The sequence below is a fragment of the Geothrix sp. SG200 genome, assembly GCF_022808935.1.
Lineage (GTDB): Bacteria > Acidobacteriota > Holophagae > Holophagales > Holophagaceae > Geothrix > Geothrix alkalitolerans.
The window spans coordinates 112,703-168,430 of sequence record NZ_JAKZFR010000001.1 but is presented as its reverse complement, the minus strand read 5'-3'; the positions used below and the strand labels follow the sequence as shown (position 1 = coordinate 168,430).

The 55,728-nt window shown below is 69.0% G+C and carries 51 protein-coding genes and 2 tRNA genes (1 of these 53 running past the window's edge); 19 read left to right on the top strand and 34 right to left on the bottom strand.

Translation table 11 applies throughout. The features are described 5' to 3' along the window. Positions 1-369 carry the 3' portion of a class I SAM-dependent methyltransferase gene (locus ML539_RS00765; protein ID WP_243319702.1) on the top strand. Its footprint begins 795 nt before the window's first position, so 369 of the gene's 1,164 nt are visible here — the last part of the coding sequence; the start codon falls outside the window, past its left edge; it ends in the stop codon at positions 367-369. 62 nt (positions 370-431) lie between these two features. On the opposite strand, the gene ML539_RS00760 is transcribed toward ML539_RS00765, so the two are convergent. Then, complete coding sequence (locus ML539_RS00760; RefSeq protein ID WP_243319700.1) at positions 432-2,117, bottom strand: DUF4382 domain-containing protein; 1,686 nt, start codon at positions 2,115-2,117, stop codon at positions 432-434. Between the two features lie 145 nt (positions 2,118-2,262). Between ML539_RS00760 and ML539_RS00755 the strand changes: the two genes are divergently transcribed. Both ML539_RS00755 and ML539_RS00750 read left to right on the top strand, forming a co-directional pair. Next, the gene (locus ML539_RS00755) at positions 2,263-2,901 is read left to right on the top strand and encodes a hypothetical protein (RefSeq protein WP_243319698.1); all 639 of its coding nucleotides are present in this window, start codon (positions 2,263-2,265) and stop codon (positions 2,899-2,901) included. A gap of 75 nt (positions 2,902-2,976) precedes the next feature. Next, entirely contained in the window at positions 2,977-4,035 is a 1,059-nt protein-coding gene (locus ML539_RS00750; protein WP_243319696.1) for a WYL domain-containing protein, read from the top strand. A 3-nt stretch (positions 4,036-4,038) separates the two neighbouring features. On the opposite strand, the gene ML539_RS00745 is transcribed toward ML539_RS00750, so the two are convergent. The 8 genes from ML539_RS00745 to ML539_RS00710 form a co-directional block, all read right to left on the bottom strand. Then, positions 4,039-4,623, bottom strand: a complete 585-nt coding sequence (locus ML539_RS00745; protein ID WP_243319694.1) for a hypothetical protein — start codon at positions 4,621-4,623, stop codon at positions 4,039-4,041. Positions 4,624-4,703: 80 nt separating this feature from the next. Continuing rightward, the gene (locus tag ML539_RS00740; protein ID WP_243319692.1) at positions 4,704-5,309 is read right to left on the bottom strand and encodes a hypothetical protein; all 606 of its coding nucleotides are present in this window, start codon (positions 5,307-5,309) and stop codon (positions 4,704-4,706) included. 1 nt (position 5,310) lies between these two features. After that, positions 5,311-6,477: a M48 family metalloprotease gene (locus ML539_RS00735; protein WP_243319690.1), complete on the bottom strand. Its 1,167-nt coding sequence runs from the start codon at positions 6,475-6,477 to the stop codon at positions 5,311-5,313. Positions 6,478-6,480: 3 nt separating this feature from the next. After that, a complete protein-coding gene (locus ML539_RS00730; RefSeq protein ID WP_243319688.1) occupies positions 6,481-7,161 on the bottom strand; it encodes a hypothetical protein in 681 nt (226 codons plus the stop codon). Between the two features lie 115 nt (positions 7,162-7,276). Continuing rightward, complete coding sequence (locus tag ML539_RS00725; RefSeq protein WP_243319686.1) at positions 7,277-8,767, bottom strand: ammonia-forming cytochrome c nitrite reductase subunit c552; 1,491 nt, start codon at positions 8,765-8,767, stop codon at positions 7,277-7,279. 87 nt (positions 8,768-8,854) lie between these two features. Continuing rightward, the gene (gene nrfH, locus ML539_RS00720; protein WP_243286772.1) at positions 8,855-9,352 is read right to left on the bottom strand and encodes a cytochrome c nitrite reductase small subunit; all 498 of its coding nucleotides are present in this window, start codon (positions 9,350-9,352) and stop codon (positions 8,855-8,857) included. A gap of 163 nt (positions 9,353-9,515) precedes the next feature. Then, complete coding sequence (locus ML539_RS00715; protein ID WP_243319684.1) at positions 9,516-10,361, bottom strand: retropepsin-like aspartic protease; 846 nt, start codon at positions 10,359-10,361, stop codon at positions 9,516-9,518. Between the two features lie 16 nt (positions 10,362-10,377). Further along, positions 10,378-11,190, bottom strand: coding sequence for a hypothetical protein (locus tag ML539_RS00710; protein WP_243319681.1), 813 nt, complete (start codon positions 11,188-11,190; stop codon positions 10,378-10,380). A gap of 106 nt (positions 11,191-11,296) precedes the next feature. On the opposite strand from ML539_RS00710, the gene ML539_RS00705 reads away from it, so the two are divergent. Then, positions 11,297-11,557, top strand: coding sequence for a hypothetical protein (locus ML539_RS00705; RefSeq protein WP_243294399.1), 261 nt, complete (start codon positions 11,297-11,299; stop codon positions 11,555-11,557). A gap of 10 nt (positions 11,558-11,567) precedes the next feature. Here ML539_RS00705 and ML539_RS00700 read toward each other — a convergent pair whose 3' ends face one another. Together ML539_RS00700 and ML539_RS00695 are read right to left on the bottom strand one after the other, a co-directional pair. Continuing rightward, positions 11,568-12,032 carry a DMT family transporter gene (locus ML539_RS00700; protein WP_243294398.1) on the bottom strand — a complete coding sequence of 155 codons (465 nt, stop codon included), beginning with the start codon at positions 12,030-12,032 and terminating at the stop codon, positions 11,568-11,570. 69 nt (positions 12,033-12,101) lie between these two features. Then, entirely contained in the window at positions 12,102-13,031 is a 930-nt protein-coding gene (locus tag ML539_RS00695; protein ID WP_243319678.1) for a GGDEF domain-containing protein, read from the bottom strand. Positions 13,032-13,135: 104 nt separating this feature from the next. Here ML539_RS00695 and ML539_RS00690 point away from each other — a divergent pair. Further along, a tRNA-Gln gene (locus ML539_RS00690) sits at positions 13,136-13,210 on the top strand. 17 nt (positions 13,211-13,227) lie between these two features. Further along, positions 13,228-13,302: transfer RNA gene (locus tag ML539_RS00685), tRNA-Glu, on the top strand. A gap of 531 nt (positions 13,303-13,833) precedes the next feature. On the opposite strand, the gene ML539_RS00680 is transcribed toward ML539_RS00685, so the two are convergent. After that, positions 13,834-14,583, bottom strand: coding sequence for a cytidylate kinase-like family protein (locus tag ML539_RS00680; RefSeq protein WP_243319676.1), 750 nt, complete (start codon positions 14,581-14,583; stop codon positions 13,834-13,836). Positions 14,584-14,751: 168 nt separating this feature from the next. On the opposite strand from ML539_RS00680, the gene ML539_RS00675 reads away from it, so the two are divergent. After that, on the top strand, positions 14,752-15,822 hold the full coding sequence (locus tag ML539_RS00675) for a VanZ family protein (protein WP_243319675.1): 1,071 nt from the start codon (positions 14,752-14,754) through the stop codon (positions 15,820-15,822). 181 nt (positions 15,823-16,003) lie between these two features. Here ML539_RS00675 and yihA read toward each other — a convergent pair whose 3' ends face one another. Next, the gene (gene yihA, locus ML539_RS00670; protein ID WP_243319674.1) at positions 16,004-16,591 is read right to left on the bottom strand and encodes a ribosome biogenesis GTP-binding protein YihA/YsxC; all 588 of its coding nucleotides are present in this window, start codon (positions 16,589-16,591) and stop codon (positions 16,004-16,006) included. An 88-nt stretch (positions 16,592-16,679) separates the two neighbouring features. Then, positions 16,680-17,366, bottom strand: a complete 687-nt coding sequence (gene ftsE, locus ML539_RS00665; protein WP_243319672.1) for a cell division ATP-binding protein FtsE — start codon at positions 17,364-17,366, stop codon at positions 16,680-16,682. Between the two features lie 161 nt (positions 17,367-17,527). On the opposite strand from ftsE, the gene purU reads away from it, so the two are divergent. Then, positions 17,528-18,382 carry a formyltetrahydrofolate deformylase gene (purU, locus tag ML539_RS00660; protein ID WP_243319670.1) on the top strand — a complete coding sequence of 285 codons (855 nt, stop codon included), beginning with the start codon at positions 17,528-17,530 and terminating at the stop codon, positions 18,380-18,382. 8 nt (positions 18,383-18,390) lie between these two features. Here the strand turns inward: purU and ML539_RS00655 are convergent, their stop codons facing one another. The 5 genes from ML539_RS00655 to zwf form a co-directional block, all read right to left on the bottom strand. Further along, positions 18,391-19,563, bottom strand: a complete 1,173-nt coding sequence (locus ML539_RS00655) for an acetyl-CoA C-acetyltransferase (RefSeq protein ID WP_243319668.1) — start codon at positions 19,561-19,563, stop codon at positions 18,391-18,393. A 73-nt stretch (positions 19,564-19,636) separates the two neighbouring features. After that, complete coding sequence (locus tag ML539_RS00650; RefSeq protein ID WP_243319666.1) at positions 19,637-20,440, bottom strand: SHOCT domain-containing protein; 804 nt, start codon at positions 20,438-20,440, stop codon at positions 19,637-19,639. A gap of 53 nt (positions 20,441-20,493) precedes the next feature. Next, the gene (locus tag ML539_RS00645; protein ID WP_243319664.1) at positions 20,494-21,336 is read right to left on the bottom strand and encodes an SIS domain-containing protein; all 843 of its coding nucleotides are present in this window, start codon (positions 21,334-21,336) and stop codon (positions 20,494-20,496) included. After that, on the bottom strand, positions 21,333-22,022 hold the full coding sequence (pgl, locus tag ML539_RS00640; RefSeq protein ID WP_243319662.1) for a 6-phosphogluconolactonase: 690 nt from the start codon (positions 22,020-22,022) through the stop codon (positions 21,333-21,335). The genes ML539_RS00645 and pgl overlap by 4 nt, the downstream gene beginning before the upstream one ends. Continuing rightward, positions 22,023-23,483, bottom strand: a complete 1,461-nt coding sequence (zwf, locus tag ML539_RS00635) for a glucose-6-phosphate dehydrogenase (protein WP_243319660.1) — start codon at positions 23,481-23,483, stop codon at positions 22,023-22,025. Positions 23,484-23,592: 109 nt separating this feature from the next. Between zwf and edd the strand changes: the two genes are divergently transcribed. From edd to ML539_RS00615, 4 genes are all read left to right on the top strand, one after another. Continuing rightward, the gene (edd, locus tag ML539_RS00630; protein ID WP_243319659.1) at positions 23,593-25,425 is read left to right on the top strand and encodes a phosphogluconate dehydratase; all 1,833 of its coding nucleotides are present in this window, start codon (positions 23,593-23,595) and stop codon (positions 25,423-25,425) included. After that, complete coding sequence (locus ML539_RS00625) at positions 25,422-26,048, top strand: bifunctional 4-hydroxy-2-oxoglutarate aldolase/2-dehydro-3-deoxy-phosphogluconate aldolase (RefSeq protein WP_243319657.1); 627 nt, start codon at positions 25,422-25,424, stop codon at positions 26,046-26,048. Before edd ends, ML539_RS00625 begins: the two co-directional genes overlap by 4 nt. 20 nt (positions 26,049-26,068) lie before the next feature. Next, entirely contained in the window at positions 26,069-27,067 is a 999-nt protein-coding gene (gene gap / locus ML539_RS00620) for a type I glyceraldehyde-3-phosphate dehydrogenase (protein WP_243319655.1), read from the top strand. Positions 27,068-27,128: 61 nt separating this feature from the next. Beyond that, on the top strand, positions 27,129-28,625 hold the full coding sequence (locus ML539_RS00615; RefSeq protein ID WP_243319653.1) for a hypothetical protein: 1,497 nt from the start codon (positions 27,129-27,131) through the stop codon (positions 28,623-28,625). Positions 28,626-28,633: 8 nt separating this feature from the next. On the opposite strand, the gene ML539_RS00610 is transcribed toward ML539_RS00615, so the two are convergent. From ML539_RS00610 to ML539_RS00560, 11 genes are all read right to left on the bottom strand, one after another. Then, a complete protein-coding gene (locus ML539_RS00610; protein ID WP_243319651.1) occupies positions 28,634-30,895 on the bottom strand; it encodes an alpha-amylase family glycosyl hydrolase in 2,262 nt (753 codons plus the stop codon). Positions 30,896-30,914: 19 nt separating this feature from the next. Beyond that, positions 30,915-32,567 carry an alpha-glucan family phosphorylase gene (glgP, locus tag ML539_RS00605; protein WP_243319648.1) on the bottom strand — a complete coding sequence of 551 codons (1,653 nt, stop codon included), beginning with the start codon at positions 32,565-32,567 and terminating at the stop codon, positions 30,915-30,917. Between the two features lie 71 nt (positions 32,568-32,638). Then, positions 32,639-34,360 carry an alpha-amylase family glycosyl hydrolase gene (locus ML539_RS00600; RefSeq protein WP_243319646.1) on the bottom strand — a complete coding sequence of 574 codons (1,722 nt, stop codon included), beginning with the start codon at positions 34,358-34,360 and terminating at the stop codon, positions 32,639-32,641. 69 nt (positions 34,361-34,429) lie between these two features. Further along, the gene (locus ML539_RS00595) at positions 34,430-34,870 is read right to left on the bottom strand and encodes a pullulanase-associated domain-containing protein (protein ID WP_243319644.1); all 441 of its coding nucleotides are present in this window, start codon (positions 34,868-34,870) and stop codon (positions 34,430-34,432) included. Positions 34,871-34,926: 56 nt separating this feature from the next. Then, on the bottom strand, positions 34,927-35,817 hold the full coding sequence (gene malG / locus ML539_RS00590) for a maltose ABC transporter permease MalG (protein WP_243319643.1): 891 nt from the start codon (positions 35,815-35,817) through the stop codon (positions 34,927-34,929). An 11-nt stretch (positions 35,818-35,828) separates the two neighbouring features. Next, positions 35,829-37,355 carry a maltose ABC transporter permease MalF gene (gene malF / locus ML539_RS00585; protein WP_347710732.1) on the bottom strand — a complete coding sequence of 509 codons (1,527 nt, stop codon included), beginning with the start codon at positions 37,353-37,355 and terminating at the stop codon, positions 35,829-35,831. Positions 37,356-37,437: 82 nt separating this feature from the next. After that, on the bottom strand, positions 37,438-38,643 hold the full coding sequence (malE, locus tag ML539_RS00580; RefSeq protein ID WP_243319639.1) for a maltose/maltodextrin ABC transporter substrate-binding protein MalE: 1,206 nt from the start codon (positions 38,641-38,643) through the stop codon (positions 37,438-37,440). 45 nt (positions 38,644-38,688) lie between these two features. Continuing rightward, positions 38,689-39,786, bottom strand: coding sequence for a sn-glycerol-3-phosphate ABC transporter ATP-binding protein UgpC (gene ugpC, locus ML539_RS00575; RefSeq protein ID WP_243319637.1), 1,098 nt, complete (start codon positions 39,784-39,786; stop codon positions 38,689-38,691). A 62-nt stretch (positions 39,787-39,848) separates the two neighbouring features. Further along, on the bottom strand, positions 39,849-41,537 hold the full coding sequence (locus ML539_RS00570) for an alpha-amylase family glycosyl hydrolase (protein WP_243319634.1): 1,689 nt from the start codon (positions 41,535-41,537) through the stop codon (positions 39,849-39,851). Between the two features lie 70 nt (positions 41,538-41,607). Beyond that, positions 41,608-42,981: a carbohydrate porin gene (locus ML539_RS00565; RefSeq protein WP_243319632.1), complete on the bottom strand. Its 1,374-nt coding sequence runs from the start codon at positions 42,979-42,981 to the stop codon at positions 41,608-41,610. A 79-nt stretch (positions 42,982-43,060) separates the two neighbouring features. After that, positions 43,061-44,710, bottom strand: coding sequence for an alpha-glucosidase (locus ML539_RS00560; RefSeq protein ID WP_243319630.1), 1,650 nt, complete (start codon positions 44,708-44,710; stop codon positions 43,061-43,063). Between the two features lie 433 nt (positions 44,711-45,143). On the opposite strand from ML539_RS00560, the gene ML539_RS00555 reads away from it, so the two are divergent. The 5 genes from ML539_RS00555 to ML539_RS00535 all read left to right on the top strand — a co-directional run bounded on the left by ML539_RS00555 (position 45,144) and on the right by ML539_RS00535 (position 51,203). After that, a complete protein-coding gene (locus ML539_RS00555) occupies positions 45,144-46,178 on the top strand; it encodes a glucokinase (RefSeq protein WP_243319628.1) in 1,035 nt (344 codons plus the stop codon). A gap of 71 nt (positions 46,179-46,249) precedes the next feature. After that, positions 46,250-47,218, top strand: a complete 969-nt coding sequence (locus ML539_RS00550) for a LacI family DNA-binding transcriptional regulator (protein ID WP_243319627.1) — start codon at positions 46,250-46,252, stop codon at positions 47,216-47,218. Between the two features lie 115 nt (positions 47,219-47,333). Next, positions 47,334-48,236 (top strand): DUF4097 family beta strand repeat-containing protein, encoded by a 903-nt coding sequence (locus ML539_RS00545; protein WP_243319625.1) that lies wholly within the window; start codon positions 47,334-47,336, stop codon positions 48,234-48,236. 13 nt (positions 48,237-48,249) lie between these two features. After that, positions 48,250-49,929: an insulinase family protein gene (locus tag ML539_RS00540; protein ID WP_243319623.1), complete on the top strand. Its 1,680-nt coding sequence runs from the start codon at positions 48,250-48,252 to the stop codon at positions 49,927-49,929. After that, positions 49,926-51,203, top strand: a complete 1,278-nt coding sequence (locus ML539_RS00535) for an insulinase family protein (RefSeq protein WP_279341411.1) — start codon at positions 49,926-49,928, stop codon at positions 51,201-51,203. Before ML539_RS00540 ends, ML539_RS00535 begins: the two co-directional genes overlap by 4 nt. Here ML539_RS00535 and ML539_RS00530 read toward each other — a convergent pair whose 3' ends face one another. Both ML539_RS00530 and ML539_RS00525 read right to left on the bottom strand, forming a co-directional pair. Continuing rightward, positions 51,204-52,082, bottom strand: coding sequence for a phosphoribosylaminoimidazolesuccinocarboxamide synthase (locus ML539_RS00530; RefSeq protein ID WP_243319621.1), 879 nt, complete (start codon positions 52,080-52,082; stop codon positions 51,204-51,206). A gap of 86 nt (positions 52,083-52,168) precedes the next feature. Beyond that, positions 52,169-53,212 carry a hypothetical protein gene (locus ML539_RS00525; protein ID WP_243319619.1) on the bottom strand — a complete coding sequence of 348 codons (1,044 nt, stop codon included), beginning with the start codon at positions 53,210-53,212 and terminating at the stop codon, positions 52,169-52,171. Between the two features lie 92 nt (positions 53,213-53,304). Here ML539_RS00525 and ML539_RS00520 point away from each other — a divergent pair, with 92 nt between their 5' ends. Both ML539_RS00520 and ML539_RS00515 read left to right on the top strand, forming a co-directional pair. Then, positions 53,305-53,901: a hypothetical protein gene (locus ML539_RS00520; protein ID WP_243319618.1), complete on the top strand. Its 597-nt coding sequence runs from the start codon at positions 53,305-53,307 to the stop codon at positions 53,899-53,901. Positions 53,902-53,979: 78 nt separating this feature from the next. Next, complete coding sequence (locus ML539_RS00515; protein WP_243319616.1) at positions 53,980-54,741, top strand: 3',5'-cyclic-nucleotide phosphodiesterase; 762 nt, start codon at positions 53,980-53,982, stop codon at positions 54,739-54,741. A 7-nt stretch (positions 54,742-54,748) separates the two neighbouring features. On the opposite strand, the gene ML539_RS00510 is transcribed toward ML539_RS00515, so the two are convergent. Together ML539_RS00510 and atpC are read right to left on the bottom strand one after the other, a co-directional pair. Then, positions 54,749-55,108, bottom strand: coding sequence for an Hpt domain-containing protein (locus tag ML539_RS00510; RefSeq protein ID WP_243319614.1), 360 nt, complete (start codon positions 55,106-55,108; stop codon positions 54,749-54,751). A gap of 93 nt (positions 55,109-55,201) precedes the next feature. Further along, on the bottom strand, positions 55,202-55,624 hold the full coding sequence (gene atpC, locus ML539_RS00505; protein WP_243319612.1) for an ATP synthase F1 subunit epsilon: 423 nt from the start codon (positions 55,622-55,624) through the stop codon (positions 55,202-55,204). Between the last annotated feature and the right edge of the window lie 104 nt (positions 55,625-55,728).

Sequence of the window (55,728 nt, the reverse complement as noted above, 5' to 3'; positions counted from 1 at the left end):
ATCGAGCCGGAGAGCCTCGACGCCATCGTGGGGATCAATGTCCTGCACGTGGCCCAGGATCTCGAAGCCACCCTGCTCGACCTGCGGAGCCGGCTGAGGCCCGGCGGGCGCCTCGTGATCGGCGAGTGCCTGAAGCCCACCCTCGACACGCCCCTCTACCTGGAATTCTTCTTCAGCTTCATCCGAAGCTTCACCGAGGTGAAGCTCGACCCGCGCTGGCGGCCCCGGCACGGCTTCCTCACCCCCGAGGCCTGGGACGACTGCCTGCGCCACGCGGGCTTCCGGGACGTCCGCCACATCCCCCCTCCCCGCCCGCTGATGGACCGGCATCCGGCCTTCAACGTGGGAGCGATCTCGGCCGCGGTCTGAGCGTGCAGGTACGAAAAAGCGGCGCCCCTCGCGGAGCGCCGCCCCACCCAGGGAGGGGTGGATCAGAACCCCGTGAACACCACCACGGCGTAGGCGGCATAGGTGCCATCGGGCTTGGGCACCACGGCCACGCGGGCCTGGGTGGCCGTCACGAGCTTGGTGGCCCAGGCCGTCGCGTCCACGGGGGTGACCGTGATGGCGCCGCTCTGCTTGGCCACCTCCAGCACCAGCGGCTGCGCGCCCATGGTGGTGTTCAGGGTGACGGTGACGGACTGGGTGGCGGCAGTGGAATCCACGAAGGTGAAGCCCAGCTGGCCGCCATTGTAGGAGGTGCTGATGGTGCCCTTCGGAAGGGCCACAGGCATGAAGATGGCATTGTTGGCATCCCAGGCGCTGGTGCCGGTGTTCCAGACCAGGTCGCTCAGGCCCCGGGGCATCAGGTCGGGGGAGATCGTGCCCATCATGCCCATGCCCATGCCGGAGCAGGCCGAGGAGAAGGCGCTGACGCTGCTGGACGTCATGCCGGGGAAGCCCACGTACCACCAGGCGAAGGCGCTGTCGTAGGCGTGGATCCGGTCGCCGCTGGCGTGCTGGTAGGTGAAGGAGCTGGTGGAGGCCGCGCTGATGCGGCCGCCGTCCACGGCGCGCTGGATATTCACGGACTGCGCGTGCATGGGCGTGGCGAGAGGATCCTTCACCTGGACCTGGACCTTGAAGCCCGTCCAAAGGTTGGCGAGGGCCGCCGATCCGGTGCCGAAGGACTGGGCCATGTGGTAGGTGAAGGCGGTGTCGGGGTCGATGGCGATGGTCCGGGGCGTGCCATTGCCGGAACTGACCACCATGAGGCCGTTGGCCTGGTCCACGCCGTAGACATGGCCTTCGGGCGTCCAGGGTTGCAGCGGGTTGACGCTGTACCACACGCGCACCGCCCAGAGGCTGCCATCCGGCTGCATGCGCAGGGAGACCAGCGCGTACTTCCCGGCGGCCAGGCCCGAGAGGCTGCCGACCGTCTTCGTGTCGGCGTCGAAGAACCAGGCGCCCGTGCCCACGTTCACCGTGAGGTCGTTGCCGCTGTCCGTGTGAAGCACGAAGCTCGAGGTGCCCACGGAGGCGATGGTGCCCTTGCGATGGCGGAACATCAGCTGCGCCACGCCGGTCATGCCGTTGGCGTTGGGTCGGTGCCTGACCTGGAGGTTCATCACCCAGGTGCCGTCCGGCAGCTGCACCAGGAAGAGGGGATGGCTCAGGTCGAAGTCGAGCTGGACGGCATTGCTGCCGTTGGCGGTCACCACCAGGTCGGAGCTGAGGTTCACGAGGACGCTGCCGCCCGCCACCTTCACCTGGCTGGAGGGTACCGCCGTGCCATCGGCCTTCACCAGGTTCACGCTCGTGGGATCGATGGTGATGCGCAGGGCGTCGTAGGTGCCCGCGGGAATCTGCGCCGAGGCCAGCAGCTCGCCCACGCTGTCCAGGTCCACCAGGTTGATCTTGGCGCTGGCGCCCTGGAAGGCCACCACCTCCCTGGTGTGGTCGGCCTTGTTCAGGAAGGCCACCTGGGTGACCACCACCTCGACGGCGGACCACTGGTCCGACGGGGCGTCGGTGAGGATGACGGCCGCCGTGCCCATGGGCGTGGCGGAGCCGGCGGTGCTGCTGGAGGAACCGCCGCCGCAGGCCAGGCCGAGGGCCAGGGCGGTGAGGCCCAGGGGAAGCGCCAGCAGGGGGTAAGCGCGGAGAACAGGGCGCATGGGAATCTCCATGGGGCGGAGCCGGGCTCCGGATGAAGGGGAAAGCGGACACCCCTCTGACCCGCCCTTCCGGGAAAGGGTTGATCACAGGTTTCAGGATGCAATCCGGAGCCCGGGTCCGGCCAAACTGGTCCAGGGAGATCGAATGGCCTCCACCCTGCGGGACCTCCTCATCCAGCGCGCAGCCCGCCTCCAGGGCCGCCCGGCCCTGACGGCCCCCGGCTGGGGGATGTTGACCTACGCCCAGCTGCGCAACCGCGTCGAGGGGGTGGCCCTGGGTTTGCTGGCTGACTCACCCCCCGCGGCGGTGTTCAGCGCCACGGGCACCATCTGGGATTGGGCCGCCGAGCTGGCCGCGGCGGCCTCGGGCCTGGCGTGGGAGCCGGAAGGGCAATCCGTGCCCATGGAGGTCCTGGGCGGCCCCCGCTTCAACACCGAAGCCGGGCGCAGCGCCTACCATGCCCGGGAACAGGTCGTCACCGAGGGCACACCCTTCACGACAGGTCTGACCCATGGCGAACTGATGGTCCGCCTGCGGCGCCTGAACGGGCTTCTGGGCTGGGATCACGACACCCGCGTGGACCTGCCCCTGGCCCGCCTGGGCGAGCCTGCCCTTCGCGCAGCCCTCTGGAGCGCCCTCTTCGCCGGCGCCCATGCCGTGCTGGCCCCTTCCGCCGCCCCGGCTACCGGCCTCCTGGCCCGCTTCCGCCACCACGAAACCCCATGGGATCCGACACCATTCAAGGCTTTCTGGGCCCCCCTCGGGACGGCCACGGACCGATAGCCGATCGCGGAGCCCGCTCCCTCCTGCCTTGATTCTGGACAGTCGCTGGCCAATCATGGTCCCCAGGAGGTCGCCATGGCCCGTCCCGCGTCCCGCAAGGCCCCCGAATCCCCCCGTCCGGACGGGGCCAGCCTTGTGAAGCCGGAGCGTCTCCAGGCGGTGCTGGACGCCATCCGGGACGCCGGGGAGCGCGGCATCACCAAGGCCGCCCTGGTCCGGAAGCTGGGCGGCGTGGCCATGCGCACCGTGGACCGCGCCATCGTGCTGCTGGAGGAACAGGGGGCGCGCTTCGGCAAGGCCCGCGAAGGCCAGCCCGCCGTCATCCACTTCACCCTGGAGAAGGCCCCGGACTGGGACAGCAAGATCACGCCCCACGCCCGCCTGGCCCTGGAGGTGGCGCTCATGGCCCTGGAGGGCACGGCGACGGAGATGTGGTACGACCAGCTCGAGGGCCTGCGCGCGCTGGCGGACAGCCACCTCAGCAGCCGCGATCGGAACCTCTTCGACGCCCTCCAGTCGCACGTGTGCTTGCGCGGAGCCGCCGACGACCAGCAGGCTCTCGACACGAAGATGCTCTCCCAGGTGCTGATGGCCCTGGGCCACCCGGAGGGGCCGCGCGAGCTGGAGCTCACCTATGCGGCCGCCTCCACGGGGCGCACCGGCACGCGCACGGTGGTGCCCTTCACCCTCACCCACGACGTGTTCTCTGGCGGCGCCTTCCTGCTGGCCTGGGACCCCGCCAAGCAGGAGCCCCGCCACTTCCGCCTGGCCCGCATCGTGGAGGCCAGGGCCCTCTCGCGGCGCGGCCTCATCCCCGACAAGCGCCCCCTCGAACAGGCCCGGGACCTCCAGATCGGCGGCTGGTTCAGCCCCGGCGCACCTTTTCAGGTGCAGGTGCGCGTGGGCGGCTCCAACTGGCCCCAGTCCCTGCAGGACGCCCCCCCCGCCCTGCCCCGGATCGAAGTGCGGAAGGAGAAGGGCGGCACCGTCCTGCTCAGCTTCATGGCGACGGACCTCCACGGTCCCACCCGCTACATCCTCCAGCTGGGAGTCGACGCGGAAGTGCTCGAGCCGAAGGCCCTGCGGGCGCATCTGGCGGCCACCTTGAAGGCCATGGCGGCCCGGTACCGGTAGGTCTCAGCCCTGCTTCCGCGTGTTGCTCTCGATGGCGCAGAGCAGGCCCAGGAGTTCGGAGGCGAGGTAGCCGCCCAGGAGGCCCAGGGCGGCGGAAGCCAGGCCGGCGAGCAGCATGGCCAGGCCCGCAGGGAAGGGGTCGCCGCCGGCGGCAGGCAGGAGCATGCGCAGCTCGCCCATGTCAGGTCGCGCCTCGCCGGCGCTGATCCAGATCATGAGGGCGCCGCCCACGCTGGCCACGGCCATCAGGCTGGCGTAGAGCTCCCCGCCCAGCCGCAGCAGCAGCCGCGTGAGAGGGATGATCACCTCACCGGCGATCTGGGGCATGGCCGCCACGTCCTGGGCCCGCACCCAGCTCAGGTGGGCCACGAGGTAGGCGGCCAGGACCAGGGCGACCTGGAAGACCAGCTGTCCGAAGATGGCCTGGGTGCTCGTCCCGCCGCCCCGCCACAGCTCGATGGACAGCCAGATTCCCGCCACCAGGGCGGCCACGGTCCACAACCGGAGGAGCCAGGAGAAGACCTGCTTGAAAAAGCTGCCCTCGGAGATGAGGCGCAGCAGGGCGGGAACGATGGACAGCTTCTGCATCGGAGCCTCCGGCGGACTTGGAATCAATGGCTCCAGCCTCCGGAGGTCACCGGCCTTCGTCAAGCGATTCCCTTCTCTGGTCAGCCCTTCTCGCGGGCGCGCGCGGACTGGGCGATGGCCTCGACCTGGGGCAGGTGCTTGGCGAAGTAGTGGATCCTGGGGGCCTCGTACACCATGAGGAAGAGCTCGCCGCGATGGATGGCCCCGTAGGCCACGCCCCGCGTGCGGACCTCGTCGCCCTTCCTCACCCGGCTGAACTCGAACCGGAAGCCGCTCTCGTCCGCGAACCGTGCCGGGGCCAGCTTCTCCAGCTTGAAGACGCTGCCGTCGCGGCTGGCGAAGGCTTCGTACATCTCCACCACGTCCTGGGCCTGCATGTCCTTCCGGAAGCGGGGGATGGGCTTGTCGGCCGGACGGTCCTTGACGACCACGAAGGCCTCCCCCTCGGCGAGCCCTGCATAGAAGTGGAGCTGGTCCAGGGGCATGCCCTCGGAGGTCCAGACATCATGCTTGGGCTGCTGGGTGCCCTCGAGGCGGCTCCAGGCGCCGTCGATGCGGACCGCCAGACGCTCGCACACCACCATTTCCCCGGGCGTGACGCCCACCCAGGTGGCCGGTTTCGCGCAGGCGGCCAACAGCACCAGCGAGGCGAGGAGCGCGACGAGGAGCACGGGCTTCAGGTTCATCTCAACCCCCTTCCGTCAGATAGGAACGGATCATCTCGGCGTCCTCGGCATCGGGGCGGGCCGCCAGGTACCGGCCGAAGGCCTCCCGCATCTCGGGCAACCGTCCGGCCTTGCGGTGGAGGACGCCCAGGGCCCGGTGGACTTCGGGCGGCGCGCCCGGCAGGCCCGCGGCCTTCTGGTAGGCGGCCAGCGCGCGCTCGCCGTCCCCCTCCGAGGCCCGCAGGCGGTAGGCCTCGCCAAGAAAGTAGGCGGCCTGGCCATCCTGGGGATCCGCCGCGGTGAGCCGGTCCAGCAGCGCCAGGCTCTCGCCGAACTTGCGGCGCCGGAGCTCGTCCTCCAGCCAGACTTGGCGCCAGGGCGCCGTGGCCTGGCGGAGCGCCGGGACGCGGGGGTCGAGCTCCGATTGGCCGAGCGCCTTGGCCGCGGCCTCCAGCTTGGTCTGGCGCTCCTTCTCCGTGGGGTGCGTGGCGAAGAGGAGGCTCCGGGAGGAGGCATCGCCCGTCCAGTCCTTCTCCGCCTGCAGTTCCGCCAGGAGGTTCGTCCAGACCTTCGAGGCCTCCAGGGGCGGATAGCCCGCGGCGGCCATCAGCTCCAGCCCGATCTGATCGGCCACCCGCTCGTGGTTCCGGCTGTAGGCGAACGCCCCAGCCAGGACGCCCAGGCCCGCCAGCGTGCCGGCCACGGGCACCAGGCCCAAGACATGGGCGAAGGCCGTCCGCGACTTGGCGTCCCGGAGGCGCTCCACCGAATGGCGGGCCATGTAGTGCCCCACCTCGTGGCCGATCACCGCCGCCAGCTGGGCTTCGTTCTCCGCCCGGAGGATCAGCCCTGTCCAGACCTGCATCATGCCATTGGGGGCCATGTTCGCGTTGAAGTAGGGGGACCGGACCACGTAGGTGCGAACGTCCGGGCAGTGGGCCTGGGCCAGGCGGCAGGTGATGGCGTGGACATAGGCGGAGAGGGCCCCGTCCCGCACCAGGAAGGAGCTCTGGCGCAGGCGCTCCTCCTCCCGGTCCATGAGGGCCCAGAGGCCGCCCTCATCCGTCTTCGGCGAGGGCCGCGGGATCCGGGGCGGCGGCGTCCAGGCCTGCGCCGCCCTCAGCGCCGGGCCCAGGAGGGCCATGGCGCCGCAGCACCCGCAGGTTCCGACGAAGTCGCGGCGGTCCACACCCTACTCCGGGAAGTCCTTGAGCAGATGGCCGAGGGTGGCCTTCGCGGGTTCCAGTTCCCGCACATCTCCGGTGACCTTGGCCATCTCGTTGAACCACAGGATGCGGCCCGTCTTCAGGTCCACCAGGGAGGCGTAGCCCACCTGGGCGCCTCCGCCCACCCCCACGCCCAGCGCCGCGTAGAGGACCATGGTCGCCACCCGGCCGCCGGTGGCGTAGCTGTCCCGCAGGAAGATGAACAGCGCGTACTCCGCCGAGGCCTGCTTCCGGATTTCGGCAACCTCCTCGCCCAGGGACCAGTCGAGCTTCCCGGCCTTGCTGGGCAGCTTCCAGCTGCCGAAGTGGTGGAGGTCGATGGCGCGGGCCACGGCGCCGTGCAGGTGGTTGAGCTCCGCCAGAAGCTCTCCGTCCCCGGCTGGCACGGGCACAAAGGTCCCGCTCTGCCCAGCCTTCCGAAGGCGGAGCACCTCCTTCAGGTTCGCGATGGCCTTGGTGGTCCACTCCGCCCGGGGCTCCAGCACGCCGCCGGCGGTCACGGCGAACAGCTCCACGTCGAGCGGCATCACAGCCACTGTGGCGCCGGCGGGCAGTCCCGTGAATCCCTCGGCGAGGTGGGACTGGGCGGCGAGCCCGCGGCCCAGGACCAGGATCAGGGCCAGGAAGATCAGGCGGAAACGGGCCATGGGACGCCTCCGGATGCACGGAGCAGGTCATAGGTGGGATCGGTTCCTTCCATGCTACCCCCTGACGCAAGTGGGGCCGGCTGAGCCGGCCCCACGGGGTGCAAAGTGGAGATGCCTACTTCCGGGCCGACTTGGAGGCGCCCAGATCGCGGAGGGCCACCTGGCCCTGCCGGCCGAAATCGATGGCCTCGCCGAGGATGCGGGCAACCTCCTGGGGCGCGTGGAAGCCCATGGAGTTCTCGGCGTTCACGAAGTCCACCCGCCACTGGGCCTTGCGCTGGAATTCGAGGATGGGCTTGAGCTTGGCCTCGTCCAGACCGGCCTTCTTGGCAGCCTCGATGTCGTTGATGAGGTTCACCACGGCATCCTCGGCGCGGTCCATGAGGGCCTTGGTGCGGTCCTGGATGGCCGTCACGCGGGCTTTCAATTCCTCCTCGGGGAAGCGGTGGCAGGTCTGGCAGGAGCGGGAGACGTTGAGCAGCGGGCTGCGCACCTGGTGGTCGCTGATCTTGAGCGCGCCCTCGCGGACGTAGGGCATGTGGCAGTCGGAGCAGGAGACGCCGGACCGGGCATGGATGCCCTGGCTCCACATCTCGAACTCGGGGTGCTGGGCCTTCAGGACCTCGGCGCCGGTCTTGCCGTGCTGCCAGTCGAAGAAGCGGTGGCCGTCGGGGAACTTGTAGCTGTCGTAGGTGGCCTCGATCTGCTCGACCTTCAGGCCGTTGTTCCAGGGGAAGAAGAGCGTGACCTTGGGGCCGCAGTAGTACTCCACGTGGCACTGGCCGCACACCATGGACCGCATCTCCTGGCGGGAGGCGTCGCGGTTCGCGTCATAGGGCGTGGCGCGGTCGCCTTTGCGCCACTTCTCGATGGACGGCAGGTGCGGGACGGGTTCGGGGCTGTTGGCCAGGGCCACGATGCCGCGGATGAAGCCGGGCTTGGTGACGCGCAGGGCCATGTTCTTTGGGTCGTGGCAGTCGATGCAGGCCACGGGGTGTTTCACGAGCTTGGTGGCGTCGGCGTAAGGCATCTTGCAGACGGCCTCGAAGCCGGCCATGAGCTGGGCCTGGGCGTTGGCGCTGGTGAAGTCCTCATCCAGCGTGCCGGGTGCGCCGGCCTTCAGACCCTGCTCGCGGAAGGCCACCGTGTTGGAGGCGTGGCAGTGGAGGCAGGATCCGGGCTGCTTGCGCTCGGTGACGCGCTTGGTGTTGCGCTGGTCGTCCAGCATGTAGGCGTGGCCGCGGCGCTGGTTGAAGTCGATGGCGAAGGCATAGCCGTCGAAGATGGTCACCAGCCGCGGGTCCTCCAGGATGCGGCTCTTGGGCAGGGCTTCGCTGCCGGCGCCGCCGTACTTGGTGTTGTACTTCTCGGAGGTCTTCAGGTAGGTCTCGTACTCGCGGGGGAAGTTCTTCCCCCACAGGGCGGGATCGACGACCTTCTCGTCGAGGTCCACGAGCTTGAAGCTGGTCTGCTTCGCCTCGGCCTTGCGGGTGGTGATGCTGGCGTAGAGGGCCATCACGAGCACCGTCGCCACGGCGGCGCCCGCGGCGATGAGGCCCATCCGGACCACGGGCCGGGAGAAGAACGGGGTGGGGTTGTCGGTCATCTGGGGTTCCTCCCGCGTGGCGAGCCACGCGCCTTGAAGTGGGATCGGGGTTGGGATCAGGAGTAGGTGGTCAGGTCGGTCGAAAGCTCAGCCCATGGGCCCATGGCCCACCTCCTGGTGGCAGCGCACGCAGCCGTAGAGGTCGGCCTTCTGGGTAGGGTCCGTGGGCACGCCCAGGGTGCCGTGGGCGGTGATCTCGCCCGTCAGTTCGCCGTGGCAGCGGATGCAGTTGTCCTCCAGCACCTTGGCGTTGCCGGGCTTGATGCGGATGGGCTCCGCGAAATTCAGGAGCGTGAAGGCCTTCGAATGGTGGTACCCGTTGCTGGCCTTCACGAAGAACTTGTTCACGACGTTGTCGTGGGGCAGGTGGCAGTCGTTGCACACGGCCACCGCATGGTGCGAACCGTGCCGCCAGCTGTCGTACTCCCCCCGCATCACGTGGCAGTTCACGCAGACCTGGGGATCGTTCGACAGGTACGAGGTGCCGTGGGCCGCCACGAACGTGTAGGCCCCGGACCCCACGAAGACGCCCGCGAAGACGCTGGCGAGGACGCTCAACAGGAAGAGGCGACGCTTTCCGCTCACGGGGTATCCATCCGATGTCCGAGGGTCCGTCCTCCGACCGGAACAGGATGAGATAAAATTAGGACCTGTCAATCCGATATCAAAATTTCTTTTACGACTCTTTGGGTGCCTATCTACGGGGAGAGCCTGCTCCACCAGCTCTCGTGGCTGGAATGGCCCCCGGTCAATGAGGCGGCGGCGCGGGGTTTGGAACGATCCACAGGCGGCCCGCGGCCAGATCGAAGGTGACGACCTTGTCCTTCAGAAAGGGCATGCCGAGGTTGCCGTCGAGGATCATGTCGGGCGTGAATGCCGGCCCGACGGCGCGGAGACCTGGCCCAACCTCGAAGGACGCCTGCTGGGGGCCCTCCTTGTCAGGATCCAGCCCAACGAGCGTCGCGTAGGGCTTGGCCACGAGGATCGTCCCGCCGTTCCCCGAATCGAGTTCCATCCACACCAGCCCCTTGGAGGTGGGCACGCCCACGTGGGCCGACAGGGCGCGTCCCTGCAGTTCGCGAGCCAGGCGCAAGGGCAGCGGCCGGTTGTTCCCGACGCGGGCCTTCAGGCTTGCGGCCGTCTCGACGATGAGCCTGCCGGCCGGGAAGTCGAGGGTGATGGCCCTCCCATCGAAGAGATCCAGGGCCAGGCTGCCATCCACGGGAGCCGCATCTTTGGGGAAGAGGGTCATGAGGTCCAGGACCCCCACCACCGGCGCCTTCAGCTGCAGCCGGCCCACCTTCACCTCCAGGTCGTCGCAGCGCGGAGTGTCCAGGCGCTGGCCCATCATCTGGTGGCCCGTCAACCGGCCCCAGGGCTGGCGGCCGATCTTCTCGGCGAAGGCGGGCGAGATCAAGGAGAGCCCTCCCGCCGTATCGAAGAGGAACAGCCCCTCCCTGCCCCCCACGGTGGCGCGCAGGGCGATGGTCTTCCGGTAGGGCTCAAGGGCCAGGACCGCTTCGGGAGCTGAGCCCTGCGCCTGCGCGGAAACCAGGGCACAGGCGCAGAGAAGGAGGGTGATCCAGCGTCGCATCAAGACTCCGGGCAATCTAGTCGAGGGTGATCGCCCCGTTCACCGTGCTCAGGTGGATGTCCTGATCCCCTCCGGGGAAGGTGGCGGTGACCCGTCGCTTGGTCACCTCCACCTGCTCGGCCCCCTTGGCCTTGAAGGTGATGCCGCCGTTCAGCGTGGTGGCGGTGAGGTGCCCCTTCAGGCCCGCGATCTGGAGGTGGATGGTGCCGTTGACGGTCTCGGCCTTGACCCCGCGGCCCTGCCCATCCAGGCCCGTGCCCTTGATGGTCCCGTTCACAGTCTGGATGGTGAGGCCACCCTGCACCCGCTCCAAGGTGACGGCGCCGTTCACCGTGGTGGCCTGCAGGGACTCCCCGAGATCCACGGCGCGGACCCCGCCGTTCACGGTGGTGAGGCTGGCGGCGCCCCGGGTTCCGCTGAGGGCCACTTCGCCGTTCACGGTCTCCAGGGAGGGAACCACGCGGCGCGGCACTTTGAGGGTCATCTGGCACTGCGGCCCCTGGTAGGAACCCCAGCCATGGTGCTTGGGATACTCGCCGCGGATTTCCAGACCGTTCTTCCCGGATTCGAGGACCACCTTCACCTGCTCGTCCCGGCTGCTGGGCTTGAACTCGCCTGTGAACTGCACCTCGTCGCGGTCCCAGGCCTCCACATGGATGAATCCGTTGACGTTCTTCACCTTGAGCGTCGAGCCGGCCGCCAGGGGCACCGTGCGGGTCTCCGTGACCTTCTCCGCCTTGGCGGGCTGGATCACCTGGGTCTGAGCGGCGAGCGGGGCCCAGAGGAGGACGGCGGCCACGGCCGCGGCGAGGGGATGGGTGAGGGACATGGAGGCCTCCAGCGCTGTCAGAGAACGTTGGTGGTGATACGAAGGCCTTCGGAGCCGGTTTAGACTTCTTTCCAGCTCCGTATACTTGGGAGTGCGCGGAGTTCTCATGTCCCAGACCATCGACCGCCCCGAACTCAGCCCCGCCGAGTGGAAGCTCATCCAGGACCTGCGTTCCCTTCCGGACGCGGCCCTCCGGGAGCGCATGCAGACCTCCATCGGCGAGCTGCTGTTCTTCTTCCGCACCCCTCGCTGCCAGGGCATCGGCATCGAGGGCTTCCCCTGCGGCGATCCGCGTTCCTCCTGCGAGGACTGCCATCAGATCTGGGACACGCTCGACAAGGTGGCCGAGCGGGTCCGCAAGGCCTGAGCGGCCGGCCTCAGCGCGCCAGCCAGCGGTCGCCGAAGTTCACGAGGATCGCGCCCGCCAGGATGAATCCGGCCCCGAGAAGGCGGATCCAGGACAGGCCCCGGGCCTGGAGGCCGATGAGGCCGAAATGATCGAAGGCCAGCGAGGAGCACACCTGTCCGGCCACGATGAGCGACACCATGGCCGCCAGGCCGATGCGGGGAGCGAGCAGGGTCGTCCCGAACACGAAGAAGGCTCCCAGGAAGCCGCCCAGCCACTGCCACCACGGCACGCGGGAGAGGCCGCCCAGCGCCGCGAAGGGCTGGCCCGTGAGGGCGGAAACCACCAGCAACGCCACGGTGCCCACCGCGAAGGACACCAGGGCCGCCAGCATGGAGCCGCTGTGGAGCGATGCCCTGAGCGCGTTGTTGACCGCCGACTGGAGGGGCACCGCCAGCCCGATGGCGAAGGCCATCACGAGAAAGAGCAGAACCATCCGTGCCTCCGCCTGGAAGGGCCCATGGTAGCCACCTTGGAAGCCCCCGCCTCCATTGAGGAGGCCCCCTCAGAGGGCGCACACGCGGTTGCGCCCCTCCACCTTGGCCCGGTAGAGGCCGGCGTCCGCCCGGGCCAGCATCTGCCCCGCGTCCAGGTCCCCGGGGGCCCGCTCGGCGATGCCGAGGCTGCAGGTGACCAGCAGCCCGCCGCCGGGAAGGGGCACGGGCACTTCCCCCATGGCCTTGCGGAAGCGATCCGCGAGGGGCCGCGCGCCAGTCAGGTCCGTCTCCGGAAGGATCACAAGGAACTCTTCCCCGCCGATGCGGCCGGCCAGGTCTGCCTCGCGCAGCGTCGCCCGCAGCCGTTCCCCGAAGACCTGGAGCACGAAGTCCCCGGCGCCGTGGCCGTGGGTGTCGTTGATCTGCTTGAAGTGGTCCAGGTCGCACATCAGCACCGACAGCGGCCGGCCGTAGCGGACGCTGAGACCGAAGCGAGTCTGGAACTCCGCCAGGACGCGGGTGCGGTTGGCCAGACCCGTGAGCGGATCCTTGGTGCTGAGGTCGAGCAGGGTCTCGTGGAAGGCGCGCTCGAGGGGATCCATGGCCACCAGCTTCAGCACGTGGCCACCGATGGCGATGCGATCGCCCGGATGCAGGGCCACAGCCCCCTGGATGCGCGAGCCGTTCAGCAGGGTGCCGTTGGTGGACCCGAGGTCCTCAAGCCACACCTGGCCGCCGATCACGCCGATCCTGGCATGGTGTCGGCTCACCTCGCCATCCAGCAGCGCCACCTGGACGTCCGGCGCCCGGCCGATGAGGGAAGCCCCCGGCCGCAGGGCGAAGATCCGTCCCAAAGCCGCGCCCGCGTAGGCCACGAGCGCCCACTCCGAAGGAGTCTCGGGGAGGTCGCCTCCAGGCTGGATTCCCGCCAGCGTGGGCATGTCCGCGGTGACGGGCGCCTGCACGGGCCGGGGCGGAGCAGGCCGTTTGCGCACCATGGGTCCTCCGGGAGATCCCTTCTTTTTTGGAAGACTACATCCCACCTGCAGGAACCACCTCTTGTCTTTTACTCAACACCTGGTACATTGAATCTTCCACTCGTTGGGGAGTGGTCTAATGGTAGGACAACAGATTCTGGTTCTGTCAGGTGAGGGTTCGAGTCCTTCCTCCCCAACCACTCAAAACTTGGTTCCTGGTCCCATCGTCTAGCGGTTAGGACGACGCCCTCTCACGGCGTAAACAGGGGTTCGATTCCCCTTGGGACTACCAACGAGGCCCGGCACCTGCCGGGCCTTCTTCATGTCCCAAGGGGAATCGAAGTCACGGTTGGCGCGCAGGTAGGGCCAGGCCCGAACAGCCCGGGGGGCTGTCCGGGCCGATCCGCCGCAGGCGGAGGCCCGTGCGCAGCCAGCCGTGCGGCCAGAGCGTCACCCCGAAGGCGCAGCCGCAGGGGTGACGCGGAGGGATTCCCCTTGGGACTACCAAACGGCCCGGCACCTGCCGGGCCTTTCTCATGTCCCAAGGGGAATCGAAGTCACGGATGGCGAAGCCCAGCCGGGTGGCTCGGGAGACGGCAAAGGCCGTCTTCCGAGCCGGCCCCCGGCGGGCTGAGCATCATGTCCAAGTTGTCTCCGCCCAGCCGAGCCAACCGCCCGCGGTCGCCCCCTCCCCGGCGCTATCCTGGAAGCATGGCCGCCTCTGCTCCCATCCCCCCGCCGGCGCCCAGGGCCGCGCGCCCCGCCTGCTCCTGGACCTGCCCGGGCCACTGCCCGACCTGCCAGGCCCGGGCCATGGAAGGAGTCAGCTCCGGATCACCAGGCCCACGCGCATCGGGTCGTGCCTGAAGTAGTCCGGATCGGGCCAGCCGCTGACCACGATCCGCCGACAGGCCTGGGCGATGGTTTCCACGCTCTGGCGCTCGTTGTTGAACACGGCGTCGTACCAGCGGGACGACGTGACATCCGCGTGGAGGCACTCGCTGATGAACTTCTCCCGCAGCTTCGACTGCTTCCGGACCAGTTTCTCGGCCTCCGCCAGGGGGATGTCCAGGCGGCGGGCGATGGTCGAGATCCGGAATTCGAAGCCGGCCTCCAGGCGGAAATGGAAGCAGTTCTTCAGGTCCTGGCAGGCGACGGCACCGCCCCGGCCGACGATGATGGCACTGCCGACCATGGCGATCTGGACGAGGTGCTTCACCACCTTGGCGTAGGCATCATCGTGGGTAAGGTGGCCGAAGTGGGTCCGGAGGACATCCTGCGCGTGGCTCTCATCCCCCAGATGGCCCAGGAGCTGGCGGGACAGGTTCTCGTCCGAGGCCACCTGGTCCACCAGGGCCTTGTCGAAGAGGTTCCAGGGCTGTCCTGAGGCCTCCTCCAGCAGCACCTTGAGCCGCTGGGCCAGCGCATAGCCCTCGCACCCGTACTGCCTGGAGATGGTCACGGACGGATGAGCCTGGGGCCGATGGGCCTGATCGAAGCGCTCCCGGAGGCGCATCCATCCGGCCTCGCGCTGCTCGATGCTGGGGATGAGGGAATCGAAGCTCCTGGGCATGGAACCTCCGGCTTCTGAGCGGCCAGATCCGGGGCCTACGCCCGGAAGGTACGGCCTCCACGGGCGGTGGCAAGGTCTCCGGGCGCTGATATTTCGGGGATCGCCCAGTCCAGGATCTGCGTGGGAGCGCCGGCTCGCATCTCCCCATCGCCTGTGGTTCGATGGACCATGCGCTTTCGTGGGTACTGGCTCCTTCCCCTGGCCCTGGCCGGGATGATCTTCTGGCTGAGTGCGCAAGGGCACTACCCGGGCGGGATCGAGCTGCCGCCGCCCCTGGACAAGGCCGCCCATGCCTCGGTGTACGCGCTGCTGGCCCTGGCCTTGGACCGGACGCTGCGCCACACCGCCACCGGCCTGCCCCTCTACCGTCGGCACCTGTGGATCCTGGCCGCCGTCGCCCTCTACGGCGCCTCTGACGAGCTGCACCAGTTCTTCGTCCCCGGCCGCTCCTGCGAATTCGGCGACTGGCTGGCGGACTGCTTCGGCGGGGGGTTGGGCCTGACCCTTGGATCCCTCCACCTGCTGTTCACCCGGCGCCTGGGAGCCCTCTCCTGGCGCCGCGGGGCGCCGCGCAGGTCGGACCCCGCCCGGGACCTCATCCTGGTCGCAGACCCCCACTGGAACGCCGCGCTCACTGGCCTGGAGGCGGCCACCGCGGCCCATCCGGAGGCCGACTGGCTCTTCCTCGGCGACATCTTCGACGTGTGGGTGGGCTTTCCGGGCATGGAAACGGAGGCGCAACGGGCCTTCCTCGCCTGGGCGGACGCCCGCCGCGCCGGGGGCCGCTGGGTGGGCCTGTGGATGGGGAACCGCGAGTACTTCCTGGACCGCCACGCGGCCAGGTTCGACCTGATGGGCGAGGGGATCGGCGGCGTCCTCGAGGGGGAAGGGCTGGCCTGGGAGCACGGCGACCTCATCAACACCGCGGACCGTCAGTACCGCCTGTGGAACCTGGTGTCCCGCTCGGGGGCCCTGTGGCTGGTGTTCCGCCTGATGCCCGCCGGCATGGCCCGGAAGGTGTCCGCCTGGATGGAGCGGAAGCTCCGCACCACCAACGCCGCCTACAAGCTCACCTTCCCGCGCGAGGCCTTCCGCGCCGCGGCCCAGGCCCATGCCCCGGCCACCTTCCTCACCGGCCACTTCCACACCCACGAGGTCGAAGCCAACGGCATCGCCCTGCCCTGGGCCCACGAGGGGCGGTTCATGGTGTGGCGGGGCGGGAAGGTCGAGGAGTTGTAGGGGCTTGGTCCTCAGTCCTCAGTCCTCAGGTACTGCTTCCTGATGCGGCTCGAGCGCCGCCCCGGATCTTTTGGTTTGGGATCGACCCACACCAGCGATCGTCCGAGCCCAAATGAAAAACAATGGCGCGGCCGAAGGGCGCTTCAAGCTGTACCTGAAGACTGAAGACTCCAGACTTCCCTCAGAGCCCTAGCAGGTCCGCCACTTCGCGCCGCAGCTCGGGAATGCCCGTGCCCTTGCCCGCGCTCACCCAGGCGATGTCGCCGGCATGCAGGCCCAGGTCCGCGGCCACGTCCTTGCGCTGCTTCAGGGCCCTGCTGGGCTTCACCTGGTCGGCCTTGGTGGCCACGACGCGGAGGGGCAGGCCCTCGGCGCGGAGCCACTCGATCATCTGGTGGTCCAGCTTGGTGGGGCCCACTTCGGCGTCCACCAGCACGAAGACCATGCGCAGCGTGGCCCGGCCCGTGAGGTAGCCCTCGATCATCTTCTGCCAGGTGGCCCGCTCGGCGGCAGGTCCGGTGGCGAAGCCGTAGCCAGGAAGATCCACGATCCAGCGGTCCGGCCCCGTGAGGAACACGTTGATGAGCCGCGTGCGGCCCGGCGTCTTGGATACCCGCGCCAGCTGCTTCTGGTTGGCCAGGGCGTTGAGCAGCGAGGACTTCCCCACGTTGCTGCGCCCCACGAAGGCCACCTCCGCATGGCAGACACCCAGCGTCCGCGCGTCGGAGGCGGAGGTGACGAAACGGGCATCGGTGAGGGGCTGGGCCATGGGACCTCGGGTGGCTACGACGAAGGTCGAGGCAGATACAAGATTAGCGCCCTTCCAGGCCATCCGGCGCCTGGAGTCCGAACTGCCCCTACACCGTCACCAGGCTCGTGGGCGCCGGCTGGTCGAAGGCGATGCGCCCGTGGTCGAGGCCGATGACGCGCTTCCTCATGCGCTGGATGAGGCTGCGGTCGTGGGTGGCCACGACGACGGTGGTGCCCTGGCCGTTGATGCGCTCGAAGAGGGCCATGATCTCCTGGGCGAGGTCGGGGTCCAGGTTGCCCGTGGGCTCGTCCGCCAGCAGCAGCAGGGGGTCGTTCACCAGAGCCCGCGCGATGGCCACGCGCTGCTGCTCGCCGCCGGAGAGCTGGAGCGGATAGCTGCTGAGCTTGTGCTGGAGGCCCACCATCTTGAGCGCCCGGAAGGTGCGCTGCTTCTGCTCGGCGGCGCTCACGCCCAGCACCCGCAGGACGAAGGCCACATTCTCGAAGATGGTGCGGGTCCGGATGAGCTTGAAGTCCTGGAACACCACGCCCAGCTTCCTGCGCAGCAGGGGGATCTCCTTCTCGGGCATGGCGGAGAGGCGGTGCCCCGCCAGCTGGATCTCGCCGCTGCTGGGCACCTGCTCCCGGAAGAGCAGCTTCAGCAGCGTGGACTTCCCCGCGCCGCTGGGCCCCGTGAGGAACACGAACTCCCCCGAATCGATGGCGAAGCTCACGTCCGAGAGGGCCGTGTGGATGCGGTCGTACTGCTTGCCGACGTGGGTGAGGGTGATCATGAAAAAAACCTAACCGCGAATGGCGCGAATGCGCGCGAATACATGTCTTTCATATTCGCGCCATTCGCGGTTCCAGTCTTTCGGTTCCTTTCCACCAGCCTGGCCGCGTCCTGGCCGCCCGATTTGCTTGCGGGCCGAGCTGCCCTGGGGTGAAATCACCTATGTCCAAGCCCACGGCCATCTTCCTCATCTCCTGCCCGGACCAGAAGGGCATCGTGGCGCGCCTGGCCGGCTTCGTGTACCAGCACGGCGGGAACATCGTCGACTCGGATCATCACTCGGACCTGCAGGCCGGGCGCTTCCTGGGCCGCATCGAGCTGGAGGTCGAGGGCCTGGACCTCGACCGGGCCGGGCTCCGGAAGGGGTTCGCAGACATCGCCGAACCCATGGGCGGCCACTGGGAGCTCCATTTCTCGGACGTGGTCCCCCGGATTGCCATCTGGTGCAGCAAGCAGGAGCACTGCCTCCTGGACCTCCTCTGGCGCCATCAGGCCGGCGAGCTGGGGGCGGAGATCGCCCTGGTGCTCAGCAACCACGCCACGCTGAGCCGCCATGTCGAACCCCTGGGCATCCCCTTCCACATGGTCCCCATCACCCGCGAGACCCAGGACGCCGCCGAGGCCCAGGAACTGGCCCTGCTGCGTTCTGAGCGCGTGGACCTGGTGATCCTCGCCAAGTATATGCAGGTCCTCAGCCCCGCCTTCCTGGAGGCCTTCCCCTCCGTCATCAACATCCACCACAGCTTCCTGCCCGCCTTCGCCGGGGCCCAGCCTTACCACCAGGCCCACGCCCGGGGCGTGAAGCTCATCGGCGCCACGGCGCACTACGTCACGCCGGACCTCGACTCGGGCCCGATCATCGATCAGGACGTGGTCCGCGTCAGCCACCGCGACACGGTCGAGGACTTGGTCCGCAAGGGCCGGGACATGGAGCGCCTGGCCCTCTCGCGGGCCGTGCGGCTCCACCTCCAGCACCGGGTGCTGACTTACGGGAACAAGACGGTGGTGTTCGAATAGCTCTCGGTCTAAAGCCGCTCCACCAGCATGGCCACGCCCTGGCCGCCGCCAACGCAGAGGGCGGCGAGGCCGAGCTTCTTGTTCTCGTCCTGGAGCAGGTGGATGAGGGTGACGAGGATCCGGGTGCCGCTGGCCCCAATGGGGTGGCCGATGGCGATGGCGCCGCCGCGCAGGTTCACCTTGGCGGGGTCGAGCTCGGGCAGCTCCGCCAGCACACCCAGGCTCTGGGCGGCGAAGGCCTCGTTGAGCTCGAAGAGGTCGATGTCCTGCAGCTTCACGCCGGTCTTGGCCAGCAGCTTCTGGATGGCGGGCACGGGGCCCAGGCCCATGGTGGCGGGATCCACACCGGCCTGGGCGAAGCCGAGGATGCGGGCAATGGGCTGGTGGGCCTTGGCGGCCGCCTCGGAGGCCAGCACCAGGGCCGCGGCGCCATCGTTGATGCCGCTGGCGTTGCCGGCGGTGACGGTGCCGTCCTTCTTGAAGGCGGGCTTGAGCTTGGCCAGTCCCTCGGCAGAGGCGTCGGCCTTGATGTACTCGTCGCGGTTGAAGAGGACATCGCCCTTCTTGCCCGCCAGAGTGACGGTGAACACCTCGCGGTCGAAGGCGCCCGCGGCCTGGGCGGCGGCGGCCTTCTGCTGGCTGGCGAGGGAGAAGGCATCCTGGGCCTCGCGGGTGAGGCCGTGCTTGGCGGCCACGTTCTCGGCGGTGATGCCCATGTGGGTGTCGCCGTGGCCGCACCAGAGGCCGTCCTGGATCATGCTGTCGATGAGCTGGGCGTTGCCCATGCGGGCGCCCCAGCGGGCGGCGGGCAGCAGGTAGGGCGCGTTGGACATGCTCTCGGTGCCCCCGGCCACCACCAGGTCCGCATCGCCCATGGCGATGGACTGGGCGCCCAGGGCGATGGCCTTGAGGCCCGAGCCGCACACCTGGTTCGGGGTGTGGGCGGGCGTCGAGAAGGACAGGCCGGCCTTGAGGGCCGCGAGCCGGGCGACATTCTGCCCGCTGCCGGCCTGGAGCACGTTGCCCATGACCACGTCGCCCACGGCCTCCGGCGCCACGCCGGCCCGCTTCAGGGCCTCGGTGATGGCCAGGGCGCCCATCTGCACGGCATTCAGCGGCTTCAGGCCGCCCCCAAAAGAACCGACGGCGGTGCGGGTCGCGGACAGGATGTAGGTGGACATGGCGGACTCCGGGGGGGACCCCCCAGGGTATCGCGAAGCCGCGCCGCAAGGACGCGCCGGTATCCAGCGGGCCTCAGAGCGTCTTCAGGATCGCCTCTCGCTTCTGCTGGTATTCGGCCTCGGTGATCAGGTTCTCGTCCCGCATCCGCTTGAGGGCCTTGAGCCTCTGGTACTGCTGGTCATAGAAGTCCTGGTCCCGCTTCGGGGCCTCGGCGGTGGGGGCCGGCGTCGGGGCAGACGGGGCCTGGGCCTGCCCCAGAGCCGGAGCCGGCGCCGGAGCCGGGGCTGCGGACGCCACCGCGAGGGGGATGGCCAGCCAGTCGGGCCGGACCAGGGCGGCTCCCGGACCGCGGAGGGACACCGCGGACGCGGCCTTCCGGGACCCGTAGGCGAAGGTGGGCAGGGTGCGGTCGGCGGAATAGCGGTCCATGAAGTCGAGCCGGGCGTCGTGGACGATGAGGTTCAGGGCGCCCCCCTTCACGAAGACCCGCGCGGTCACGCCGAAGGCGGGATCCATGAAGTGGCCGCCCCGCCGCTGGGTGCTCAGGAGGACCAGGTCCTCCGAGGGCTTGACCACGGCGAAGGCCTCCTCCAGGGCCTTGGCCAGGGCCGCCAGCTCCTTCGCCTCGAAGAGCGGCGTGTCGCTCCCGTCCACCTGCGCCACCACGGGTCCGAGGGCCATCTGGATGGCCTCCCGGGAGACCTGCGCGGGATGGTCGTTGGCGGGGGCCCCCGGCTCGGCGGCCACGCGATTCACCCAGGTGAAGCTGGCGAGCTTCCACTGGGTGCGGTCGGCCTCGGCGGCCGGGGTCGCCAGGCCGGGGAGCAGGGCCGCCGCGAGCGCCAGGGCCCGGACCAGTTCGCCTCGGTGTCGCATGTTCCCCTCCTGGGTCGTGGCCGGAGCCGTTCCGGAAGCATAGCGAAGGACGCCTAGCGGGGCTCCCGGGTCGATTGGAGGGAGACCTTGGCGGCCTCCATCCGCGTGATGGCCGCGGGTCCCTTGCGCAGGGCCAGGGCCACGGTGAGCACGTCGATGATGGCCAGGTGGACGAGCCGGGCCACCATGGGCGCGTAGACCTCGGGGTTCTCCTGCACGTCCGCGGGCAGCAGCAGGTCCGCGGCCTCCGCCAGGGGTGTGCCCGAGCGCGTGAGGGCGATGACCGTGGCCCCGGAGTGCCGCGCCAGGGCGACGACCTCCAGCAGGTTCCGGGTGCGCCCCGAGTTGGAGATGGCCAGCACCACCGCGTCGGCGGGCAGCAGGGCCGCGGCGACGCGCTGCATCTGGGAATCCGTGCAGACCAACGTGGGCGTCCCCATGCGGAACAGCTTCATCTGGGCGTCCTGGGCCGTGACGCCGGAATTGCCCAGGCCGTAGCACTCGATGCGGCTGGCCCGGTCGAGGGCCTCCACGACCCGGGCGAGCTGCTCGGGCCGCAGGGCGTCCCGGCCCCGGGCCAGGCCCGCCAGGGCGCTGTCGAACACCTTCGAGATCAGGCGGTCCATGCCGTCGCCGGCCGCCAGGCGGTCGTGGACAAAGGGGATGCCGGCGCCCAGATCCCCCGCCAGCTTCAGCTTGAAGCCAGGCAGGCCCGGGAACCTGAGGCGGCGGCAGAACCGGATGACCGTGGGCTGGCTCACGTCGGCCAGGGCGGCGATCCGCGAGATGGGGGCGGAGACCACCTCCACCGGATGGTTGAGCACCAGGTCCGCCACGCGCCGCTCCGAGGGCGGCAGCTCGGGCAGGAGGGCCTGGATGCGGGTCAGGAGGCTCATGGCGCCCAGCATACCGAGACCGGCACCGCGGTCTGGCGCAGGATGGCCCGCACCGGCAGGTCCTCCACGGGGCCCTCCTCCAGGGCCTGCTCCAGCACGCGGCGCTTGGCCGGGCCGGAGATCATCAGCACGAGGTCGCGGGTGTCCAGCAGGGCGCGCAGGGAGAGGCTGAGGCGCGGATGGGGCGCGCGGGGGGGATGCACGGCCAGGGCCGCGGCCTCCGTGATCAGGCCTTCGGCCAGCTCCGCGGCCCCCGGGAACAGCGAGGCGATGTGCCCGTCCTCGCCCATGCCGAGAATCACCCGACAGAAGGGCCGAGGCAGCTCCGCGAGGGCCGCGCAGACGGCGGGAGCGCCTTGCTCCGGGGTGAGGGCCCCCGTGAACAGGGGCGCCATCCTGGCCGCGGCGGCGGCGCCCTGCAGGAGGTGGGCCCGCACCAGGGCCTCATTGCTGTCGGAATGATCCGCTGGCACCCACCGCTCGTCGGCCAGCGTCACCGTCACGCGCTCCCAGGGGAGAACCTGCCTGGCCAGGGCCTGGAAGAGGGGCACGGGGCTGCGGCCACCAGAGACCACGAGCACCGTTCGATCCTGGCGAGCGAGCTCCTCCTTCAGCCGCCGCGCCACATCCTGGGCCAGGGCCGCGACGAGCGTGGCCTGGTCAGAGAACTCTTTGAGAACACACACCTAGTCCTCCTCGGACCAGGCCAGGCCATCCCGCGACAGCAGGGCGCTGGAGGCCGCGGGGCCCCAGCTCCCGGCGGTGTAGGACTTGGGCCGGTCCTCGCTGGCGGCCCAGCTGTCGAGGATGGGCTCCACCCAGCGCCAGGCCGCCTCCTGCTCGTCCCGGCGCACGAAGAGCGTGAGCCGCCCGCGGATGGCGTCCAGCAGCAGCCGCTCGTAGGCCTCCAGGCGACGCGCGCGGAAGGACTCGGCGAAATCGAGGTTGAGGTTCACGGGATGGAGGGCCATGGCGTCGCCGGGCTGCTTGGCCACCAGGTAGAGGCGCATGCTCTCGTCCGGCTGCATGCGGATGACGAGGCGATTGGCCCGGGTGCCGTGGGAGGCCTCGCCGAAGATGAAGTGGGGCACCTGGCGGAAGTTGATGACGATCTCCGCCAGCTTCTCGGGCATGCGCTTGCCGGTGCGGAGGAAGAAGGGCACCCCGGCCCAGCGCCAGGTGTCGATCTCCGCCTTCACGGCCACGAAGGTCTCGGTGCGGCTCTCCGGAGCCACGCCCGGCTCCTCCACGTAGCCGGCGACGGGCCGCCCCGCCACGGCGCCGGCCTTGTACTGGCCGCGCACGGTCTTGGCGGCCACTTCCTGGGGCGTGAAGGCCCGGAGGGAGCGCAGCACCTTGAGCTTCTCGTCGCGCACCGCGTCGGGATCGCTGGCCGTGGGCGGCTCCATGGCCACGATGCAGAGGAGCTGGAGCAGGTGGTTCTGCAGCATGTCGCGCAGGGCGCCGGTGCCCTCGTAGAAGTCGCCCCGGCCCTCCACGCCCAGCTGCTCGGCCACGGTGATCTGCACGTCCTGCACCCACTCCCGCCGCCAGAGCGGCTCGAAGAGCACGTTGGCGAAGCGCAGGGCCAGCAGGTTCTGGACTGGCTCCTTGCCCAGGTAGTGGTCGATGCGGAAGATCTGGCGCTCGGTGAAGTGCCGGCCCACGGCATCGTTGATCTCGCGGGAGGACTCCAGGTCGTGGCCCAGGGGCTTCTCCACCACCACGCGGGAGTGCGGCGAGATGAGGCCCGCGCCGCCCAGGTGGGCGGAGATGGCCGCGAAGAAGTCCGGCGAGGTGGAGTAGTAGAAGACGCGGATGCGGTCGGGATGCTGGCCCAGCGCGGCGCCCAGCGGCCCGTAGCTGTCCTCGGACTGGACGTCCATGGGGAAGTAGCTGATGCGCTCCGCGAAGGCGGCCCAGGTGGCAGCGTCGTAGTCCGCGCCCAGGAAGGGCTTGCAGCTGGTCTCAGCCAGCTCCAGGAAGGCCTCCCGCGTGAGCGACCGGCGTGCCGCGGCGAGAATGCGGGAGCCCGGGCTCACGGTGCCCGCCTTCACCTGCTGGTAGAGCGCGGGCAGCAGCTTGCGCATGGCCAGGTCGCCGGTCCCGCCGAACAGCACCATGTCGAAATCAGGCAGGGTTCTCATGGGATCTCCGGATGTAGAAATACTACGACTTTTTTTCATGCAAGCGCTTACAAATAGTAATAATGTTACAGGCACCCGACCCACCGGGACTCCGGGAAGGAACCTCCCCATGGCCCTGAACGCCCATGTCTCCGCCCTCACGGATCGCATCCGCCAACGCAGCCGCGCCGGCCGGGAGGCCTACCTGGCCCAGCTGCGGGAGGCCGGGGCGGCCCGTCCCCATCGCTGCGACGTCTCCTGCTCCAACCTGGCCCACACCTTCGCCGCCGCCGGCGCCGACAAGGCCGCGCTGAAGGAGGGCCGCGAACCGAATCTGGGCATCGTCACCGCCTACAACGACATGCTCTCGGCCCACCAGCCCCTGGGGGCCTTCCCCGCCTGGATCAAGGAGGCTGCCCGCGCCGCGGGCGCCACGGCCCAGGTGGCCGGCGGGGTGCCCGCCATGTGCGATGGCATCACCCAGGGCCAGCCGGGCATGGAGCTGTCCCTGTTCTCCCGGGACGTCATCGCCATGGCCACGGCCGTGGCGCTCTCCCACAACGTGTTCGACGCGGCGCTCTGCCTGGGCGTCTGCGACAAGATCGTGCCGGGCCTGCTCATCGGGGCCCTCCAGTTCGGGCACCTGCCCGTGGTCTTCGTGCCCGGCGGTCCCATGCCCAGCGGCCTCTCCAACGAGGAGAAGTCGAAGGTCCGCCAGCGCTACCAGGCCGGGAAGGCCACGCGGGAGGAGCTGCTGGCGGCCGAAGGCGCCGCCTACTGGGCTCCCGGCACCTGCACCTTCTACGGCACCGCCAACAGCAACCAGATGCTCATGGAGGTCATGGGCCTGCACCTGCCGGGCGCCTCCTTCGTGCCCACGGGCACGCCCCTGCGGGAGGCGCTCACGCGCCGTGCTGCCGTGCGCGCCGCGGCCCTGGTGGAAGGCGGCTCCGAATACACGCCCCTGGGCCTGGTGATCGACGAGCGCGCCATCGTGAACGGCATGGTGGGCCTGCTGGCCACGGGCGGCTCCACCAACCACACCCTGCACCTGGTGGCCATCGCCCGCGCCGCGGGCATCCTCATCGACTGGACCGACTTCGACGAGCTGTCCGCCCACGTGCCCCTGCTGGTGCGGGCCTACCCCAACGGCCAGGCGGACGTGAACGCCTTCCACCGCGCCGGGGGCATGGGCTTCCTCATCCGCGAGCTGCTGGACGCGGGCCTGCTGCACAGCGACGTGCTGACCGTGGCCGGACCGGGCCTGCGGCCCTACACCCAGGCCCCGGCGCTGGAGGCCGGCGAGCTGGTCTGGCGCGACGTGCCCGCCGAGAGCGGCGACGAGTCCGTGCTGCGGCCCATGGCGCGGCCCTTCGATCCCAACGGCGGCCTGCGCCTGCTCACGGGCAACCTGGGCCGCTCGGTCATCAAGGTCTCGGCCGTGAAGCCCGAGCACCGCCACGTGGTGGCCCCCGCCCGGGTCTTCGACAGCCAGGAGGCCCTTCAGGCCGCCTACAAGGCCGGGAGCCTCACCGGGAACCTCGTGGCCGTGGTGCGCTTCCAGGGCCCCCGGGCCAACGGCATGCCCGAGCTGCATCAACTCACGCCCACCCTGGCCAACCTCCAGGACCAGGGCCTCCACGTGGCCCTGGTCACCGACGGCCGCATGTCCGGCGCCTCGGGTCGGGTGCCCGCCGCCATCCACGTCTCGCCCGAAGCTCTGGCCGGCGGGCCCCTGGCGAAGGTGCGCGACGGCGACCTCATCGAGCTGGATGCTGAGCATGGACGGCTGGAGGTGAAGGTGGATCCGGCGGAGTGGGCCCGGCGCCCCCTGGCCTCGCCCCCGGCCCGCCACGACCACGGCACGGGCCGCGAGCTGTTCGGGCTCTTCCGGGCCCACGCCACCGAGGCCGAGGCCGGGGCCACCTCCTTCGGCGAGGCCTTCGACCGGAGCCGGCCATGACGACCTCCCTCGATACGATCCTCCGTGCCGCGCCGGTGATGCCGGTCATCGCCCTGGACCGCCTGGACCAGGCCCTGCCCCTGGCCGCGGCCCTGCTGGAGGGCGGCATCCCCACCCTGGAGGTCACCCTGCGCACCCCTGTGGCGCTGGAGGCCATCCGACAGATCCGCCAGGCCTTCCCCCGGGCCCACGTGGGCGCCGGCACCGTGACCACGCCCGAGGCGCTGCGGCAGGTGGCCGAGGCGGGCGCGGCCTTCGCCGTGAGCCCCGGCCTCACCCGTCCCCTGCTGGAGGCCGCGGCCGGCTCGGGCCTGCCCCTGCTGCCGGGCGTCATGACGCCCACGGAGGTGATGGCCGCCGTGGACGCGGGCTTCCGCTTCCTCAAGCTCTTCCCCGCCGAGCCGGCGGGCGGCATCCCCATGCTCAAGGCCCTGGCCGGTCCCTTCCGCGACCTCGCCTTCTGCCCCACCGGCGGCATCAGCCCCGCCACCGCCGCCGCCTACCTGGCCCAGCCCAACGTGGTCTGCGTGGGCGGCTCCTGGCTTGCCCCGAAAGCCCTCATGGACGCCGGCGACTGGGCCGCCGTCACCCGGCTGGCCCGCGAGGCCGCCGCGCTCCGCTGACCTTCCTCTCAGGAGACCTCATGACCCTCAAGCTCGGCATCAACGGGTTCGGCCGCATCGGCCGCATGGTGTTCCGCGCCGCCGCGCAGGACTTCCCGGACCTGGAGGTGGTGGCCATCAACGACCTGCTGGAGCCCGACTACCTCGGCTATCTGCTGCGCTACGACTCGGTGCACGGCCGCTTCCGGGGCAAGATCTCCCTCGAGGACGGACACCTGGTGGTGGACGGCCGGAAGATCCGCCTCACCGCCGAGAAGGATCCGGCGGCCCTTCGCTGGGACGAAGCGGGCGTGGACGTGGTGGTGGAATCCACCGGCCTCTTCCTCACGGAGGAGCTGGCCTCGAAGCACCTGACGGCCGGAGCGAAGAAGGTCGTCCTCTCGGCTCCCAGCAAGGACGCCACGCCCATGTTCGTCTATGGCGTGAACCATGAGACCTACGCTGGCCAGGCCATCGTCTCCAACGCCTCCTGCACCACCAACTGCCTGGCGCCCCTGGCCAAGGTGCTGAACGACACCTTCGGCATCAAGCGCGGCCTCATGACCACCGTGCATGCCGCCACCGCCTCCCAGCGCACCGTGGACGGCCTCAGCCACCGCGACTGGCGCGGCGGCCGGGGCATCCTGGAAAACATCATCCCCAGCAGCACCGGCGCGGCGAAGGCCGTGGGCAAGGTGATCCCCGAGCTGAACAAGAAGCTCACGGGCGTGTCCTTCCGCGTGCCCACCTCCGATGTCTCCGTGGTGGACCTCACCGCCGAGCTGAAGACGGAGACCACGTACGAAGCCATCTGCGCCGCCATGAAGGCCGCCTCCGAGGGCCCCATGAAGGGGATCCTGGGCTACACGGACCGGAAGGTGGTCTCCACGGACTTCCGCGGCGAGAGCTGCACCTGCGTCTTCGACGCCGACGCCGGCATGGCCCTGGACGGCACCTTCGTCAAGCTCGTGGCCTGGTACGACAACGAGTGGGGCTACTCCAGCAAGCTCCTGGAGATGGTGCGGGTCATCGCGAAGTAGGCGCGGGGTCCGGGCCTCCGGATCGCCGGTATCCTGGTCCGGTTTCCCCGGCGGAGTTCCCATGTCCAAGCCCCTCGTGCTGTTCGCGAGCCTCCTGCTCCTCGCCCCCGGGCTCCCGGCCCGGGCGCAGCTGGCCCCGGGGCCCCGGGCCCAGGCCCAGGTCCTAGCTCAGGTCCCGGCCGAGCTGCCCACGGGCGAACGCTGGCTGCGGCACTTCCGCGAGGACCTGCTGCCCTTCTGGAACATTCCCGACGCCTGGGGCTCGCCCCGGGGCGACTTCCCCACCTTCCGGGGCAACGACGGCAAGGCCGTGGACTTGGCCAAGCCGCCCGCCGAGCTGGCGGACGCGCCAGGCTGGATCCGGGCCGAATTCGGCCGCGAGTACGTCCGCATGAAGTCCCGCCAGACTTACTTCTATGGTGTGGCCTACCACCTGACCGGCGATCCCAAGATGCTCGAGCTGGCCCGGGATGGCGTGACCTTCATCCGGTCCAAGGCGCTGGATCCCGCCACCGGCAGCGCCGTCTCCTGGTTCGAGAAGGGCGAGCCGAAGCCCGAGGTGCTGGCCCGCACCAGCCAGGACCTGGCCTATGCGGAGCTGGGCATGGCGATGTACTGGTACCTCACCCGCGACGAGGCGGTGCTGGCGGACATCCGGCGCCTGAAGGCACACATCTTCACCCAGTACTGGAATCCCGACTGGCAGGCCCTCCGCTGGGTGGTGAAGGAGGACGCGGACAAGAGCCAGCTCCGCCAGGAGCTGGTGGCCCAGCTGGACCAGGTGAACGCCTACCTCCTGCTCATGACGCCCCTTCTGCCCGCCAAGGAGCGCCAGGCCTGGACCGCCGACCTGAAGCGCCTGGCAGAGGTGATGGTGAAGGACTACCACGAGGCCGACCGGCACCTGTTCTGGGGCACGATCCACGACCCAGCCCAGAAGCGGCTGGGCTCCCGCCACACGGACTTCGGCCACACGGCCAAGGCCTACTGGATGCTGGAGCGCATCGGTCGGCTCACGGGTGACCGGGCGCTGGCGGACCTCGCCACCACTGGCGCGAAGGCCGTGCTGAAGCAGGCCTACCTGCCGGACTCCGGGACCTGGGGCTCGCGCCTCGGCCGCGACGGCAGCGTGGACCCGGGCAAGGAATGGTGGATCTACGCCGAGCTGGACCAGCTGGCCGAGACCCTGGCATTGCGCGACCCTGCGCAGGCCGCCCCCCTGCCTCGCACCACCGCCTTCTGGTTCACGCGCATGGTGGACCCCCTGAACCACGAGGTCTGGGGCGGCGCTGGTGGGCCTGATTTCGAGCCCTGGGAGGGCCCCAAGATCCACCAGTGGAAGAGCGGCTACCACTCCGCCGAGCACGCCCTGGTGGGCTACCTCACCGCCCAGGCCCTCCACCACCAACCTGCAGTGCTCTACTTCGCCCCCAAGGATCCGAAGGCGGTCCTGCGGCCCTACGTCTTCGACGGGCGACTCGCGAAGCGCACCAGCCGTTCCCTGCCCGGCTTTCCGGGCCACCGGAGAGTGGAGGCCACCTTCATCGGATTGAAGTAGTCCCCTGACTATTTCCTGAAGATGGCCGAGGTCAGCGGATCCAACGTCACCGTGGTGCCGCTGACGGCCACGCCGGTGGGCGTGGAGATCGCCGCGGTGCCGGCGGTCGCGCCATCGGCGACCAGGGTGGCCGTGGTGAGGTCGATGTCCGCCGAGAAGGTCTTCGCGGTGGTGTCGGCATTGTGGAAGACGTACCAGGTGCCGGTGCCGTCCGAGGACACGGCCTTGTAGCCGAAGGCCAGGGCGCTGGTACCGGCGCCGGCCGGAAGGCTGGTCAGGTTCGCGGAACGCACGGCGTCGGGCAGGCGGAAGGCGTTGGTGCTTTTTCTCAGGACGATGAGGCCCTGGACGTAGCGGTAGAGCTGGGTGCCGTTCTGGGTCGTATCGTAGTTGGTGAAACCGCCGGCCAGGGGATTGCCGTTCGTGTACACCCGGGACCAGGCCACCAGGTTGATGGCGTCGGAGGCGTTGTACGAGTTGTCCACGAAGTAGCGGCCGCCGTTCGACCTGGTGTTGGCGTACAGCCCCGTGGTCTCCTTCGTCCGGAACATCTCGTCCCCGGCGTGGATGAACGCGAGCCCCTGGGAGGTGAGCAGCGCGGCATAGCCTACCCGGGCCCGTTTGAGCAGGACGGCGTCGCCCGCGGCGGTTTTGGGCGAGGCGGTGGCCATGGCCAGCACGTCGTAGAGGCAGAGGTTGTCGTGGCAGGTGAGGTAGCTGGCCACGTTGTTCGTGGAGCCGGGCGCGAAGGCGGGGCTGGTGTTGGTGGGCACGCCGGCGATGTTGGAGAACAGGGCGGCCACCGACTGGGAGACGCCCGTGAGGTAGGCGGGCTGGCCGTCGTTGGGATAGCCGTTCTTGAACACCTGACGGTAGCTGTCGGAGAACATGGCGACGTTCCGGCCGAGGAACTGGGCGGAGTTCCCCTGGTCCGCCCCCGCGGTGGCGTCGCCGTTGTAATCCGTGGCCGGCCCGCTGTAGAAGCCGTTCCAGCCCTCCCCGATGAAGAGGGCCTTCGGGTTGTAGGAGGTGGCCGCGGCGTAGGCGGCCTTCACCGTCTGGGTGTCCAGCACCCCCATGAGGTCGAAGCGGAACCCGTCCACCTTGTACTCCCGCACCCAGTAGGCGACCGAGTCCACGATGAGCTTCCGCGCCATCTTGGCCTCGGAGCGCACGTCCTGGCTGCCGGCCCCGTTGCGGCTGGTGCTGCGGTAGAAGTAGCCCTGGATGCCGGTATCGCCCAGCACGGCGTTGTTGACCGTGTGGTTGTAGACCACGTCCAGGATGACGCCCATGCCCTGCTTGTGGATCTCGTTGACCAGGGTCTTCAGCTCGTTGATGCGGGCCGCGGGATCGTTCGGGGCGGCCGAGTACATGCCCGTGGGGGTGAAGTAGTTCTGCGGATCGTAGCCCCAGTTGTAGTTGGCGCCGGAGGTCTTGGCGAGGTCCAGCTCCCGGGTGCCGATCTTCGTCTGGTCGTAGGTGTAGTTCTCCAGCGGGCAGAGCAGCTGCACGTGGGTGACGCCCAGTCTCTGGATATGCGGCAGCAGGTCCACCAACCCCTTGAAGGTGCCCCAGGTATGCCCTGCCGCGAAGCCGCTGAGGTTCGGGTCCACCGTGAGGTCGCGCACGCCGGCCTCGTAGATGATGGCGTCCCGGTTCGAGGCGTAGGCGTAGGGGGCGCTGGCGCCATCCGGCCCCCTCATGGCGGATCCGTCGAAGTAGTAGGAGGCGCCCGCATAGGGCGTCCAGCCACCATCCGGACCGATCGGGGTGGGATCGACGATCGCGCCCTTCCCGATGCTGTCGCCGGGGATGGAGGCGCTGGGCGTACGCACCCACTGGGCCATGGACTTGGCGTAGGGGTCCAGCACGTACTCGCTGCCCACCTTGAAGACGTAGAGGCTCTGAGCGGGAAGTGCGATGGCTCCGGTGCTCCAGACGCCGCCGGACCCACGGGTCATGGCCACGGTCGCCGCAGGGGCGTTCAGGGCGTCGTTCCAGTGGGCGTAGAGGGAGAGGCTCACGCTCGCCGCGTTGGGGTTCCAGTAGGAGAAGGTCACGGTCCCGGCGCCGAAGACGGGGCCGAGGGCGGTGCTGGGCACCTTGTAGTAGCTGGCGTCAGGGGCCGGCGTGGCGTTCGGATCCGCATCCAAGGCGGAGGCGCTGGGGTTGGAGGGGCCCGTGCCACCGCCCCCACCGCCTCCACCCCCGCAAGCGAGCATGAGGACCAGGCTGGCGGTCAGGAGAGACAGGGCAGTTCGGGACATGGGACCTCCTGCGGAGGAGCTAGCGGGTGGCCCGCTTGTACATCCGGCTGTAGTACTCATCGAGCATGCGTTCGACGCCGAAGGCGTCACGGGTGCTCCGGATCGAGGCGGCCATCATCTCCACCCAGGCGTCGTGGCGATCGTAGTAGGCGGGCAGCACCTCGTCGGCCAGCACCTTCTTGAAGGCCTTGAAGTCGTGCTTGTCCAGCACCGCCTCGTCCTCGCTCTCGAACCCGTCGCCGAACTGCCAGCCGTTCACCCCGTGTTCGCAGGCCTCGGGCCACCATCCGTCCAGGATCGACAGGTTCAGGACCCCGTTCATGGCGGCCTTCATGCCGGAGGTGCCCGAGGCCTCTTTGGGCCGGCGCGGGTTGTTGAGCCACACGTCGGAGCCGCGGGTGAGCATGCGGCCGATCTCCATGTCGTAGTTCTCCAGGAACACGACGCTGCCGGGGTATTTCCGGGTCATCTCCAGGATGTTCTCGACGATGCGCTTCCCGTTGTCGTCCAGGGGATGAGCCTTGCCGGAGAAGACGATCTGGAGGCGGCCGCTCTTGAGCAGGGGTTCGATGAACTTGCGGTCGGTGAAGATGAAGTTCGAGCGCTTGTAGGGCGCGGCGCGGCGGGAGAAGCCGATGAGCAGCTTCTCCGCATCGAGCTTCACGCCCGTGCGGGCCTCCACGAAGGCGATGAGCTTCTTCTTGTTGTCCAGGTGCGTCTTCCAGAGCGCGTCCTTGGCCTTCTTCGTGCCGTCGTAGCCAGCCCCAAGCTCCAGCATCCGATGGTCCACCCAGGTGGGGCGGTGGATGGCGTTGGTGATGCCGATGATCTCGCTGCGCCCCTCGATGTGCTTCCACATCTGGTTGGAGGTGACGCGGTGCAGGTCGGCCACGGCGTTGGAGATGCGCGACAGGCGCAGCGCCCCCACCGTCATGTTGAAGGGGCTGCCGCCGAGCTGCTTGAGCTGGGCCTTCGTCATCCCGAGGTTGGCGCCCATGTACAGGAAGCGGTCGATGGGATGGGACTCGTTCCCCTGGACGATGGGCGTGTGGGTGGTGAAGACGACCTCCTCGCGGGTCTTCGCCCAGGCGGCCTCGAAGGTGGCGCCCTTCGCCATGCGCTGGTGGATCAGCTCGAAGCCCGCGAACAGGGCGTGGCCTTCGTTGAAGTGGTAGACATCTGGCTTGATGCGGAGGGCCTGGAGAGCGCGAACACCGCCGATGCCCAGCACCATCTCCTGGGCCACCCGCTCCTCGCCGAACCAGCCGTAGAGCTGGCCCGTGATCCAGCGCGCCTCGCCGTCGTTCTCCTCGATGTCGGTGTCCAGAAGGTAGAGGGAATCCACGCCATAGCTGTTCACCCGCCAGACCTTGATCTTCACGGGCCGGGCCTTGATCTCCACCTCGACGGTGACGCCGGTGTCCTCCAGGAACTCGTGGCTGGCGTTCTTGTAGGCGTCATACACGCGGCCCGTCGCGGGATCCACCATCTGCTCGCCGTAGCCCTGCTTCCAGCGGATGCCGATGCCCACCATGGGATAGCCGTGGTCCTTCACGCCCTTCAGGTAGTCGCCGGCGAGGATGCCCAGGCCGCCGGAGTAGATCTTGAACGAGCTCTCGAGGGCGTACTCCATGCAGAAGTACGCGACCCGGGGCAGCTTCTTGGTGGTCATGCAGGCTCCTTCGTTCCCGGTTTGTGCGATGTTTAGCGCGCCATTCATGCCGAACGGCGCGAAGGTCAAATTCAATGGGCCTCGCCCTGCACCCGCTCCAGCAGAACGACGCCGTCGGCCTCCAGCGCGACCTTTCCGGCCGCCACCGTGGCCGTGCGTCCGGTGTAGGCGTCCTGCAGGGTCTCGCCGGCCTGGAACACGCCGGCCACGGACAGGCTCACCGCGCCCTTGGCGCCCAGGGCCACCACCACGCGGTCGCCGCTGGTCGTTTCGACGCGGCTGAAGGTGTAGGGCGCATCTCCCAGCTGCTTGTGCTCGCCGGTAGCCAGGGCCCGGTGACGGGCCCTGAAGGTGCCCAGCTTGCGCCAGTGGGCCAGCACCTTGGCGTTCTCGTGGCCCCAGTTCATGTCCGAGCGCGTGGCTTGCTGCTTGTCCGTGCGGGGCATGGGCCCCTCGGGCCGGGCGGTCTCGTCGCCGTAGAAGATCTGCACGCCACCAGGCGCCAGCAGGAGAGCCGTGCCCCCCTCGATGAGCCGCGTGCGGTCGAAGAGCTCCGTATCGTGGGACGAGAGGTAGTTCAGCATGTGGACGGGCTTGCCAGCCTGGGCCTGGGCATAGCCCCGGAAGAGCTTCTCGGGCCTGGCGAAGGCGCCGTCCTCCTGCTGGAAGTCGAAGTTGATCATGGCGTCGAAGCCGAAGCCCGTCAGCTTGTGCTTCTCGGGCCCGGCGCCCCAGTACTCGCCCACCATCCAGAAGGGGGCGTCGTCGATCTTGCGGGTGGGGTTCTTGGCCTTGAACTCCGCCAGGGCCTTCACGGCCTCGGCCTTGAGGGCGGCCCAGGCCTCGGGCTCCACATGCTTCACGGTGTCGCAGCGGAAGCCGTCGACGCCGTACTCGCGCACCCAGTCCGTGAGCCACTTGATGAGGTAGCCGCGCACGGTGGTGCTGGGGAGGTCCACCGCCTTCGTGTCCCCCTTCTCCTTCAGGAACTTCGGGAGCTTCACGGCCTCGGGGCTCTCCGTGCGGAAGTCGGGCAGGAAGGCCAGCTGCATGGTGAGGTCGTTGCGGCCGCCGTCGATGTAGCCAGGCAGCCCGGCGCGCACCCAGGGCCGGCCCCACCAGTCGCCGAACTTGAAGGAGTTGTAGTCGATGTAGTTGTGGTAGTTCCGCAGCAGGTTGGGATCCTTCTCCCAGCCGTCCCACAGGACATCCACCTTCAGGTCCTTGGCGGTCTGGAGGTCGAGGTAGCCGGGGTGGTTCATCACCACGTCGAAGAGCACGCGGATGCCCTGGGCGTGGGCCGTGTCCACCAGGTCGCGGAGGTCTGCCGCCGTGCCCAGGTTCTGGTCGATCACCGTGTAGTCCAAGGCCCAGTAGCCGTGGTAGCCGTAGTGCTTGAACTCCCGCTGGCCGCCCTGCACCCAGCCGTGGATCTGCTCGTACGGCGCGGTGATCCAGAGGGCGTTCACGCCCAGCTCCTTGAACCAGCCCTTCTTGAGCTTCTGGGTGAGGCCCTTGAAGTCGCCCCCGTGCCAGGTGCCCACGTCGTCCTTGGGATTCATCTCCCGCTGGCGGCCGTAGGCGTGGTCATTGGAAGGATCGCCGTTGACGAAGCGGTCTGTCATCACGAAGTAGACGATGGGGTTCTCGGCGAAGGTGCCGGGGACGGCCGCCGGAGCCTGCCCTGGAGCCGGCATCGGAGCCTGGGCCCGCGAGGGCAGCCAGGCCGCGGCGAGGCCGCCGGCCACGAGGAAGGCGCGGACGACAGCGGAGGAGCGGAGAGGGTTGGTCATGGGCATCCCATCAGAGTTCAAGGGCAGCCAGGGCCGGACGCAGTCCGGCCCTGGCGCCGGGGCATTCATTTACTTCTTGTCCTTCGTGCAGTCGTGGTCCTTCAGGGCCTCTTCCTTGGAGAAGTAGATGGTGCGGTCGCCGTTGATCACCCAGATCTCCTTGTGGGCGCGGCCGTCGAAGGCCATGTCCTTGGCGCCCTGCTCCTTGATGTCGCCCTTGTGGATGATGTAGTTCACCTGGGACTTGGAGCCGGTGTTGAACTCCTCCAGGTCCACCTGCCAGAAGACGCCGAAGTCGGTCTTCCCGGTGGGCATCATGGGGTTGGGCCACTCGATGTCGGGCAGGGGCATGTTGGGGCTCTTCCAGAGGTGCACGCCCCAGCGCTCGTACTTGCCGTCGCAGCGGTGGTAGTTGATCTGGATCTTGCCCTCGGGCGGCGCGGAGAGGGCGGGGGTGATGATCAGGGCGATCACGGCGATCGCCTTGAGGAAGGTCGTGCGGAGGCTCATGCGTGACTCCTTGGGGGAAAAGAGGGCTCGGCCCTCGGGTTGGGGGGGAAAGCGGATCAGCCCTTGTTGGCGCCGGCCGTGAGGCCGGAGATCATCCAACGCTGGACGAGGATGAAGACGACGGCGATGGGCAGGCCGGAGAGAATGGCCGCGGCGGCGAAATCGCCCCAGAGGTACTTCTGCTGGTAGAGGAACTGCTTCATGCCGGCGGCCATGGTGAGCTGGTCCTGGCTGCGCAGCAGGATGGAGGCCACGGGGTACTCGTTGACGGCGCCGATGAAGGCCAGCAGAAAGATGACCATGATGATGGGCAGGGCCATGGGCAGGAGCACCCGCCAGAACGCCTGCCAGGGCGTGGCCCCGTCCACGGTGGCGGCCTCTTCGATCTCGGCGGGGATGGTCTCGTAGAAGCCCTTGATGGTCCAGATGTGAAGGGCGATGCCGCCGGAATAGGCCAGCACCAGGGCCCATGGACTGTCGATGCCGAAGGCGGGGAAGGTGTGCCCGAGGCGGGAGAAGATGGCGTGGATGGCGATGAGAGCCAGGATCGTGGGGAACATCTGCATCAGCATCAGCCCCACGAGCGAAGCCTTCTTCCCTCCGAATTTCATCCGGGAGAACGCGTAGGCGGCGGTGGTGGAGAGCAGCACCGCCGTGGTGGCCGAGAGGGTGGCCACCTTCACGGAGTTCCACAGCCAGCGCAGCACGGGCAGGTCGGGGATAATCACTTGGCCGTCCGCGTTGGTCACGGGGAGACCCAGGGCGAAGCGCCAGTGTTCGAGGCTGATGGTCGTGGGGATCAGGCTCCCCGTGGCGAAGTTCCCGGGGCGGAGCGAGATGGAGACCACCATCAGCAGCGGAAAGATGACCAGGGCGCAGAGGCAGATCAGGAAGAGGTGGGCGGCGACGACACGCCAGCGCTGGGACTTGTCGATGACGATGGCCATGGCGTCTCCTCTCAGCGCTTGGTGTCTTCGGCGATGCGGGTGGACCGGATCTGGATCATCGAGATCACGGCCACCATCAGGAACACCACCGTGGAGATGGCCGCGCCCAGGCCGAACTTCTGGCCCGAGTCCTGGAAGGCCATGCGGTAGGTGTAGGACACGAGGATGTCCGTGGTGCCCGCCGGCGTGGAGGTGTTCAGGAAGTCCGGCAGTCCGCCCGTCAGGAGGCTGATGAGCACGAAGTTGTTGAAGTTGAAGGCGAAGGAGGAGATGAGCAGCGGCGTCAGGGGCTTCAGGATCAGCGGCATCGTGATCCTGAAGAAGTTGGTGATCGGTCCCGCGCCCGCCACCGCCGAGGCCTCATAGAGGTCCTGTGGGATCGCCTTGATGAGGCCCATGCAGACCACCATCATGTAGGGGAAGCCCAGCCAGGTGTTGACGATGAGGATCATCGTCTTGGCCAGGAAGGGATCCGAGAACCAGGTGGGCTTGATGCCGAAGAGGCCGTTCAGCACCAGGTTGATCTCGCCGAAGTTGTTGTTGAAGAGCCCCTTGAACACCAGGATGGAGATGAAGCCCGGCACCGCGTAGGGCAGGAAGAGCAGCAGCCGGTACACGCCCCGGAACCGCAGGTTCTCCCAGCTCAGCAGCACGGCCAGCACCATGCCGAGCGCGGTGCAGAACACCACTGTCAGCGTGGAGAAGACGATCGTCCAAGTGAAGATCCGCCAGAGCGGCTCGCGCAGGGAGGTGTCCGTAAAGATGTCGACGTAGTTCTTCCAGCCGATGTCCACCTGGAAGCCCGGCGTCACCGACTCGCCGTCGGCGGTCTCGTAGAACCCCGTCTTGAAGTTGGGCCGGAGGACGTCATGGGTCTCGTTGTTTGTGAGGCTGCCGTCGGCGTTGTGCGTGAACTGGGGTCGGCTGGGGGCGAACTCCCGCAGGCCGGTCATGCGCACCTGGCCGCCGTCGGGCATGACCACTGTGATGCCCTTGAGGAAGGGCTGGCGGTCGATCAGGTCCTTGAGGGGCATCTCGTCGCTGGGAAGCAGCCCAGTAGCCGATTGGGCCTTCAGGGTGAGGTGCGTCCCCTCGGCGCCCAGGGCGAAAGGCTCCGTCGCGAAGGTGACGCCGCTGTCGGCGTCCTCCAGGCGGAACCGCCAGCGATTGCCGTCGGCATGGAGCTCGGAGGTGTAGGTGGCGCCTTCGGCCCGATAGGTCTCCTCCAGCAGATACTGGGTGGCCCGCTTGAAGGTCAGGAGGTTCGTGGAGCTGTAGTTGGTGAAGCCGATGCGGATGGTGTAGAGCATCGGGAAGACGACGAAGATCAGGGCCGCGCCGATGCCCGGGAAGAGGTAGCGGTACGCGTAGGTCCTCTTCGAGGTGTAGATCCACACGAAGCAGACCAGGGTCACGAGCATGACGCCTGCCAGCAGGGTCTCACCGGTGGCATAGATCACGGTGACGACGTACAGCCCGGCCAGTCCCAGGAGGACCATCAGGAGGGGCGGCAGGAGGCGTTTGAGAACCGGCGACATGGGCATGGGTGGATCCGAATCGGGAAGAGGGCCCCGGCTGGCGGGGCGGGCCCGGAGGCCCGCCCCGCGCCGGGAGGAACGGCTACTTGAGGATCCGCTTGGCGGCGGCGTCCAGGGCTTCCTTCGGGGTCTGGCGGCCTTCGGTCATGTTGTTCAGGGCGGAGACCATGGCGGCCCAGAAGCGGCCCATGCGGGGGTTGTTCGGCATGACGACGCCATCGGTGGCGCTGGCCATGGAGACCTGGATGAAGGGATCGTTCTTCATCTTGGCGTAGGCGGCCTTGTTGGCCGGAGCGCCGATGGCCACGTCGGCGTTGATGGTCTCGAGCCCCTTCAGCGTCAGCATGTTGTTCTCGATGAACTCGCGGGCGATGTCCACGTTCCCGGCGGAGGAGGCGGCCTTGGTGATCATGGCGCCCATGTAGCCCACGAAGGGCTTGGCGGGCTTGCCGGCCACGCTGGGGAGCTTGGCCACGCCGAAGTTGACCTTGGCCTTCTTGAGGTTGTCCCAGGCCCAGGGGCCGCTGATCATCATGGCGAGCTTGCCCTGGGCCATCTGGGCTTCCATGTCGGCATAGGTGGCGCCCTTGGGCATCACGCCCTCCTTCACCATCTTCGTGAGCAGCTCGGCGCCGATGACGGCCCCGGCGTTGTTCACGCCGGTGTCCTTCTGGTCATAGGTGCCGTCGGCGTTCATCTTGAAGGCGTAGCCGCCATTGGCCGCCAGCATGGGCATGGTGAAGTAGGTGTTCGTGTAGTCCCAGAGGATGGCCTTCTTGCCCTGGGCCGCGAACTTCTTGTCGAGGGCGAAGATCTCCTCGAAGGTCTTGGGCGGCGTCTTGATCAGGTTCTTGTTGTAGATGAGGGAGACCGCCTCGATGGCCACGGGGTAGGCCCACACCTTGCCCTTGATGGTGAAGGCCTGCCAGGCCTTCGCGTCGATCTGCTCCTTGATCTTCTTGCCGGGGGTCACGGCGTTGATGACGCCGCTGTCGGCCCACTCGCCCACGCGGTCATGGGCCCAGATCCAGATGTCGGGCCCCTTGCCCTCTTCGGCGGCCGCCTGGAACTTGCCGGGGGCGTCCTCGGGATGCTCGACAACGACCTTCACGCCGGTCTTCTTGGTGAATTCGTCGCCCACCTTCTGGAGGCCGTTGTAGCCCTTGTCGCCGTTGATCCAGATGAGGAGCTTGCCCTTCTCGGCGGCCTGGGCCACGGTGAGGGCGCCGGCGACGAGCAGGGTGGCGGTGGTGGCCGCCAGTTTGCGGAGGGTGGATGGATGACTCACGACAGTCTCCTTGGGTTGGGCCGGAAGGTCCGGTGGATGAGAACGCTAGATGAGGCGGGTACAGGCCCGGCCATCCGGGCCGAACAGGTGGCAGTGCTTGGCCGGGAAACGGAGGTGGGTCTCGTCGCCGGTCCGGAGGGGGGTCTCGGGCTGAGCCTTCACGGTGAGCTGCCCCTGGCCGCCGGGGGCATGGACGTACAGGAAGACGGTGTCGCCCAGGTGCTCGGACACGATGACGGACGTGCGGGCCGTGCCTTCGCCGGAGGCGGTCTCCGCCAGAAGGCGCTCCGGGCGGATGGCCAAGGTGAGCGCCATGCCCTCGGCCAGGCCCCGGGCATCGACCTGCGCGGTCACCTGCGTGCCGTCCTCCAGCCGCACCGTAGCCAGCGCCTCCGTCGCGGAGACCAGCGCGCAGGGAAGGAAGTTCATTTTGGGCGAGCCGATGAAGCCGGCCACGAAGCGGTTGGCGGGGCGGCGGTAGAGCTCCAGCGGCGTGCCCACCTGCTCGATGCGGCCCTCGTTGATGACCACGATGCGATCGGCCAGCGTCATGGCCTCCACCTGGTCGTGGGTGACGTAGACCATGGTGGTGGCCAGGTCCTTGTGCAGGCGGGCCAGCTCGACTCGCATCTGCACGCGCAGGCCGGCGTCCAGGTTGGAGAGGGGTTCGTCAAAGAGGAAGACGCCGGGCTTCCGAACAATGGCCCTGCCGATCGCCACCCGCTGGCGCTGTCCCCCCGACAGCGCCTTCGGACGGCGATCGAGCAGGGGTTCGATCTGGAGGATCTGGGCGGCCCGCTGGACGGCCTCCGCGATCTCCGGTTTCGGACGCCCGGCGAGCTTGAGGCCGAAGGCCATGTTCTCGGCCACGGTCATGTGGGGGTAGAGCGCGTAGCTCTGGAACACCATGGCGATGCCGCGCTTGGAGGGGGGCACCTCGTTCACCTGGCGGCCTCCGATGAAGAGCTCGCCGCTGGTGATCTCCTCCAGGCCCGCGATGCAGCGCAGGAGTGTGGACTTTCCGCAGCCCGAGGGCCCCACGAACACGACGAACTCCCCGTCGGTGATGCCGAGGTCGATTCCATGGAGGATCTCGGTGTCACCGAAGGACTTGCGGAGGGCTTTGAACTGGAGGTCGGCCATGGGGATTCCGGATGAGACGGTTGGAGCCAGATGGATAGGGCCGCAGGGCCCGGGAGGCAAGGTCAGTTCAGGTCGCCGTGGAGGGTGCCCTGGAAGGCCGTACCCGACACGTAGAGCACGCGGACACCGTAGGGGGGCAGGCTGGCGGCGGTGTAGGTGTCGCTGCTGAGGGCGACCGAACCCTTCAGGTCGCCGAGGATGGCCTGGACAGGGCCTCCGGCTGGCACGCCGAGGGCCGTCAGTCCGGAGACGGTGACGGTCTGGGGCGCGCCCGTGAGGTTCGCCACCACCAGAACCCGCTCGGTGCCCGCATCGCGCAGGTAGGCCAGGGCCTTGCCGGTGCTCACGTCGGTGGGAAGGGTCGCGTAGCCGCCCCGAAGGGCCGGATAGGCCTTCCGGGCCTGGATGAGGTAGGTGCACCAGCTCAGGATCGAGTCGGGCTGGCCCGTCTGGGCCGACACCGCTGCCCAGTCCATGGGTTGGCGGAGGTTGATGTCCGAGCCGGCCTTGCCGGTCATGCCCACTTCGTTGCCGTAGTAGAGGATGGGGGTGCCGGGGGACAGGAGGTTCAGGGCCTCGGCCAGGATGATCCGCGCCTTGTCGCCGCCGTACTGGGTGCCGGGGCGGGAGATGAGGTTGTCGTGGTTCGAGTCGAAGGTCGCCGAGCGGTAGCCCGCCGGGTAGGTGCGCTGCTCGAACTCCCAGAGGGAGGTCAGCTGCGTGGCGTCCCCCTGGCTGATGGTGTGGTAGACCGCCCAGGGCGCGCTGAAGTCCAGGCACATGTGGAACTCGTTCGCGCCGTTGCCGTAGTAGGGCGCCACGCCCGAGGCGTCGTTGGTCCAGGCCTCGGCGATCATGGCCTTGCTGCTGTGCTTCAAAGGGTCCCCGCCGGGATGGGGATGCTGGTCGCCGCTGTCGTACTCGTCCAGCAGGGCGCGGAAGGCCTGGAGCCGCGCGTGGGTGTCCGGCTGGTCCGCCTGCTGGCCGGGGCCGGTCTCGCAGAGGTAGCGCACCGCGTCCACCCGCATGCCGTCGAAGCCGCGATCCAGCCAGAAGGCCTGGACCTTTCGCATCTCGGCCTGAACGGCGGGGTTGTAGAAGTTCAGGTCCGCCAGGGAGTCCGTGGCGAAGGAGGTGTAGAAGTAGCCGGAGGCGCCGGATTTCCAGACGTCCTGCGGGGTTCCCCCGCCCCAGGGGAGGCCCCAGCCCGCGGGCTGGCCGGCGCTCCAGATGTACCAGCTGTCCCGCGTGGCGGCGTTCGTGAACCAGGGATGCTTCGTGGAGGTGTGGTTCGGCACGAAGTCGAAGAGGATCCGCATCCCCTTCGCATGCACGGCCTCGATGAGGGCCTTGAGGTCCGCGCGGGTGCCGAAGCGGTCGTTCACGGCGTAGTAGTCCGTCGTGTCGTACCCATGCATGTTGTCGCCCTTGTAGCCGCACTCGAAGATCGGCGACAGCCACAGGGTGTTCACACCCAGGGACTGGAGGTAGTCCAGCTTGCCCTGGAGGCCGGGAAGGTCGCCGATGCCGTCCTGGTAGGCGCCATCGGCGAAGGCCTTCACCCAGATGTGGTAGACCACCGCATCCCGGTACCAGCCGGGGGCGTTCTCCAGCTGCTGCCCCGGCTCGATGACCGAGGTGTCTACCGGATAGCGGGAAGCGGCATCGGTGCTCGGGCCGACGCAGGCCAGCCCGCCGGCCAGGAGGAGGACCAGCAGGGAGGGAGCGATCGTCAGGCGCAGGGTCTTCACATCTCGTCCTTGGAATCAGAAGCCAGGAAACGGCCCGCCCCGAAGGACGGGCCGTTTCGTCGGCCAGCCATTACCACCAAGCCTCGACCTGGGCGCCGAACGTGGTCCCGGCCTGCGAGCCAGCGAATACGCCGAGGCCGCTGGGGGTGCCCCAGGCGGTGGCGTACTGGTTCCAGTTGGCTCGGGTCACGAAAAGGCGCAGGACCGGGCGGGACCACCAGCTCGCCTGGGGGCTGAACTGGAGGGCCAGGGTCTTCTTGACCATGCTGCGGGCCTGTCCGTCGGAAGGCGAGCCGTCGCCGCTGACCTTGAACCGGTCCATGCCGATCTCGGCCGCCAGGCTGACGTGCTTGGAGAAGAACCAGACGGGACGGGCACCGATGGAATCCCAGACCATGTCCCGATGACCCGGCTGACGGTCATCCTCGTTCTGGACGCGGTGCACCACCACGGCTCCCATGCCGAACTGCTTGGTCGGCTGGATGAACAGGCTGTCCATGGCCATCCACCAGTTGTTACGGGTGTTGAATTCGGGGTTGTACCAATTCCAGAACGTGGAGCCATCACCCTTGGTGAGGTACAGCTTGTTGTCGCCGCCGAGAATGCCCGACTGCTGGTACTCGAGGTGGAATCGCCGGCCGATGTTGTTGTTGGAGGGCGTGGCGGCCCCCTTCCTCACGCTGGGCTCGTTGTACTGGAACCCGAGGGTGAAGGAAGACCCTTCCCAGATGGACAGGCCCGACCAGCGGAGGTCATGGGAGGCGACCACCACCTTGCCGTTGTAGTTGAAGACGTCCGTCTGGATCGCGCCGGGGAAGTGCCCCGCGCCCCAGCCGTAGTCCACATTGTTCCGGTCGGCCTGGATGTAGGCGTAGCTCAACTTGCCGAGCCCGACGTCGATGCCTTCGACCCCCACGCCATCGCCGCTGTTGTTCCAGTAGTAGAAGTCCAGCATGTGAAGGTCGTGGCGCTGGTAGAACCGCCGGCCCGCCCAGATGGAGGCATTCTTCAGCATGAAGGAGTCACCCAGCATGCCATTCGCCTCGCCCCAGGCCTCGCGCAGGTAGACCATCTGGTTCTGGGTGGCCGCGTGGGAGTAGTCCACGTTGCCGCCGGCGTCCACGCTCGCATCCCGCGCATCGTAGTACTGCCGGAAGGTCGGGCGGAAGTGGAGCTTGAAGTTGGTATCGCCCCTCTCGTAGGCCTTCACGTCGATGGCGAGCTCGAGGTAGTTGTCCTCCTCATTGCCGAGCCGGTAGCCGGGGCCTCCGGAGGGGTTGTTGATGGTGCCGGGCAGGTAGAAGCTGCCCTGCTCGCCGCCGTTCGACGAGCGGCCGACGCCCATGCGGGTGTAGCCGTGGATTTCGACCACGTCCTGCGCGAGGAGCGGTCCGCAGGCCAGCGCCAAGGGCAGCGCGGCCTTGATGAGGGAGAGAGACTTCATGGTCTTGCCTCCAGTGGGAGAAGCCGCGGGGGCGGCGGGTTGGGTGGGAAGCTTGCGGAGGGAGGGCTGGCGCATGGAATCAGGCCATGCGGCCGAAGAACCCTCCCCAAGGGGGAAGGTGGAGGGTCCGGCCTTCGAGGCGGCAGGCCGGGAGGCCATGCCCGTCGAAGGGCTGGACGGAACCGGGGACGGTGTGGCTGATGGGGTTGGGGCTCAGGTTGAAGGCCGCCAAGATGTGCTCGTCGCCGGCCTCGCGGCGGAAGGCCAGGAGGGGCTCGGCGGTGCGCTGGAACCGGATGGTCCCGCGCCGGAGGGATTCGAAGCCTTTCCGCCAGGCGAGGAAACGACGGTAGAAGCCCATGACCGAATCGGGGTCGGAGGCCTGGGCGGCCACGGAGCGGCGCAGGTGATCCGGGAACATGGGCAGCCAGGGTTCCACGGTCGAGAACCCGCCCCGCGGCGCCTCGCTGGTCCAGGGCATGGGGGTGCGGCAGCCGTCCCGGCCCTTGAAGTCCGGCCAGAAGGTGATGCCGTACGGGTCGATGAGACGGTCGAAGGGCACTTCGGCCTCGGGCAGGCCCAGCTCCTCGCCTTGGTAGATGCAGAAGCTCCCGCGCAGCGAACCGAGCACCGCCAGCAGCAGCTTGGGGAAGGCGGGATCATCCACGCCCTTGCCCCAGCGGGTGACCACCCGGACGCTGTCGTGGTTGGAGAGCGACCAGCAGCCCCACCCGCCGCCGCGACGGACATAGCGCTCGAACTCCTCCACCACGGACCGGATGCGCCCGGCGCTGAACTCGTCCGTGAAGAGGCTGAACCCGTAGGCCATGTGCAGCTTGTCGCCATCCGCGGTGTACTCGGCCATGGTGGCGAGGGCGCCTTCGTCGCCGATCTCGCCCACGCTCATGGCCCCGTACTGGTCCAGCAGCGTCCGGAGGCGCTTCAGGAACCCCAGGTTCTCCGGCTGGGTCTTGTCGTAGCGGTGGATCTGCCGCCCGTAGGGGTTGCCCTCCTGGACGGAGGTGAGCTCCACGGATCCGGGCCGGGCCGCCGGGTTGTTCCGCAGCCGCCGGTCGTGGAAGTGGAAGTTGCAGGCGTCGAAGCGGAAGCCGTCCACGCCGCGCTCCATCCAGAAGCGCACTTCCTCGAGCAGCTGGGCCTGCACGGGCTCATGGTGGAAGTTGAGGTCCGGCTGGGACTCCAGGAAGTTGTGGAGATAGTACTGCCGCCGGTGCGGCTCCCAGGTCCAGGCGGGACCCCCGAAGACCGACTGCCAATTGTTGGGCGGCGTGCCGTCCGCCTTGGCCTCGGCCCAGACGTACCAATCCGCCTTGGGATTGATCCGGCTGGCTCGGCTCTCCTTGAACCAGGCGTGCTGGTCGGAGGAATGAGACAGCACCTGGTCGATGAGCACCTTCATGCCTAGGCGGTGCGCCTCGGCCACCATCCGGTCGAAGTCCGCCAACGTGCCGAAGGTGGGGTCCACGTCCCGGTAGTTCGACACGTCGTAGCCGAAGTCCTTCATGGGCGACGTGAAGAAGGGCGAGATCCAGATGGCGTCCACCCCGAGGTCGGCCACGTGGGCCAGATGGCGAGTGATGCCCGGAAGGTCGCCGATGCCATCCCCGTTCGTGTCCTGGAAGCTCCGGGGGTAGATCTGGTAGATCGCCGCCCCGCGCCACCATTCGGTGCCTGGGATCGGGTGGGCGACGGGTTCCCGGACGGGCATGGTCAGAGTTCCTTGTTGGGGTGAGGACGGGAGCGGGGCACAGGGTGAATTCGTATGTAACCGGTTACAAATCGATATTCCCGGTGGGCTTTTCCTGGGTACCTGCGGGAAACATGGATGGGGACAGGGGTGTGGCGTCGAGGCGTGTGTAAACGGTTACAAGGAGGTCGCAGGTATGGTCGACTGGTGTCATGGGCGTGTCAAGGAAGGAATTCAGAGGTGGGGGAACTTTTTGGCGATTCGCATGCGATTCAGCATCCAGGCTGGTTTTCAGCCGCCGGCGCCCGCCTGGAAGCCCTTCCGACCCGCCTGGGTCATCCCATGGGATCCGGTGGACGCCTCGCCCGGGAGGGGACAATCTGGTGTTGGCCGTCCGTCATGGATGAAGGGGCGGTGCTGCCCCCACTTTCGGGATCTGCTGAGGTGATATCCAGTGAATGCAACCGTTGACAACCTCATTCTGGTGGCGGACGTGGGGGGCACCAACCTGAGCCTGGCCCTGCTGGCGCCCGGTGACTCCGGCTATCGCCTCCACCGCAAGGAACGCTTCAGCACCCAGGAGGAGCCGTCCCTTCTCGGTCCTATCCGGCGGTTCCTCGCCGCCGCTCCGGCCGATCGGCCGGTCCGGGCCTGCCTGTCCGGCGCCGGCCCGGTTCTCGATCGCCGCATCCGCCTCACCAACGCCCCCTGGGACATGGACGGCGCCGAGCTGGAGCAGGCGCTGGGCATCCCGGTCCGCCTGATCAACGACTTCACGGCCCTGTCCTGCGGCGTGCTCGAGCTGAACCTCTCGGACGCCGGCCAGGTCCTCCCGCTTCCCCACGGCGACGGCAGCCTCCCAATGGCGGATCCCAAGGGCCTCGCCCTGGTGGTGGGCGCCGGCACGGGCCTCGGTGCGGGCTTCATCATCCGCACGCCCCAGGGCCCGCGGGCCTACCCCAGCGAAGGGGGGCACATCGGCCTGCCAGTGTTCGACGAGGACTCCCTGGCCCTCTGGAGGCACCTGGCTGAAGGCCTGCCCGGCCCGCCGGGCGCCGAGCTGGCCGTCTCAGGGCAGGGCCTGACGCGCATCCTCCGCTTCCTCCTCGACTCGGGCCGCGCGCATGGGACGGCTGGAGCCACCGCCCTCCTGGACCTTCCCGCCGCGGACCAGCCCGCCGCCATCTCCGCCCGTGCCGGCTGGGATCCGGCCTGCGCCCGCACCATGGCGATGTTCGTGGACCTCTACGCCCGGGTCTGCGCCGAGCTCTGCGCCGCGTTCCTGCCCACCGGGGGACTCTTCCTCGCCGGGGGCATCGCCGCCAAGAACTCGGACCGCTTCATGGAGGGTGGGCGCTTCATGGCCCGGTTCGAGCGGAACTACCGCCCGCACATCGACACCCTCGCCCGGGAAACGCCGGTCTTCATCACCCGGGACTACGACCTGAGCCTCTACGGCGCGGCCCGCGCCCTGGACTGCCTGGATTGACGCCCGGATGACCGAACGCTATTCATGGGTGGTCCCTTCCCTCTCCCGCGCTCCTTCCCTGGCGGCCCCCAATGAAGATCACCATCGGTGAGATCGCCCGCCAGGCTGGCGTGTCCACGGGCACGGTGAGCCGTGTCATCAACGGCAAGCCCACCGTGGCCGCTGAAACGCGGGAAACCGTCCTCGCCGTGATGAAGAAGCTCGGCTACGAGCCGGACCCCGTGGCCCGGGAGCTGTCGCGGCGCAGCAAGCACACCCTCGGCATCTGGGTGGGCGCCGGCGAGAACCGGCTGTCGCCCTACTTCAGCGTGATCTGGCGCGCCCTGCTGCGGGAGATGCAGATGCACGCCACCCAGTTCATCGAGCTTCCGGTGGACATCACCCCCGTGCGGCGGCGGCTGGATGCGGTGCTGATGTTCCATTGCGCCGACATCGACCAGCGGTTGGCGACCCTCTGGCGGCGCGGGGTCCCGGGCGCGCTCATCGGCCACCACCCGGGCGTGTCCTGCGTGGCGCCCGACGACATCGGCGGCGGCCGCCTCGCCGCCATGCGCCTGCTCGCGCTGGGCCACCGCGACCTGCTGCACCTCACGGTGGCCGATGAGCACCAGTGGGCCGTGGACCGCGCCGCCGGCTTCACCGCCGCCCTGGCCGAGCACGGCGGCCAGTCCCTGGCCCCCGTCATCCTGCGTGGCGGGGGCTCGGTGCTGGGCGGCTACCGGCTCATGCGGGACGCCTGGCAGCAGGGCCACCGTCCGACAGGCATCTTTTGCGCGACAGACGAGATGGCCGTGGGGGCCCTCGGCGCCCTGGCCGACCTGTCCGTGGCCGTCCCCGAACAGGTCTCCGTGCTGGGCTTTGACGGCCTGGTGGACCTCTATCCCGGGCTCGCCTCCGTGGCCCAGGACATTCCCGCCATCGCCCACGAAGCTGTCGCGCTGGCCCTCGGGGCCATCGAGCGCGACGCCGTCCGGCACGTGGTGGTCCCGGTGAAGATCGTCGAGGGGTCCACCCTGGGGCCCGCCCCCAGGAAAAGCTGAGGTCCGGCCGCCCCGGTCGGGACCCGGACAAGCCCTGATGACTAAACGCCCCCGAGACATTACCGTGAACTTCACATCCAGGCCCGCCCTGGTTCTTTCCTCCACGGAAGCCACCATGACCGTCTCCAGCCGTTGGATCCCCCTGTTCCTGGTCGGGAGCGCCCTGCTGGCCCAGGCTCCCCCGCCGCCGCCCCCGCCCCCCCCGCCGGCGCCCCCGGCCCCGATGATCGGGGTGGACGTGCCCTCAGGCTCGCGCACGGAGCAGCGCACAGAGCAGCTCGCCTACGGGTCGAAGCTCTGGGTGAAGAACCGGAACGGCGGCATCCGGGTGACCGGCTGGGACAAGGAGGAGGTCGCCCTCACCGCCCAGATCCGCGACAGCGAGAAGCGCCGGGTGGAGTTGGTGCTCCAGCGCAAGGGATCGGACCTGGACATCGAGGCGATGTTCCAGCAGCCCTCCTGGAGCTTCGGCGTCTACATCAGCCCCCGCTGCGAAATGACGCTTCAGGTGCCCCGTCGGGTCCTGGGCTATTTCCGCACCACCAACGGCACCGTGGCCGTGGAGCACCTCGAGGGCTACGCCCGCTGCGAGGCCACCAACGGCGCCATCCTGGTCTCGGACGTGCGGGGCGAGGTCCAGGCGGACACCACCAACGGCCCCATCGAGGCCCGGAACCTGGCGGCCCGGATCAAGGGCGGCACCACCAACGGACGCATCACCCTCGAGGACGTGGCCGGCGGCATCCGCCTGGAAACCACCAACGGCAGCGTCCGGGCCCGGAACCTGGACGGCTGGGGCGAAGGCATCTACCTGGAATCCACCAACGGCAGCATCGAGGTGGAGCTGGGCAAGGCCACGGGCGAGCTGATGGCCGAGAACAGCAACGGCTCCATGGACGTCAAGGTCCCGGGCGCGCAGGTCATCGAGATCACCAAGCACAGCGCCCATGTGAAGGTGCCCGGCCGGACGCAGCAGATCCGGCTTGAAACCACCAACGGCAGCATCCGGGTGAAGTAGTACCCTACGGACCATGCGACGCCTGGTCCTGCCCCTTCTTGCCGTCCTCGGTCTGAGCGCCCAGGCGCCCCTCCTCGACTCCCACACGGAGGATGTGCAGGAGCGGCGTCTGGCGAACGGCGTCCGGCTCCTGGTGGTGGAGCGGCGGGCCGTGACCGCCTTCCATGCGGCCCTGGTCTTCCGGGGCGGCCGGGCGGAGGAACCCCCGCCGCTGGCCGGCGCCACCGACCTGCTGGCCCGGGCCCTCTACGGCGCCACCTGGCCCGAGGATCTGGACCCGGCCAAGGGGAACGGCTCGCTCGACGCCCTGCTCAAGGAGGAGGAGGGCCTGCTGGAGGCTCTGCGGCTGGAGCGGCTCCGCCAGCGGAAGGCGCCCGAGTCCGCGAACCAGGCGCAGGCCCTGGGAGCCAGCCTCTGGACCCTGCACCAGGCCGTGCGGGCCCGCTATTCCACCTCGCCCCTGGCGGACCTCTACGCGGCCCGCGGCGGGCGCCAGACGGCCACCGCCGGCGCCGATGCGCTGCTGGTCCAGACCGAACTGCCCGCCTCGGACTTCGAGTTCTGGTGCCGCACGGAGGTCCAGCGGCTGAACGTCCTCCAACTCAGCCGGTTCTCCGAAGCCCGCGCCGCCCTGGCGACGGAACTGCGGTCCCGGGGCCCCCAGGGCCTGCCGATGATCCAGGGCGCCGCCCTGCCCGGCCACCCGTACGGCCGCGACCTGGCGGACCACCTCCCCGCCCTGGAGGCCATGCGCCGCTCGGACCTCCAGACCTGGGCCCGCCGCGCCTGCCGACCGGACCAGCTCACGGTGGTGCTGGTGGGCGGCCTCAGCATGGACGCGGCCCTGCCCCTCGTGGAGCGGACCTTCGGGGCGCTGCCCGCCGGCGCGGCCAGCGCCTCGACGGAGGACCCCCTCCTGCCGGAAATCCCGGCAGACCTCGGCGACCGGCGCATTCAGGCGAGCCTGGGCGGGACCCCCGCCCTGCTGGTGAGCTGGCGCATCCCGGCGCGCCCGCACCGGGACCACCTGGCCCTGCGCATGGCCGCCCGCCTCCTGGAGGGCCCCTCGGGCCGCCTGGCCCAGCGGCTGGTGCGCCAAAAGGCCGTGGCCCAGTCCGCCGATGTGTGGATGGATGTCCCGGGAGGCCGCCTGCCCGGCCTGCTGGTGGTCCGCGCCGTGCCGTCGGAAGGCCACAGCCTCGCGGAGTTGGAAGGCGCCCTGCACACGGAGATCCTGCGGCTCCAGCAGGAGCCCATCCCCACGGACGAGTGGCAGCGCGCCTTGACCCAGATCGACGTGGAGCAGCTCCGGATCCAGGATGAGCCCGGAGCCCTCGCCTCGACCCTGGCTCGAGCCTGGGCGGAGGCTGGGGACTGGCGGCAGGCGGAACAGGAGGTCCAGCGCCTGCGGAACCTGGGGCCGGAGGCCGTCCAGCTGGCCACTCGGACCTGGCTGAACCCGAGCCATCGGACGACCCTCTGGCTGCAGTCGGGCACGGACGAGAGCCAGGATCCCCTGGAGGCAGAGACAGCGCGGGTGCTGAAGGCCCTCGCGGCCACCCGCATCGAGGATCTGGCCCAGCGGGAGCGCCTGGTCTCGGAGGGGCTCCGCCAGCTCCGCATGCTCAGCCTCGACGAGCGCCGCCGGACCCTCAAGCTCCTGGAAGCCCAGCTCACACCGGAGAAGCGATGAGACCCCTGGCGGCCCTGGCCGCGATCATCCTCACCCTCCCAGGGCAGGCCCAGACCTCGATCCGGCCCCAGGCCTTCAGCCTGCCCAACGGAATGCGGGTGGTCCTCCTGGAGGATCACGAGCGCCCCCTGGTCCGGGCCCGCCTGAACGTGCTCCTGAGCCGCGACCTGGAGACGGTCCACCCGGGCCTGGCGGCCCTGGCCCTGCGTGTCCTGGGGCATTCGGACGCCGGCGCCTTCAGCCTCGACGAGTTCGAGCAGCTCCTGGCCGGGGCCGGCATCGAGCTGGTTCCCGCCCTCCGGACGGACGGCCTATCCTGGAGCCTCCTGGCCCGGAGCCGGGATCAGGATCTGGCCCTGGGCCTGCTGGCGGATCGCGCCTTCCGCTCGGTGGCCACCTCCCTCACGCTCGAGACCGACCGCCTCGCCAGCTGGCGCGAGACGGAGCGCCTGGAGGCCACGCCCCGGGCCAAGCTGCGCCTGCTGCTGGAGCCGGACCCGACCCTCCAGATCCCCACACTCGACCACCTGTCCGCCATCAACCACCCGGACCTGCTGGCCTTCTATGCCCGCGCGCTGAGACCCGACCGGGCGGTGCTGGTCCTCCAGGGCGACCTCGGCCTGGAGCAGGCCAAGCGCCTCGTGCTCCTCAGCTTCGGCACCTGGACCGTCCAGGCGCAGCCCCCGGTTCCCGCCACCACCGAGGCCGCCGCCCAGGCTACCGTCCAACCCGCCGCCGCCTCGGCACCCGCCGCCGCATCGGCCCCGGCTCCCGCGACCCCGCAGGCCCCCCGGATCCTGGTCCGGAGCCCTCGACCCGCTCTCCTGGCCATGGCCGTGGCGGCCCAGCCGGAGGACCTGGATCCTGAATCGGCGGCGCTTCTCGCTCTGCTGCTCCCCGGAGACCCGGCCCTGGCTCCCGCGCAGCTCCGATTGGAGGGTCTGGATCTGGTGGGCGAGCTGGAGGCGGATCCCTCCGGATCCGCCTCCAGCGCTGAAACTTCGATGGTGGAGCGCCTCCAGGCCATCCGTCAGCGCGGCTTCACCGAGACGGACCTCCGCCGCGCTCAGGCCGCCTGGTCCGAAAGCCGCGCCCTCATCACCCTCCACCCGGAAGCCCAGGTCCGCGAAGCCCTGGCCGAAGCGCGGGGGCGGTCGGTCTCCCCCACGCGCGTGAATGCGCTCACGTTGGAGACCCTGAACCAAGGGCTCCGCCGGTGGCTGGACCCGGCCCGCATCCGGACCGGAGTCCTCGCCGGCCCCGTCGGCCCCTGATCAGACCTGCACGCCGAACCGTCCGGCCAGGTCCAGGTACCGGGCCCGGATCCCTTCGATGATGGCCTCCGGCAGATGCGGTGCCGGCGGCTGCTTGTCCCAGCCCGGGAGCGTCTCCAGGTAGTCGCGGAGGAACTGCTTGTCCAGGCTCGGGGGATTCTTCCCCGGCGCCCAGCTGTCCGCCAGCCAGTAGCGGCTGCTGTCCGGGGTGAGGGCCTCATCAATGAGGATCAGCTCGCCGGCGTCGCTGAGGCCGAACTCGAATTTCGTGTCCGCCAGCAGGATGCCCTTCTGGGCCGCCAGCTCCGCGCCGCGCCGGTAGAGGGCCAGGCTCAGGTCCCGCAGCCGCCCCGCCAGATCCGCGCCCACGATCTCGGCCATGCGCTCGAAGCTGATGTTCTCGTCGTGCCCCTCCTCCTCCTTGGTGGCGGGCGTGAAGATGGGCTCGGGCAGGCGATCCGCCAGGCGCAGGCCCGCCGGCAGCGGCACGCCGCAGACGGACTGGCCGCTCTGGTATTCCTTCCAGCCGCTGCCCGCCAGGTAGCCGCGCACCACGCACTCCACCGGCATGGGCCGGGTCTTCTCCACCACCACGGCGCGGCCGGCCAGGGCCTCGCGGTAGGGTTCCAGCGCCGCCGGCCACGCGGGATTGCCGCGGAAGTGGTTGGGCACCAGATCCTCGGTGGCCTCGAACCAGTAGGCCGCCACCGCCGTGAGGATGCGCCCCTTGTCCGGGATGCCCTCGGGCATCACGCAGTCGAAGGCGCTGATGCGGTCCGTGGCCACGATGAGCAGCTGCTTGCCCAGGTCATACACATCCCGGACCTTGCCCCGGCGGAACACGGGGAAGGGAAGATCGGTGCTCAACACGACGGCCATGAAGCCTCCAGAGTCGAAACATCCATCCTAGCGGCCGGCCGTCACCGGTCCGTCACTGATCGCTGACAGCTGATAGCCGTCAGCTCCTATACCAGATCCGGCAGCCGCCGGGGGGTGGGGGCCGACCAGTTGAGGCCTCCGGGCAGCAGGGCGTAGCGGTTCATCACGCCCACCCACCGGGCCAGCTCTGATTCGCGCACGGTGCCCTCGGGCCCCGTGAGGGGCAGGCCCAGGAACTGGAGGAAGTCCTGGATCTCGGCGCCGGAGACGCCGAGGAGGGGCGGCAGCGCGTCCAGAGGATGGACCCGGTCGCCGGCCGGGGGCTCCAGCAGCCGGTAGTCGAAGGTCTCCCGCAGCACCGAAGCCGTGGCGGCGGGATCCAACTCCTGAGCCGCGTCCAGGTGCGGAAACGGGTTTCCCCCCAGCATCCCCAGGGCCTGGGCCATGCCGAGGTGGCCCAGCAGGTGGACCGGCTGGGCCTTCAGGACAGCCTCGAAGGCCGCCCGGGCCTCCCGCGCGCGACCCAGGCGCAGGTGCGCCTCGCCCAGGCGCAGCTGCGCCTCCAGGCGCCCGGGCTCGGCCTTGACCCACCGCTCGGCGACGGCGGCCATCTCCTCGGCCATGCCCTGGTCCCGGAAGAAGGTGGTCAGGTAGGCGAGGCTGGCGACATCCTTGGGCGCGAGGAGCAGCAGGCGATCCAGAACTTCGGCGGCCCGGAGGGCCTGGCCCTCCTGGTCCAGGCGGTTCGCCCAGTCCCGCAGGATCTCCACCTGGCGGGCCACGGGATGGTTCGGCGTGGAACGCGCCGCCTCGGCCGGGTGGAGCAGCTGGGTCCTGACCCACAGGTAGCGCAGGGGGTTGCGCCCCTCGGGGCCGGGCAGCTCCTCCTCGATGGCGTGGATGACGGTCTTGAGGCCGTGTTCCCAGAGGGGCGGCACCGGCATCTGCACGTGCGTCCGGAGCTGGCGGCTCAGGGGGTCCAGCGCGTTGCCGGCCCTTCCGAGGTGCAGATGGAGGCGGATCAGGTCCATGCCCGGCTCCGGCCCCGCCTGGAAGGCCACCCGCAGGGCGAGTTCGCCCGTATCGGGGTCGAAGCCGTCCAGGATCAGGAAGCGAAGGTGGGCCCGCATGACCTGAGGTTAACAAGATGGCGGGACCGGCGGAGGTTGACCACAGCCTCCGGAGGCCCGATGATGCCATATCTGCCGGATTGGGGGACTCTATGCGCAGGCAACTGCTTTCACTCGCGGCGCTCGCCGCCATGACCGCCCTCCCGGCCTCCGCCGGCGAGGTCGGCGTGCTGCTGGACAAGCAGGTGGGCAAGGCCCAGGCCGCTTCCTTCGGCACGGGCCAGAAGTACGATGCCGTGAGCCCCACGGGCTTCGCCATCCGCGGCGGCTTCGACGTCGTGGACTTGAAGGTGGCCGCCCTCCAACTGAACGCCACCTGGCACAACAAGACCACCGGCGACCTCACCTACGGCGGCACCAAGTATGGCGAGCTGGAGAACCAGTACTGGGCCGTGGGCGCCATGGTGAACTGGAAGCTCCTGGTGAACGTGGGCGCCGGCGTGGAATACCGCTCCGAGAGCCTCACCTTCCGCCCCACCGCGGGCGCCAGCACGGACAGCACCCTGGGCCGCCCCTGGGCCCGCGTGAACGTCGGCTTCAGCATCCCGACCCCCCTCGTGAGCCCCTTCTTCACCCTCGAAGTGGCCGCGCCCCTCACCAAGAAGGACACCACGGCCACCTACAAGGATCTGAGCGAGGCCCTCGCTCCGCAGGTGCAGATCGGCATCTACGGCGGCATCCGCTTCTAGCGGTCGGTCCCCGTGACGAAAAAGGGGCGCCTCCGGCGCTCCTTTTTCGTATGATGAGTCCACTTACACCGAGGAACGATGGAACTCAGAGTCCTGGGCTGCAGCGGCGGAGAAGTCGAGGGCGAGCGCCTCACGGGCCTGCTCGTCAACGGCTGCGTGGCCATCGATGCCGGCTCGCTGACGGCGGCTCTCACGGTCGCTGAGCAGGTGGCCATCCAGCATGTGTTCCTCAGCCACTCGCACCTGGACCACATCTGCACCCTGCCCTTCTTCACCAAGAACATCTTCGGGCACACCCACGAGGCCGTGGAGATCCATGCCCTGCCCGAGACCCTCGACGTGCTCCGGCGCCACCTCTTCAACGACGAGCTGTGGCCCGACTTCAGCGTGATCCCCAGCCCCAACGATCCCACCATCCGCTACACGGAGATCGAACCCGAGCACACCTACCGCGTCTGCGGCCTCGCCATCACGCCCATCCGCGTGAACCACCTGGTTCCCTGCGTCGGCTACAAGGTCGACGACGGGAAGGACGCCTTCATCTTCACCAGCGACACCGCGGGAACGGATCGCATCTGGGCGGAAGCCAACGCCACGCCCAACCTGCGCCTGGTCATCACGGAAGCCAGCTTCCCCAACGAACAGGCCGGGCTCGCCGAGGCCTCCAAGCACCTGACCCCCGCCATGCTCGGAACCGAGCTCCGGAAGCTCACCCGGGACGTGCCCGTGAGGATCTACCACCTCACCCCCGGTGACAAGGCCACCATGCTGCCCCAGATCCAGGCCCTGGGCGACCGCCGGGTCAGCCTGCTGGCCCAGGACGAACGGCTGGTCTGGTAGGGGACGGTCAGGCCTCCGGAAAGGCCGCCCGGATCGCGGCCAGGGCTTCCCCATAGGCGGCGGGGAACGCCTCCAGGAGGTGGCGCGCGGCTTCCCACTCGCCGGCGCGGAGGTGCTCCTCCATCCGGTGGCCCAGGTCGGCGAAGCGCTGGAGCCCCATGGTCCCCAGGGCCCCCTTCAGCTGGTGGGCCTCCGGTATCGCGGCGTCGCCGTCCTCGCGCTCCAGTGCCTGCCGCAGGGCGGCCATCCGCGCGGGGACATCCGCCTCCAGCAGGCCGATCAGCTCCGTCACCAAGCCCGGTTCCGCCCCCATCTCCAGGAGGGCGTGGAGAGGACGTGGGTCGAGGATGGGCAGAAGATCCGGCAAGGCGGCTCCGACAGGAAGACTTCACCCGCCCTCATCGGCCCCGGGCAGCGGGTCCATGAGAACGGGTGAAGACGTCGGCGGGAGAGCAGCCGATCAGAATCCGTGGCCGGCCGGGTGGCCCGCGGCCTGGAGGCGGATGAGGCTGGCGTCGAGGGCGGCCTGGGCGGAGGCCAGGTCATGCTCGGTCTGGGCCTCCTTGAGGAGCTTCAGTGCGTGCTGGCGGTCCGCCTCGACGCGCTCCAGATCGATCATGTCCACCGTCTCGCTTTCGCGGGCCAGGATCGTGACGCGATCGGGGCCGACTTCCGCGAAGCCCCCGAACACCGTCAGCCAGTGCTTCTGGCCATCCTGCACGTAGTAGAGCAGGCCGTCGCCCACAGCGGTCATCAGGGGCGTGTGGCCCGGCAGGATGCCGTAGTAGCCGCGGGTGGCCGTGGGGAACTGAACCTCCGCCACGTCGGCCGAAAAGACGGGACGTTCCGGGGTCACGACTTCAAGCTTGATGGATTGGGACATGATTGCCTCTCGGGATCCGTGGCCATCTTCTCGGAATCCGCTTCGCGGATTGCCGAGACATCAAAGGTGGATGCCTCGGCGTACCGTTCCATGACTTTTCAACC

Excerpts from the sequence above, each read along its gene's own strand:
- ML539_RS00550 (WP_243319627.1), top strand. The coding sequence starts at position 46,250 with ATGAAGATCACCATCGGTGAGATCGCCCGCCAGGCTGGCGTGTCCACG.
- ML539_RS00700 (WP_243294398.1), bottom strand. The coding sequence starts at position 12,032 with ATGGTTCTGCTCTTTCTCGTGATGGCCTTCGCCATCGGGCTGGCGGTG.
- ML539_RS00540 (WP_243319623.1), top strand. The coding sequence starts at position 48,250 with ATGCGACGCCTGGTCCTGCCCCTTCTTGCCGTCCTCGGTCTGAGCGCC.
- ML539_RS00745 (WP_243319694.1), bottom strand. The coding sequence starts at position 4,623 with ATGCAGAAGCTGTCCATCGTTCCCGCCCTGCTGCGCCTCATCTCCGAG.
- ML539_RS00695 (WP_243319678.1), bottom strand. The coding sequence starts at position 13,031 with ATGGTGCGCAAACGGCCTGCTCCGCCCCGGCCCGTGCAGGCGCCCGTC.
- glgP (WP_243319648.1), bottom strand. The coding sequence starts at position 32,567 with ATGACCACCAAGAAGCTGCCCCGGGTCGCGTACTTCTGCATGGAGTAC.
- ML539_RS00705 (WP_243294399.1), top strand. The coding sequence starts at position 11,297 with ATGTCCCAGACCATCGACCGCCCCGAACTCAGCCCCGCCGAGTGGAAG.
- ML539_RS00565 (WP_243319632.1), bottom strand. The coding sequence starts at position 42,981 with ATGAAGTCTCTCTCCCTCATCAAGGCCGCGCTGCCCTTGGCGCTGGCC.
- ML539_RS00755 (WP_243319698.1), top strand. The coding sequence starts at position 2,263 with ATGGCCTCCACCCTGCGGGACCTCCTCATCCAGCGCGCAGCCCGCCTC.
- ML539_RS00715 (WP_243319684.1), bottom strand. The coding sequence starts at position 10,361 with ATGCGACGCTGGATCACCCTCCTTCTCTGCGCCTGTGCCCTGGTTTCC.
- purU (WP_243319670.1), top strand. The coding sequence starts at position 17,528 with ATGTCCAAGCCCACGGCCATCTTCCTCATCTCCTGCCCGGACCAGAAG.
- malF (WP_347710732.1), bottom strand. The coding sequence starts at position 37,355 with ATGTCGCCGGTTCTCAAACGCCTCCTGCCGCCCCTCCTGATGGTCCTC.
- edd (WP_243319659.1), top strand. The coding sequence starts at position 23,593 with ATGGCCCTGAACGCCCATGTCTCCGCCCTCACGGATCGCATCCGCCAA.
- ML539_RS00625 (WP_243319657.1), top strand. The coding sequence starts at position 25,422 with ATGACGACCTCCCTCGATACGATCCTCCGTGCCGCGCCGGTGATGCCG.
- ML539_RS00730 (WP_243319688.1), bottom strand. The coding sequence starts at position 7,161 with ATGGCCCGTTTCCGCCTGATCTTCCTGGCCCTGATCCTGGTCCTGGGC.
- ML539_RS00760 (WP_243319700.1), bottom strand. The coding sequence starts at position 2,117 with ATGCGCCCTGTTCTCCGCGCTTACCCCCTGCTGGCGCTTCCCCTGGGC.
- ML539_RS00750 (WP_243319696.1), top strand. The coding sequence starts at position 2,977 with ATGGCCCGTCCCGCGTCCCGCAAGGCCCCCGAATCCCCCCGTCCGGAC.
- ML539_RS00645 (WP_243319664.1), bottom strand. The coding sequence starts at position 21,336 with ATGAGCCTCCTGACCCGCATCCAGGCCCTCCTGCCCGAGCTGCCGCCC.
- ML539_RS00515 (WP_243319616.1), top strand. The coding sequence starts at position 53,980 with ATGGAACTCAGAGTCCTGGGCTGCAGCGGCGGAGAAGTCGAGGGCGAG.
- ML539_RS00740 (WP_243319692.1), bottom strand. The coding sequence starts at position 5,309 with ATGAACCTGAAGCCCGTGCTCCTCGTCGCGCTCCTCGCCTCGCTGGTG.
- ML539_RS00615 (WP_243319653.1), top strand. The coding sequence starts at position 27,129 with ATGTCCAAGCCCCTCGTGCTGTTCGCGAGCCTCCTGCTCCTCGCCCCC.
- ML539_RS00610 (WP_243319651.1), bottom strand. The coding sequence starts at position 30,895 with ATGTCCCGAACTGCCCTGTCTCTCCTGACCGCCAGCCTGGTCCTCATG.
- ML539_RS00560 (WP_243319630.1), bottom strand. The coding sequence starts at position 44,710 with ATGCCCGTCCGGGAACCCGTCGCCCACCCGATCCCAGGCACCGAATGG.
- zwf (WP_243319660.1), bottom strand. The coding sequence starts at position 23,483 with ATGAGAACCCTGCCTGATTTCGACATGGTGCTGTTCGGCGGGACCGGC.
- ML539_RS00520 (WP_243319618.1), top strand. The coding sequence starts at position 53,305 with ATGCGCAGGCAACTGCTTTCACTCGCGGCGCTCGCCGCCATGACCGCC.
- yihA (WP_243319674.1), bottom strand. The coding sequence starts at position 16,591 with ATGGCCCAGCCCCTCACCGATGCCCGTTTCGTCACCTCCGCCTCCGAC.
- malG (WP_243319643.1), bottom strand. The coding sequence starts at position 35,817 with ATGGCCATCGTCATCGACAAGTCCCAGCGCTGGCGTGTCGTCGCCGCC.
- ftsE (WP_243319672.1), bottom strand. The coding sequence starts at position 17,366 with ATGATCACCCTCACCCACGTCGGCAAGCAGTACGACCGCATCCACACG.
- gap (WP_243319655.1), top strand. The coding sequence starts at position 26,069 with ATGACCCTCAAGCTCGGCATCAACGGGTTCGGCCGCATCGGCCGCATG.
- ML539_RS00545 (WP_243319625.1), top strand. The coding sequence starts at position 47,334 with ATGACCGTCTCCAGCCGTTGGATCCCCCTGTTCCTGGTCGGGAGCGCC.
- ML539_RS00675 (WP_243319675.1), top strand. The coding sequence starts at position 14,752 with ATGCGCTTTCGTGGGTACTGGCTCCTTCCCCTGGCCCTGGCCGGGATG.
- ML539_RS00530 (WP_243319621.1), bottom strand. The coding sequence starts at position 52,082 with ATGGCCGTCGTGTTGAGCACCGATCTTCCCTTCCCCGTGTTCCGCCGG.
- ML539_RS00600 (WP_243319646.1), bottom strand. The coding sequence starts at position 34,360 with ATGACCAACCCTCTCCGCTCCTCCGCTGTCGTCCGCGCCTTCCTCGTG.
- ugpC (WP_243319637.1), bottom strand. The coding sequence starts at position 39,786 with ATGGCCGACCTCCAGTTCAAAGCCCTCCGCAAGTCCTTCGGTGACACC.
- atpC (WP_243319612.1), bottom strand. The coding sequence starts at position 55,624 with ATGTCCCAATCCATCAAGCTTGAAGTCGTGACCCCGGAACGTCCCGTC.
- ML539_RS00680 (WP_243319676.1), bottom strand. The coding sequence starts at position 14,583 with ATGCCCAGGAGCTTCGATTCCCTCATCCCCAGCATCGAGCAGCGCGAG.
- ML539_RS00525 (WP_243319619.1), bottom strand. The coding sequence starts at position 53,212 with ATGCGGGCCCACCTTCGCTTCCTGATCCTGGACGGCTTCGACCCCGAT.
- ML539_RS00650 (WP_243319666.1), bottom strand. The coding sequence starts at position 20,440 with ATGCGACACCGAGGCGAACTGGTCCGGGCCCTGGCGCTCGCGGCGGCC.
- ML539_RS00535 (WP_279341411.1), top strand. The coding sequence starts at position 49,926 with ATGAGACCCCTGGCGGCCCTGGCCGCGATCATCCTCACCCTCCCAGGG.
- ML539_RS00710 (WP_243319681.1), bottom strand. The coding sequence starts at position 11,190 with ATGTCCCTCACCCATCCCCTCGCCGCGGCCGTGGCCGCCGTCCTCCTC.
- ML539_RS00655 (WP_243319668.1), bottom strand. The coding sequence starts at position 19,563 with ATGTCCACCTACATCCTGTCCGCGACCCGCACCGCCGTCGGTTCTTTT.
- ML539_RS00725 (WP_243319686.1), bottom strand. The coding sequence starts at position 8,767 with ATGACCGACAACCCCACCCCGTTCTTCTCCCGGCCCGTGGTCCGGATG.
- ML539_RS00595 (WP_243319644.1), bottom strand. The coding sequence starts at position 34,870 with ATGAGCCTCCGCACGACCTTCCTCAAGGCGATCGCCGTGATCGCCCTG.